This window comes from Kitasatospora sp. NPDC096147, assembly GCF_044763225.1.
Lineage (GTDB): Bacteria > Actinomycetota > Actinomycetes > Streptomycetales > Streptomycetaceae > Kitasatospora.
This window is the reverse complement of sequence record NZ_JBIWFX010000002.1, coordinates 223,994-280,583: the sequence shown is the minus strand read 5'-3', so window position 1 is coordinate 280,583 and position 56,590 is coordinate 223,994. Positions and strand designations below refer to the sequence as shown.

The 56,590-nt window shown below is 72.1% G+C and carries 55 protein-coding genes, 3 tRNA genes and 1 pseudogene (2 of these 59 cut by a window edge); 29 read left to right on the top strand and 30 right to left on the bottom strand.

The features are described from left to right. From ACIRBX_RS06770 to ACIRBX_RS06755, 4 genes are all read right to left on the bottom strand, one after another. Window positions 1–720, bottom strand: partial view of an FUSC family protein gene (locus ACIRBX_RS06770; RefSeq protein WP_402294128.1) — the beginning only. Its footprint begins 1,407 nt before the window's first position; only the first 720 of its 2,127 coding nucleotides appear in the window; the start codon lies at window positions 718–720; the stop codon falls past the left edge of the window. 10 nt (window positions 721–730) lie between these two features. Next, window positions 731–1,951, bottom strand: coding sequence for an HTTM domain-containing protein (locus ACIRBX_RS06765; protein ID WP_402294127.1), 1,221 nt, complete (start codon window positions 1,949–1,951; stop codon window positions 731–733). Beyond that, a complete protein-coding gene (locus ACIRBX_RS06760; RefSeq protein ID WP_402294126.1) occupies window positions 1,948–2,583 on the bottom strand; it encodes a DUF5819 family protein in 636 nt (211 codons plus the stop codon). The genes ACIRBX_RS06765 and ACIRBX_RS06760 overlap by 4 nt, the downstream gene beginning before the upstream one ends. Window positions 2,584–2,653: 70 nt before the next feature. Further along, window positions 2,654–3,826 (bottom strand): rhodanese-like domain-containing protein, encoded by a 1,173-nt coding sequence (locus tag ACIRBX_RS06755; protein WP_402294125.1) that lies wholly within the window; start codon window positions 3,824–3,826, stop codon window positions 2,654–2,656. Between the two features lie 214 nt (window positions 3,827–4,040). Between ACIRBX_RS06755 and ACIRBX_RS06750 the strand changes: the two genes are divergently transcribed. After that, on the top strand, window positions 4,041–6,833 hold the full coding sequence (locus tag ACIRBX_RS06750; RefSeq protein ID WP_402294124.1) for a SpoIIE family protein phosphatase: 2,793 nt from the start codon (window positions 4,041–4,043) through the stop codon (window positions 6,831–6,833). Between the two features lie 94 nt (window positions 6,834–6,927). Here ACIRBX_RS06750 and ACIRBX_RS06745 read toward each other — a convergent pair whose 3' ends face one another. Then, window positions 6,928–7,683 (bottom strand): hypothetical protein, encoded by a 756-nt coding sequence (locus tag ACIRBX_RS06745; protein WP_402294123.1) that lies wholly within the window; start codon window positions 7,681–7,683, stop codon window positions 6,928–6,930. Between the two features lie 238 nt (window positions 7,684–7,921). Then, window positions 7,922–9,718, bottom strand: a complete 1,797-nt coding sequence (locus tag ACIRBX_RS06740; RefSeq protein WP_402295256.1) for a phosphatidylglycerol lysyltransferase domain-containing protein — start codon at window positions 9,716–9,718, stop codon at window positions 7,922–7,924. Window positions 9,719–10,028: 310 nt separating this feature from the next. Here ACIRBX_RS06740 and ACIRBX_RS06735 point away from each other — a divergent pair, with 310 nt between their 5' ends. Both ACIRBX_RS06735 and ACIRBX_RS06730 read left to right on the top strand, forming a co-directional pair. Then, the gene (locus ACIRBX_RS06735) at window positions 10,029–10,700 is read left to right on the top strand and encodes a response regulator (protein WP_402294122.1); all 672 of its coding nucleotides are present in this window, start codon (window positions 10,029–10,031) and stop codon (window positions 10,698–10,700) included. Next, window positions 10,697–11,866: a sensor histidine kinase gene (locus ACIRBX_RS06730; protein WP_402294121.1), complete on the top strand. Its 1,170-nt coding sequence runs from the start codon at window positions 10,697–10,699 to the stop codon at window positions 11,864–11,866. Before ACIRBX_RS06735 ends, ACIRBX_RS06730 begins: the two co-directional genes overlap by 4 nt. A 128-nt stretch (window positions 11,867–11,994) precedes the next feature. Here ACIRBX_RS06730 and ACIRBX_RS06725 read toward each other — a convergent pair. Next, window positions 11,995–12,078, bottom strand: a tRNA-Leu gene (locus ACIRBX_RS06725). A gap of 375 nt (window positions 12,079–12,453) precedes the next feature. On the opposite strand from ACIRBX_RS06725, the gene ACIRBX_RS06720 reads away from it, so the two are divergent. From ACIRBX_RS06720 to pknB, 6 genes and pseudogenes are all read left to right on the top strand, one after another. Next, the gene (locus tag ACIRBX_RS06720; RefSeq protein WP_402294120.1) at window positions 12,454–13,329 is read left to right on the top strand and encodes an FhaA domain-containing protein; all 876 of its coding nucleotides are present in this window, start codon (window positions 12,454–12,456) and stop codon (window positions 13,327–13,329) included. A gap of 10 nt (window positions 13,330–13,339) precedes the next feature. Then, a complete protein-coding gene (locus ACIRBX_RS06715) occupies window positions 13,340–13,858 on the top strand; it encodes an FHA domain-containing protein (protein WP_402294119.1) in 519 nt (172 codons plus the stop codon). 50 nt (window positions 13,859–13,908) lie between these two features. Beyond that, window positions 13,909–15,315 carry a PP2C family protein-serine/threonine phosphatase gene (locus ACIRBX_RS06710; protein WP_402294118.1) on the top strand — a complete coding sequence of 469 codons (1,407 nt, stop codon included), beginning with the start codon at window positions 13,909–13,911 and terminating at the stop codon, window positions 15,313–15,315. 163 nt (window positions 15,316–15,478) lie between these two features. After that, window positions 15,479–16,834 (top strand): annotated as a pseudogene (locus ACIRBX_RS06705) (FtsW/RodA/SpoVE family cell cycle protein); the annotation flags it as partial. Between the two features lie 290 nt (window positions 16,835–17,124). Next, window positions 17,125–18,588 (top strand): peptidoglycan D,D-transpeptidase FtsI family protein, encoded by a 1,464-nt coding sequence (locus tag ACIRBX_RS06700; protein ID WP_402294117.1) that lies wholly within the window; start codon window positions 17,125–17,127, stop codon window positions 18,586–18,588. 284 nt (window positions 18,589–18,872) lie between these two features. After that, window positions 18,873–20,954, top strand: coding sequence for a Stk1 family PASTA domain-containing Ser/Thr kinase (pknB, locus tag ACIRBX_RS06695; RefSeq protein WP_402294116.1), 2,082 nt, complete (start codon window positions 18,873–18,875; stop codon window positions 20,952–20,954). A 59-nt stretch (window positions 20,955–21,013) separates the two neighbouring features. Here the strand turns inward: pknB and ACIRBX_RS06690 are convergent, their stop codons facing one another. The 6 genes from ACIRBX_RS06690 to ACIRBX_RS06665 all read right to left on the bottom strand — a co-directional run bounded on the left by ACIRBX_RS06690 (window position 21,014) and on the right by ACIRBX_RS06665 (window position 25,320). Further along, window positions 21,014–21,655, bottom strand: coding sequence for a hypothetical protein (locus ACIRBX_RS06690; RefSeq protein WP_402294115.1), 642 nt, complete (start codon window positions 21,653–21,655; stop codon window positions 21,014–21,016). Between the two features lie 170 nt (window positions 21,656–21,825). Further along, window positions 21,826–22,584, bottom strand: coding sequence for a class E sortase (locus tag ACIRBX_RS06685; protein ID WP_402294114.1), 759 nt, complete (start codon window positions 22,582–22,584; stop codon window positions 21,826–21,828). 33 nt (window positions 22,585–22,617) lie between these two features. Continuing rightward, window positions 22,618–23,634, bottom strand: a complete 1,017-nt coding sequence (locus tag ACIRBX_RS06680) for a class E sortase (protein ID WP_402294113.1) — start codon at window positions 23,632–23,634, stop codon at window positions 22,618–22,620. A gap of 3 nt (window positions 23,635–23,637) precedes the next feature. Next, the gene (locus ACIRBX_RS06675; protein ID WP_402294112.1) at window positions 23,638–24,300 is read right to left on the bottom strand and encodes an aminodeoxychorismate/anthranilate synthase component II; all 663 of its coding nucleotides are present in this window, start codon (window positions 24,298–24,300) and stop codon (window positions 23,638–23,640) included. A 96-nt stretch (window positions 24,301–24,396) separates the two neighbouring features. Beyond that, window positions 24,397–24,573 carry a hypothetical protein gene (locus ACIRBX_RS06670; protein ID WP_402294111.1) on the bottom strand — a complete coding sequence of 59 codons (177 nt, stop codon included), beginning with the start codon at window positions 24,571–24,573 and terminating at the stop codon, window positions 24,397–24,399. 69 nt (window positions 24,574–24,642) lie between these two features. Next, window positions 24,643–25,320: a DUF881 domain-containing protein gene (locus ACIRBX_RS06665; RefSeq protein WP_402294110.1), complete on the bottom strand. Its 678-nt coding sequence runs from the start codon at window positions 25,318–25,320 to the stop codon at window positions 24,643–24,645. A 243-nt stretch (window positions 25,321–25,563) separates the two neighbouring features. Here ACIRBX_RS06665 and crgA point away from each other — a divergent pair, with 243 nt between their 5' ends. Next, window positions 25,564–25,818, top strand: a complete 255-nt coding sequence (gene crgA, locus ACIRBX_RS06660) for a cell division protein CrgA (RefSeq protein ID WP_402294109.1) — start codon at window positions 25,564–25,566, stop codon at window positions 25,816–25,818. A gap of 323 nt (window positions 25,819–26,141) precedes the next feature. Here crgA and ACIRBX_RS06655 read toward each other — a convergent pair whose 3' ends face one another. After that, the gene (locus tag ACIRBX_RS06655; protein WP_402294108.1) at window positions 26,142–27,059 is read right to left on the bottom strand and encodes a rhomboid family intramembrane serine protease; all 918 of its coding nucleotides are present in this window, start codon (window positions 27,057–27,059) and stop codon (window positions 26,142–26,144) included. A gap of 54 nt (window positions 27,060–27,113) precedes the next feature. Beyond that, window positions 27,114–27,638: a peptidylprolyl isomerase gene (locus tag ACIRBX_RS06650; protein WP_402294107.1), complete on the bottom strand. Its 525-nt coding sequence runs from the start codon at window positions 27,636–27,638 to the stop codon at window positions 27,114–27,116. A 190-nt stretch (window positions 27,639–27,828) separates the two neighbouring features. Between ACIRBX_RS06650 and ACIRBX_RS06645 the strand changes: the two genes are divergently transcribed. Next, a complete protein-coding gene (locus tag ACIRBX_RS06645) occupies window positions 27,829–28,617 on the top strand; it encodes a DUF5324 family protein (RefSeq protein ID WP_402294106.1) in 789 nt (262 codons plus the stop codon). 83 nt (window positions 28,618–28,700) lie between these two features. On the opposite strand, the gene ACIRBX_RS06640 is transcribed toward ACIRBX_RS06645, so the two are convergent. From ACIRBX_RS06640 to ACIRBX_RS06630, 3 genes are all read right to left on the bottom strand, one after another. Then, window positions 28,701–28,773, bottom strand: a tRNA-Ala gene (locus ACIRBX_RS06640). Between the two features lie 83 nt (window positions 28,774–28,856). Then, window positions 28,857–28,985 carry a DLW-39 family protein gene (locus tag ACIRBX_RS06635; protein WP_014137031.1) on the bottom strand — a complete coding sequence of 43 codons (129 nt, stop codon included), beginning with the start codon at window positions 28,983–28,985 and terminating at the stop codon, window positions 28,857–28,859. Window positions 28,986–29,185: 200 nt separating this feature from the next. Then, window positions 29,186–29,497, bottom strand: coding sequence for a DUF6191 domain-containing protein (locus ACIRBX_RS06630; protein ID WP_402294105.1), 312 nt, complete (start codon window positions 29,495–29,497; stop codon window positions 29,186–29,188). A 371-nt stretch (window positions 29,498–29,868) separates the two neighbouring features. Between ACIRBX_RS06630 and ACIRBX_RS06625 the strand changes: the two genes are divergently transcribed. After that, window positions 29,869–30,303 carry a GntR family transcriptional regulator gene (locus ACIRBX_RS06625; protein WP_402294104.1) on the top strand — a complete coding sequence of 145 codons (435 nt, stop codon included), beginning with the start codon at window positions 29,869–29,871 and terminating at the stop codon, window positions 30,301–30,303. Window positions 30,304–30,321: 18 nt separating this feature from the next. Continuing rightward, complete coding sequence (locus tag ACIRBX_RS06620) at window positions 30,322–30,879, top strand: HD domain-containing protein (protein ID WP_402294103.1); 558 nt, start codon at window positions 30,322–30,324, stop codon at window positions 30,877–30,879. Here ACIRBX_RS06620 and ACIRBX_RS06615 read toward each other — a convergent pair. After that, window positions 30,876–31,349, bottom strand: coding sequence for an NUDIX domain-containing protein (locus ACIRBX_RS06615; RefSeq protein ID WP_402294102.1), 474 nt, complete (start codon window positions 31,347–31,349; stop codon window positions 30,876–30,878). The genes ACIRBX_RS06620 and ACIRBX_RS06615 overlap by 4 nt on opposite strands. After that, a complete protein-coding gene (locus ACIRBX_RS06610; RefSeq protein ID WP_402294101.1) occupies window positions 31,346–32,116 on the bottom strand; it encodes a helix-turn-helix domain-containing protein in 771 nt (256 codons plus the stop codon). The genes ACIRBX_RS06615 and ACIRBX_RS06610 overlap by 4 nt, the downstream gene beginning before the upstream one ends. A gap of 575 nt (window positions 32,117–32,691) precedes the next feature. On the opposite strand from ACIRBX_RS06610, the gene ACIRBX_RS06605 reads away from it, so the two are divergent. From ACIRBX_RS06605 to ACIRBX_RS06530, 16 genes are all read left to right on the top strand, one after another. Further along, entirely contained in the window at window positions 32,692–32,970 is a 279-nt protein-coding gene (locus tag ACIRBX_RS06605) for a hypothetical protein (RefSeq protein WP_402294100.1), read from the top strand. Continuing rightward, window positions 32,967–33,167, top strand: coding sequence for a hypothetical protein (locus ACIRBX_RS06600; RefSeq protein WP_402294099.1), 201 nt, complete (start codon window positions 32,967–32,969; stop codon window positions 33,165–33,167). Before ACIRBX_RS06605 ends, ACIRBX_RS06600 begins: the two co-directional genes overlap by 4 nt. Before the next feature lie 8 nt (window positions 33,168–33,175). Continuing rightward, window positions 33,176–34,165 (top strand): DUF2637 domain-containing protein, encoded by a 990-nt coding sequence (locus ACIRBX_RS06595; RefSeq protein WP_402294098.1) that lies wholly within the window; start codon window positions 33,176–33,178, stop codon window positions 34,163–34,165. After that, entirely contained in the window at window positions 34,162–34,536 is a 375-nt protein-coding gene (locus ACIRBX_RS06590; protein ID WP_402294097.1) for an RRQRL motif-containing zinc-binding protein, read from the top strand. The genes ACIRBX_RS06595 and ACIRBX_RS06590 overlap by 4 nt, the downstream gene beginning before the upstream one ends. Window positions 34,537–34,576: 40 nt before the next feature. Next, window positions 34,577–35,020 carry a hypothetical protein gene (locus ACIRBX_RS06585; protein ID WP_402294096.1) on the top strand — a complete coding sequence of 148 codons (444 nt, stop codon included), beginning with the start codon at window positions 34,577–34,579 and terminating at the stop codon, window positions 35,018–35,020. 12 nt (window positions 35,021–35,032) lie between these two features. Beyond that, window positions 35,033–35,236: a hypothetical protein gene (locus tag ACIRBX_RS06580; RefSeq protein ID WP_402294095.1), complete on the top strand. Its 204-nt coding sequence runs from the start codon at window positions 35,033–35,035 to the stop codon at window positions 35,234–35,236. 28 nt (window positions 35,237–35,264) lie between these two features. Next, window positions 35,265–35,663, top strand: a complete 399-nt coding sequence (locus ACIRBX_RS06575; protein WP_402295254.1) for an ATPase — start codon at window positions 35,265–35,267, stop codon at window positions 35,661–35,663. Next, window positions 35,663–35,989, top strand: coding sequence for a hypothetical protein (locus ACIRBX_RS06570; protein ID WP_402294094.1), 327 nt, complete (start codon window positions 35,663–35,665; stop codon window positions 35,987–35,989). Before ACIRBX_RS06575 ends, ACIRBX_RS06570 begins: the two co-directional genes overlap by 1 nt. 93 nt (window positions 35,990–36,082) lie before the next feature. Next, window positions 36,083–36,595 carry a plasmid transfer protein TraA gene (gene traA, locus ACIRBX_RS06565; protein ID WP_402294093.1) on the top strand — a complete coding sequence of 171 codons (513 nt, stop codon included), beginning with the start codon at window positions 36,083–36,085 and terminating at the stop codon, window positions 36,593–36,595. Window positions 36,596–36,615: 20 nt separating this feature from the next. Continuing rightward, entirely contained in the window at window positions 36,616–38,679 is a 2,064-nt protein-coding gene (gene traB, locus ACIRBX_RS06560) for a plasmid transfer protein TraB (protein WP_402294092.1), read from the top strand. A 138-nt stretch (window positions 38,680–38,817) separates the two neighbouring features. Further along, a complete protein-coding gene (locus tag ACIRBX_RS06555) occupies window positions 38,818–39,009 on the top strand; it encodes a hypothetical protein (RefSeq protein ID WP_402294091.1) in 192 nt (63 codons plus the stop codon). A gap of 11 nt (window positions 39,010–39,020) precedes the next feature. Beyond that, the gene (locus ACIRBX_RS06550) at window positions 39,021–39,170 is read left to right on the top strand and encodes a hypothetical protein (RefSeq protein WP_402294090.1); all 150 of its coding nucleotides are present in this window, start codon (window positions 39,021–39,023) and stop codon (window positions 39,168–39,170) included. 105 nt (window positions 39,171–39,275) lie between these two features. Continuing rightward, window positions 39,276–40,124 carry a bifunctional DNA primase/polymerase gene (locus ACIRBX_RS06545; protein ID WP_402294089.1) on the top strand — a complete coding sequence of 283 codons (849 nt, stop codon included), beginning with the start codon at window positions 39,276–39,278 and terminating at the stop codon, window positions 40,122–40,124. Window positions 40,125–40,126: 2 nt separating this feature from the next. Beyond that, on the top strand, window positions 40,127–41,602 hold the full coding sequence (locus ACIRBX_RS06540; RefSeq protein ID WP_402294088.1) for an ATP-binding protein: 1,476 nt from the start codon (window positions 40,127–40,129) through the stop codon (window positions 41,600–41,602). 440 nt (window positions 41,603–42,042) lie between these two features. Continuing rightward, a complete protein-coding gene (locus ACIRBX_RS06535) occupies window positions 42,043–42,234 on the top strand; it encodes a helix-turn-helix domain-containing protein (RefSeq protein WP_402294087.1) in 192 nt (63 codons plus the stop codon). Further along, a complete protein-coding gene (locus ACIRBX_RS06530) occupies window positions 42,231–43,424 on the top strand; it encodes a tyrosine-type recombinase/integrase (protein ID WP_402294086.1) in 1,194 nt (397 codons plus the stop codon). The genes ACIRBX_RS06535 and ACIRBX_RS06530 overlap by 4 nt, the downstream gene beginning before the upstream one ends. Before the next feature lie 64 nt (window positions 43,425–43,488). Here the strand turns inward: ACIRBX_RS06530 and ACIRBX_RS06525 are convergent. From ACIRBX_RS06525 to dnaA, 10 genes are all read right to left on the bottom strand, one after another. Then, window positions 43,489–43,562 (bottom strand) — tRNA-Ile (locus ACIRBX_RS06525). Between the two features lie 16 nt (window positions 43,563–43,578). Further along, window positions 43,579–44,940 (bottom strand): class I SAM-dependent methyltransferase, encoded by a 1,362-nt coding sequence (locus ACIRBX_RS06520; protein WP_402294085.1) that lies wholly within the window; start codon window positions 44,938–44,940, stop codon window positions 43,579–43,581. Window positions 44,941–45,131: 191 nt separating this feature from the next. Next, complete coding sequence (locus ACIRBX_RS06515) at window positions 45,132–45,851, bottom strand: DUF3566 domain-containing protein (RefSeq protein WP_402294084.1); 720 nt, start codon at window positions 45,849–45,851, stop codon at window positions 45,132–45,134. 138 nt (window positions 45,852–45,989) lie between these two features. Then, window positions 45,990–48,575 (bottom strand): DNA gyrase subunit A, encoded by a 2,586-nt coding sequence (gene gyrA, locus ACIRBX_RS06510; RefSeq protein WP_402294083.1) that lies wholly within the window; start codon window positions 48,573–48,575, stop codon window positions 45,990–45,992. Between the two features lie 50 nt (window positions 48,576–48,625). Next, window positions 48,626–50,626, bottom strand: coding sequence for a DNA topoisomerase (ATP-hydrolyzing) subunit B (gene gyrB / locus ACIRBX_RS06505; RefSeq protein WP_402294082.1), 2,001 nt, complete (start codon window positions 50,624–50,626; stop codon window positions 48,626–48,628). Between the two features lie 274 nt (window positions 50,627–50,900). Continuing rightward, a complete protein-coding gene (locus tag ACIRBX_RS06500; RefSeq protein WP_402294081.1) occupies window positions 50,901–51,410 on the bottom strand; it encodes a DUF721 domain-containing protein in 510 nt (169 codons plus the stop codon). Between the two features lie 125 nt (window positions 51,411–51,535). After that, entirely contained in the window at window positions 51,536–52,669 is a 1,134-nt protein-coding gene (gene recF / locus ACIRBX_RS06495) for a DNA replication/repair protein RecF (protein ID WP_402294080.1), read from the bottom strand. Between the two features lie 58 nt (window positions 52,670–52,727). Then, on the bottom strand, window positions 52,728–53,603 hold the full coding sequence (gene gnd / locus ACIRBX_RS06490) for a phosphogluconate dehydrogenase (NAD(+)-dependent, decarboxylating) (protein WP_402294079.1): 876 nt from the start codon (window positions 53,601–53,603) through the stop codon (window positions 52,728–52,730). A 156-nt stretch (window positions 53,604–53,759) separates the two neighbouring features. Then, window positions 53,760–54,890 carry a DNA polymerase III subunit beta gene (dnaN, locus tag ACIRBX_RS06485; RefSeq protein ID WP_402294078.1) on the bottom strand — a complete coding sequence of 377 codons (1,131 nt, stop codon included), beginning with the start codon at window positions 54,888–54,890 and terminating at the stop codon, window positions 53,760–53,762. Window positions 54,891–55,894: 1,004 nt separating this feature from the next. Continuing rightward, window positions 55,895–56,590, bottom strand: the 3' portion of a protein-coding gene (gene dnaA, locus ACIRBX_RS06480; protein WP_402294077.1) for a chromosomal replication initiator protein DnaA. 1,410 nt of this gene lie beyond the right edge of the window; 696 of the gene's 2,106 nt are visible here — the last part of the coding sequence; its start codon lies off the right edge, out of view; the stop codon is at window positions 55,895–55,897.

Here is a 56,590-nt window from a genome sequence, read left to right as displayed (position 1 = left end):
CAGGGTGGGTCGGATGCGCTCGGCGACGCCGCGCAGCCCGCGCAGCTCGGGCGGGCGGTGCCGGGCCTGCCAGGGCGTCAGGGTGGCGGCGTGCCGGGCGGTGATGAACGGCGCCGGGTCCACGTGCGCCACCGGGTCCTGGCGCAGCCGCCGGGCGTAGTGGGCGAGTTCGGCGTAGGCGTCGGCCAGCGCCTCCCGCTGGGCCCGCCAGGAGTCGATCGGCCAGAGCGTCACCACCAGGGCCTGGCTCGCCCCGCCGAGCGCACAGAGCGCCCCGTGGCCCAGCGCGGTCGGGACGCTGACGGGCAGTTGGACCACCACCAGCATCACCGAGACGGTGGTCGCGGCCACCACCCCGGCGCTCGGCCCGATCGACCAGGCCATCCCGGCGCCGAAGGCCCAGAGCGCCAGCAGCACCGGGAAGGCACCGGGGATGCCGACCGCCAGGTAGCCCAGGAAGGTGCTGACGCCCAGTCCGATCCCGGCCGCCACGGCCAGCGAGACCCGGGGTCGGAAGCTGCGCTGGAAGGTGGCGGTGCCGGCGATGAAGGCGCCCATCGCGGCCGAGGTGGCCGGGCCCGGCCCGGCCAGTGCCAGGGTCGGGAAGACCACCAGTGCGGCGGCCACCGCGCCGCGCAGCGCCCGGCGCGGACTGCTGAGGCTCCGGTCCACCTTCAGCCCGGCACGCACGCTGTCGCGCAGGGCCGCAAACCAGGACATACGGCACAGCTTAGACCGGGGTGACCCTCCGGCCGCGGATTCTCCGCTCGCACCACAGCAGCGCGGCGGTCGGCAGGAAGACCGCGTCCGCCGCGATCATCGTGAGCGAGAAGAACGGCAGGCCCAGCAGGACCGCGATGCCCAGGTGCTCCAGCGCCAACAGGGCCAGCAGGACGTTCTTCAGACGGCGGTTCAGCAGGGTGAACGGGAAGGCCACCTGGAGGATCACCGTGCCGTAGGTGAGCAGGAAGACCGCCACCAGCGAGCCGGCCGCCAGGGCCGACAGGGCCGGCCAGGGGGTGAAGTAGTCCAGGTGCAGCGGGTAGTGCAGCGCGGTGCCGTCCTGCCAGCGCGAGCCCTGCACCTTGTACCAGCCGGCCGTGGCGTAGACCAGCACCACCTGCGCGCCGATCACCAGCAGGGCGCAGTGGTGGGTCATGTTCGCCAGGGCGTCCAGCACGGCGCGCGGTTCGCCGTCGGGGGAGCGGCGGCTGACGCCCCACCAGAGCGCCGCGGTCAGCCAGAGCAGGAGCAGCAGCAGCCGGGGCCAGGGCCAGGGGCCGGGACCGGCCAGCAGCGGCAGGCCGAGCAGCGCCCAGAGCCAGGGGGCGCCCCGGCTCCCGCCGGTCCGGGCGGCGCGGCGGGCGTCCAGTGACCAGACCTCGGCGCAGCGGGTGAACACCAGGTAGATCGCGATCAGGTGGATCACGTTGTCGCCGCCGTCGCCGACGAAGACGCTGCGGTTCTGCAGCGAGACCACTGTGACCAGGTACACCGCTCCGCTGGCCCTGGTCCGCCAGCCGAGCGCGAACAGCACCGCCGCCACGATCGCCAGGTGGTAGACCAGCTCGAACCAGAGCCGACCGGAGTACCAGGGCAGCACCGAGAAGGCGCCGTTCTCCGCCATCAGCGCGGACGCCAGCGCGTCCGACCACGGGGAGAGGTCGCCGTACAGCACCCGGCGGTTGGGCCACTCGCGGATCAGGAAGGCGGCCCAGACCAGGCCGAAGCCGATCCGCACCACGGCCGCCTGGTGGCGACCCAGGGTGCGGGAGGAGAAAGCTTCCGCCGCCCGGCGCCAGGGGGGCGGGGCGGCTGCGGCGGACCGCTGCTCGGGGAGCCCGGGGTGGCCCGTGACCGGGCCGGCGGGGGCCGGACCGGCGGAGGGCTGCGCGGCGGAGGGCTGCGCGGCCGGGGCCGGACCGGCGGGGGTCAGCTCGGCGGGGGTCACCACAGCCCCCGCAGGTCGTCCTCGTCCACCGGCCACCAGGGCAGCTCGCGGTAGTGCGGCGCGGTGTCCACCTGCTCACGGCTCCAGGCCGGCGGCGCCAGCACCGTGGTCACCACCCGCAGCTGCACCTCGTACGCCCGCCGCCCCTCCGGGGCCGGGCCGATCCGCTGGAGCGCGGTCCGCTTGAGGTACCGCTCGGCCGGCTCCGCCCGGGGGCCGGGGGCGGTGCCGTCCTCGGGGTGGGTGGAGTCGTAGTAGTCCCAGGCCCGGCGGAGCTGGTTCTGGTCCAGGTGGCTGGGCGCCGGATTGCCCCGGACGGCGGCGATGTCACGGGCCGTCAGGCCGAGCCACTCGCCGGTCTGCTCGCCGGCCTCGGTGCCGTCCGGCGCGACGGTGCGCAGCCGGGCCTCCACCGCGACGTCCTGCTGGAGCGGATTGGGCGCGAACAGCTTCCAGTTCTGCTCGAACTCCGGGTACACCACCGCGTCCAGCTGCGCCCGGTACCGGTCGGAGAAGGCGTTCGACGGGGCCGAGTTCAGGAACAGCGCGGACAGGAAGAGGCCGGTGCCGCCGAGCAGCACCGCACCCGCGAGCACGAGCACGGCGGCTGCCGGGGTGGACCAGGTACGCACGGCGGCAGCTCCCTCCGGCACCGGTGTGCCGGAGGTCATCCTGCCGCAGCGCCCACCTGCGGGGAAGGTGCTACAGGACGAACGCTTCGCGACCGTCGCTGCTCACCATCGGGCGGCCGGCCGCCTCCCAGGCGAACATCCCGCCGTCCACGTTGACCGCCTCGCGGCCCTGCTGGACCAGGTACTGCACCACCTGTGCGGACCGGCCGCCGACCCGGCACATCACGTAGAGCTTCCCGTCCGGCAGCTCGTCGAGGCGGGCCACCACCTGGCCGATCGGGATGTGCAGGGCGCCGTCCACGTGCCCGGCGTCCCACTCGTCCTGCTCGCGGACGTCGAGCAGCGGGGCTTCGGCGGGCACCGAGGCGGCATCGGTGGTGGGGAGCTGGGCGAACATCTCGGTCTCCTGGGTCCGTTGGCGGTCCCCGCCATTCTGCCCCGCCGCGGGCCGCGCACCGGCTCCGGCACCGGCACCGGCACCGGCGTCGGGGTCTCCGTCCGCGGCTGCGGACAGCAGCCGCTCCAGCTCGGCCTGCCGGTCGGCGGCTCGGCCGAGCAGCTGCTCGGCCAGCTCCTCCAGCAGCCGCTCCGGCTCCTGCGGGGCCAGCCGGAGCAGCTCGCCCATCGAGCTGTTCTCCAGCCGGACCTGCTCGACCGCCAGGCCCCGGATCTTGACGGTCAGCCAGTCCAGCCGCTGGAGCAGCCAGCCCTCGCGCTCCGGGGTGCCCGGGGCGGGGGCCGACTCGGGGGCGGTGGACCACTCCTCGGCCAGCTCGGCCAGGCCGGTCGCGTCGCCCTGGGCGTAGGCCGCGTTGACCCGGGTGATGAAGGCGGCCCGGCGCTGCTGCTCGGCCGGGTCGGTGGTCAGGTCGGGGTGGGCGCGGCGGGCCAGCTCGCGGTAGAGCCGCTGGGCCTCCCGGTCGGGGCGGACCTTGCGCGGCTGCTCCGGCTCGGCGGCCGGCGGCTCGGGCGGCAGCTGGTCGAAGAGCGCGTCCAGGTCCGGGAGTTCGGAGACCCGGTGCCGGGCCTCGGCGGCCCGCCGGATGTCCTCGGGGCGCCCGGTGCGGGCCGCCACGGTCTCCGCCACCAGGGCGTCCAGCTCGTCCAGCCGGGCGTACAGCGGCCCGAGCAGCTGATGGTGGATCAGCGCGAAGTTGTCGATCTCGACCCGCAGGGTCTCGACGTCCACCTCCAGCGTCAGCCAGGCCAACTCCGTAGCGGCGACCCGCTCCTCCAACTCCACCCAAGCCTCCAACCCGGTCGGACGACTGGCCAGCCTACCCACCGGGTACAGGAGGGGCTGGTGGTGCGGAGGGGGCGCGCGTGAGGTGACACGCAACTGATACTTACGAATCTCCCCGATTCGCTTTCAGTCCCGCCCCCCACCGTGCTTCGCTGGAAGGTGCAGCGGGAACGACCACACAGGAGCGGCAGCCAGGCGGGAGCAGACCTCATCCATGGTGCACGAGCCCCACTCCACACCGTCGTCCGATCAGCCGTCAGTCGCCGCCCTGGTGAGACTGGCCGCCGTCCTGGTCGATCCCGACGGACGGATCGCGCACTGGAACCGGGCCGCCGAGGAGCTCTTCGGCCACCGCGCCGAGGTCACTCGCGGCCGCACCGCCTCCGGCCTGCTGCCCGCCGTCGAGCCGCGCCCCGAGACCGCCCTCCCCCGGCCGGCCGGCGCCCCGCCGCGCCGCTGCGACGCGCTCGACACCCTGGACGACCTGACCCTGACCGGCACCACCCCGTGGGCCGGCGCGATGCCGGTGCTGGACCGCGAGGAGCGGCTGCGGGACGTGCTCTGGTGGGCCTGGCCGCTGACCGAGCCCACCGGGCGCAGCCTGCTGGTGCTGGCCGCCGACGCCCGGCCGCTGCGCACCGGCGGCGCCCGGATCGCGCTCGGCGCCCGGCAGTTGCCGTTCGCCCCGACCCCCGGGCCGGTCGGCGGGCTGCACCGGGCCACCCCCGACTTCACCCCGGCCGGCCCCGGCGGTGCCGAGGCCCTGGCCGGCCTGCTGCCGCCACACGCCACCGGGCCCCGGCGGGCCCGGCTGCTCGGCGCGCTGGCCGCCGCCGGGCTGCCCGCGCTCTGGATCGACCCGACCACCCGGCTCCCGGTGCTCCCGTACGAGCCGGCCGGCACCCGGGCCGCCGCCGGCCTCGGCCGCCGCTACCCGACCCCGCAGCAACGCACCGCCCAGCAGCGGGCCGACCGCCCGCGGGCCCTGCGCCGCCCGCCCGAGCCGCCCCGGCCCACGGCCGGCGCCCTCCAGGTGCTGACCGGCGGCGCCGTCCCGCAGCCCCGCGACCCGCAGCCCGGGGAGCCGCAGCCCGGCCGGCCCGGCCCCCCGCAGGGCCAGGCCCCCGCCACCGCAGGCCCGCCGCAGGCCGCCCCGGCGGCCCCCGCTCCGAACGGCCCACCGGCCGGCCCACCCTCCACCGGCCCGACCCCGGGAGGCCCCGCCATCGAGTCCGCCGCCGACCGCACCGACCCCCTGCCCGCCGACTCCCGGCAGAACGGGCACCGCCCGCTGCCCGACCGGTCCGTCGTGCCCTCCCCCGCCGTCGAGGTGCTGACCACCAGTCAGGCCGGCGAGCAACTGGCCCTGTTGAGCGAGTTCGGCAGCCGGGTCGGCACCACGCTCGACCTGGACGCCACCGCCCGCGAGCTCTGCGACGTCCTGGTGCCGAGGATCGCCGACTTCGCCTGCGTGGACCTGCGGGACGGTCTGATCTCCGACTCGGTGCTGCCGTCCACCCCGCCCTCCGACACCACCACGCTGCGCCGGGTGGCCCGTGCCTACAACGCCACGGCGGGGGAGTGGGAGCACGTGCTGGAGGAGGGCGCGCTGCTCCAGATGCCCCGCTCCACCCCGCCCGGCCTGGCCCTCCAGGAGAACCACCCGGTGCTGGTCCCGGTGATCAACCCGGACGTGGCGGTGGACTACGCCGCCTCGCTCGGCGGGCCGGAGCTGGTGCCGGTGGTGATGGACCGTTCGATGCTGGTGCTGCCGCTGTCCGCCCGGGGCACCGTGCTCGGCATCCTCAAGCTGCTCCGGCTGCCCGACCGCGCCCCGTTCGGCCACGACGACGCCGACACCCTGCGCGAGCTGGCCGCCCGGGCCGCCCTCTCGCTGGACAACGCCCGGGCCCACCGGGCCGAGTCGAAGACCGCCACCACGCTCCAGCGCTCGATGATCCCGACCAGGCCGCCGAGGATCCCCGGCGTGCAGATCGCCCACCGCTACCTGCCGGGCGACCCGAAGGCCGAGGTCGGCGGCGACTGGTTCGACGCGATCCAGCTGCCCGGCAGCCGGGTCGCCCTGGTGGTCGGCGACGTGATGGGCCACGGCCTGCTGTCGGCCGCCGCGATGGGCCGCTTCCGCACCGCGATGCAGACCCTGGCCGCCCTCGACCTGCCGCCCGGCCAGCTGCTGCGCCACCTGGACAACCTGGCCCACAAGATCGGCGACGACCACCTCGCCACCTGCCTGTACGCGGTCTACGACCCGATCAACCGCACCTGCGAGCTGGCCAGCGCCGGCCACGTCCCGCCGGTGCTGGTGCACCCCGACGGCACCGGCGAGCTGCTGGAGATCCCGGCCGGCGCCCCGATCGGGGTCGGCGGCGTGCCCTTCGTGGCCAAGAAGATCGACGTCTCGGACGGCTCGATGCTGGTGCTCTGCACCGACGGGCTGGTCGAGGTCAGGGGCGGGGACATAGGAGCCGGCCTGGCCGCCCTGTGCGGGAACCTGATCGACCCCAAGCAGACCCCCGAGGAGGCCTGCGACGTGGTGCTGGAGCGGCTCCACTCGGAGGACCGGCAGGACGACATCGCCCTGCTGGTGGCCCGCTTCGACGGGGTCCCGCCGACCGAGGTGGCCACCTGGGAGCTGACGGTGGGTGAGGCCGAGGTCCGCCGGGCCCGCCGACTGGTCCGCGAGCAGCTGGCCGTCTGGCAGTTGGAGGGCCTCACCGACACGGTGGAGCTGCTGGTCAGCGAGCTGGTGACGAACGCGGTCCGGGTGGCCCGGGACCACGTCCAGCTCCAGCTGATCCGGGTGGACAAGCTGCTGGTCGAGGTCAGCGACGACAACCACAACCTGCCCTCGCTGGAGCCCTCCGAGGAGCTGGACGAGCACGGGCGCGGGCTCAACCTGGTGAGCAAGCTGGCCGAGAAGTGGGGCACCGCCCGCAAGGCGGTCGGCAAGGTGGTCTGGTTCGAGATGGCCCTGCCCCGGAGCTGAGCCCCCGCACGGCGGAGCCGACCCTGACACGGCGTCAGGGTCGGCTCGGGGTCCGCTCAGGGGTGGCCGGCCCGCTCGAAGGGCGGCGGCGCGCTCAGGGGGCGACGGAGACCCGGCGGCGGCGGGCCTCGGTGGCCACCGAGGTGGCCGCGGTGACCCCGGCCAGCACCCGGGGCCAGAAGTCCCCGAAGACCTCCATCGCGGCGGCGATCAGCGCGGCGGCGACCAGGGCGGCCACGTGCTCCAGGCCCGCCAGGTTCGGCAGCACGATCGCCTCGCCGATCATCACGGCGGCCACCAGCCCCCCGGTGAACCAGGCCCGGCAGCGGAACGCGATCACGACCGCCAGCGCCACCACGGCCGCCGACGGCCCGGTGTCCCGGACGTGCGCCACCTCGGGCGGGAAGCCGAACAGGTGGTCCGGGCCGATCGCCACGCCGATCCGGGCGAACAGCGTGCCGGCCAGCGTGCAGGCGTAGGCCACCACCAGGGTCAGCCGCCGTCCGAGCACCAGCTCGGCGATCCCGAAGACCAGGAAGACCTGCGCCAGCGCGCCCCAGACCGGCAGGTCCAGCGCGGGGACGTAGAGCGAGAGGGGGGTGCGCAGCAACGAGACGTCCAGCGGCAGCGCGGCCTTGACCACCCCGACGTGGGTGACGAAGCGCTCCCCGCCGGGCAGGTGCTGGACGATGCTGAACAGCAGCACCAGCAGCGTCGCGGTGGTGGCCAGCGGGACGGCGGCGAACTTCTTCCGGACCAGCTCGGCGCGGACCGTGGAGTACAGCGTGCCCCACTCCGCGACGGCCGCCCGTCGTACGTGGCCGATCGGCCCCGTGCGCTGTTCGTTCACTGACGTCCCCGTTCACTGCGCAACGTCGGCACCGGAATGCCGACTCCGTATTGTCGGCCTCGCATTACCGACGGCCACCAGGCTTTCGCGGCCCACTACCTCCACAGTAGGTATCCACTAAACGGGCCGCATCAGCTTGCAAGCCGAATAGGGGGTCATCCTCCAGAGGGACCCCGACCCCGATTCCTCCCCCGGTCGGCCGGGTCCGCCCGGTCTCCCTCCGCCCCCCGGCGGAGGGTTACCGATCCCCGTCGCGTTCCGACGCCGGCAGCGCGGCCGGAGCACCAGCTGGGGCGACTGCCGGTCGGGCGTGCCGACGCCGGAACAGGGCGGGAAGACTGGGCACGGTGATGAAGCCCTCGGCCCGGGCACTGGCGATGCCGATCCGCGGAATCTCACCGCTCTTCTCGAAGAGCAGATAGCGCGGTTCCCAAATCGGGCGGTACTTCGCATTCGCCCGGTACAGGGACTCGATCTGCCACCAGCGGGAGAAGAAGCCGAGCACCGAACGCCAGAGCCGGAGCACCGGCCCGGCACCGAGCTTGGAACCGCGCTCGAAAACGGAACGGAACATCGCGAAGTTCAGCGAGACCCGTTGGAGGCCGACGGCCTTGGCCTGCTGGAGCAGTTCGATCACCATGAACTCCATCAGGCCGTTCTCGGTGTCCCGCTCACGGCGCATCAGGTCCAGCGAGAGCCCGTCCGGCCCCCACGGCACGAAGCTCAGCAGGGCCCGGAGCTCGCCGTCCCCGTCATGGCACTCCAGCATCACGCAGCGGCCGTCGTCCGGATCGCCCAGGCGGCCGAGCGCCATCGAGAAGCCGCGCTCGGTGGCGCCGTCCCGCCAGCGGTCCGCCTTCTCCACCAGCTCGGCCATCTCGGCCTCGGGGATCTCCTCGTGCCGCCGGACCCGGACGGTGTAGCCGGCCCGCTTGACCCGGTTGTACGCCTGCCGGACCACCCGCATCGCCCGGCCGTCCAGCGAGAACTCGTCCACCTCGACGATCGCCTCGTCGCCCAGCTCCAGCGCGTCCAGCCCGTGCCGGGCGTAGATCACCCCGGCCTCCTCGGAGGCACCCATCACCGCCGGGGCCCAGGCGTGCTCGCGGGCCTCGGCCAGCCAGCACTCGATCGCCCCGGGCCAGGCCTCCGGATCGCCGATCGGGTCGCCGGAGGCCAGCGAGACGCCGCCGACCACCCGGTAGGTGACGGCCGCCTTGCCGCTCGGCGAGAAGATCACCGCCTTGTCCCGGCGGAGCGCGAAGTACCCCAGCGAGTCCCGGGCGCCCTGCTTCTCCAACAGCCCGCGCAGCTTCTGCTCGTCCTCCGGGGTCAACAGCTCCTCGCCGCGCGGCGAGCGGAAGGCCACGTAGACCACCAGCAGCAGGAGCAGCGCGGCCATCACGTTGATCCCGGTGTTCACCCAGCCGGGGACCTTGATCACCTCTTGCATGTGGGCCGAGGGTTGCAGCGTGACCATCCGGCCGACCGAGTAGCGGAAGCGGTCGCCGAAGTCCGAGCCGGCCAGGTCGTTGGTCCAGCCGACCAGCAGCGCGCCTATCCCGCCGCCGACCAGCAGGCCGGCCAGGAAGGCGGCCACCGCCGACTTGGGGTTGGAGCGGTCTCCCTTGGAGGTGAACTCCCGCGCACCGACCAGCAGGGCGAGGAAGAACAGCCCGGTCAGCACGGTGGAGAAGTAGTTGAAGGGGTGGTGGTTGAAGTGACGCCCGTCCGGCGAGACCACCATGAACAGCATGTAGCCCGTGAAGAAGAACCCGGACAGCACCGTGTTGAAGATCCAGGCGGCGCGCTTGCGGCGGCGCATGGCGACCGCCAGCAGCAGCGAGAGGACCACCGAGGTGAGACCGGCCGTCATCAGGTACGGGGTGAAGTACTCGTCCTTGTTGTGCGTCTGCACCTGCTTCTTGAACGGCACCGCGAGCACCGCGATCAGGTTCAGCAGGGCCAGCAGCCGCAGGTACCAGACGGTGAACCCGGCCGCCCGGGGCCGCCAGCGCGCGGCCAGCCGCTCCAGGGCGCCGGTCTGCTCGGCGGGGTCGGACGCGGGCTCCGGCTTCACGGTGGAGGACACAGCTCAATTCCAAACGATCAGGTGACGGGGCGCATCCGCGCGAACACTGGCCGGTGGGCCTGGGCCCGCCCCCACGACCATGGTTGCCCACCGGGCATGAGAATTACGTGAACCAGGCAGCGGATTCGCAACCCCGCCGAACGGCGGGGGTGCTCTCCCCCCGACCGACGCCACGCCCGCCCCGGCCTGCCCCTAGGCTCGAAACGCACGCGCTCCCACACCCTCATACCCGCGCGCGCGAGGAGGCACGGCCATGACGGCCATCCGCGTACTGATCGTGGACGACGAGATCCTGGTCCGCTCCGGCCTCGGCCTCATCGTCGGCTCGGCACCCGACCTGGAGGTGGTCGGCGACTGCTCCGGGGGCCAGGCGGAGGAACGGGTCTCGGCCCTGCGGCCGCACGTGGTCCTGCTGGACATCCGGATGCCCGACCTGGACGGCATCTCGGTGCTCCGCCGGCTGCGCGCCCTGCCCTACCCCCCGGCGGTGGCGATGCTGACCACCTTCGACACCGACGAGTACATCGGCACCGCACTGCGGGCCGGGGCGGCCGGCTTCCTGCTCAAGGACACCGCCCCCGAGCAACTGGTGCACGCCGTCCGGGTGATGGCGGCCGGCGGCAGCGTGCTCTCGCCCACCGTCACCCGCACGGTGATCAGCGGCTACGTCGAGGGCGGCGGCCCGGACGCCGAGGCCGCCGCGCTCACCCGCGGTCTGACGGGCCGTGAGCTGGACGTGCTGGCACTGCTCGGCGAGGGCCTGTCCAACGCCGAGATCGCCGACCGGCTGTTCCTCGGCACCGGCACCGTCAAGGACCACATCAGCGCCATCCTCGGGAAGCTCGGCGCGGCCAACCGGGTGCAGGCCGCCGTGGTGGCCAACCGGGCCGGGCTGGTCCGCACCCCGCCCCGGCCCGAGGCGTGACCACCCCCGGCCGGGCCCGGCCGGCCTGGCTCTGCGCGCCCTGGACCACCGCGCCCTGGCTGATGCTGCTGCTCCCGGTGCTGGCCGCCGGGGTGGACGCCGCCCTGGTGGCGGCCGGCTCGACCTGGTGGGAGCTGCTGCTCTCCGCCCTGGCCACCGGCTCGCTGCTGCTGCGCCGCCGGTACCCGCTGCTGACCATGGTGCTGGTGCTGCCCGGCACCTTCCTGAACTACATCTGGATCGCCCCGGTGATCGCGGTCTACTCGGTGGCCGCGTACCGGCCGGGCCTGCGGGCGCCCACCGTCAGCGCCACCGTCTTCGCCCTGGTGGAGTTCTTCCACTGGCCGCTGGAGGACCACCCGCTGGCCCTGGACCGGGACAACGCGCTCTACGCCATCCAGTGCGTGATGCTCGGGGCGGGCCCGGCCGCCCTCGGCCTGCTGGCCCGCACCCGCAAGGAACTCGCCGAGCGGCTGGCCGAGTTGACGGAGGGCCGGCAGCGCGAGCACCGGCTGCTGGCCGAGCGGGTGCTCTCCACCGAGCGGGCCCGGCTGGCCCGGGAGATGCACGACGTGGTCTCGCACCAGGTCAGCCTGATCTCCATCCAGGCCGGCGCGCTCCAGGTCTCGGCCACCGACCCGGCCACCCGGACCACCGCCCGGACCATCCGGGAGCTCTCGGTGCGCACCCTGGAGGAGCTGCGCCAGATGGTGGGCGTGCTGCGGGCCGCCGCGCAGTCCCCCGGCGGCGACCGCCCGGCCGATCCGCTGTCCCCGCAGCCCCGGCTGGCCGACCTGCCCCGGCTGATCGAGGGCAGCGGACTGCCCGTCAGCTCCGAACTGGCGTCGGGGGACCGGCCCTGGCCGGAGGCGGTCGAGCGGGCCGCCTTCCGCACCGTGCAGGAGGCGCTCACCAACATCACCAAGCACGCGCCGGAGGCCGCCGTCGAGGTCCGGCTGCTCACCTGCGGCAGCCGGCTGCTGGTCGAGGTGCGGAACGGGCCACCGGCCCGCGTCCCGGCCGCCGCCGAGACCCTGCCCGGCGGTGGCCACGGGCTGGTCGGCCTGCGCGAGCGGGCCGAACGCCTCGGCGGCACACTGACCGCCGGGCCGACGGCCGAAGGCGGCTTCCTGGTCCGGGCGGAGCTGCCGGTCGCCGGGGAGTGATCCGAGCCTCGCCCCGGGAGCCCCGACCCCGGCGTGAGCCCGCTCACACCGGCCGGCCTCCGGATCGGGCCACCGACAGCGGAGAACGAGAAAGCCCCGCAGATCCGAAGATCTGCGGGGCTTCGCTGTGCGCGAGGGGGGAGTTGAACCCCCACGCCCTTTCGGGCACTGGAACCTGAATCCAGCGCGTCTGCCTATTCCGCCACCCGCGCAAGGGTGTTTGTCTTCCGGTCCTTCCGACCCTCTCGGCCTTGGCCTCGTTGGTCTTCCGTTCGGCTCCCTCTCGGGCGCCCCTTCCGACATGAGAAACATTAGCACGCCTCGACCCGAACCTACGAATCCCTTCCCCGGGCACCCCGCAACCGGAGCGGGCCACTGTTGTGGAGCGCCGCCGGTCGGGGCCGGTCGGGTGCAGGCGAACGGGTGAGCGAGGGGTGAGCGGGGCACCCTGCGGGTAGCCCTGGCTTGCGCCCCGCCGCGCCGGGGGAACCGTGGGGACGGCCCCGGCGTGGATACGATCAGTACGGAAGTACCGCAATCGCGCCCGCGCGCGGCCGGACCGAACGCCCTTGGAAGGGGGTGCCCCAGTGGGAGTACTGAAGAAGTTCGAGCAGCGGCTCGAGGGTCTCGTGAACGGCACCTTCGCCAAGGTGTTCAAGTCCGAGGTGCAGCCGGTGGAGATCGCCGGAGCGCTCCAGCGGGAGTGCGACAACAACGCCACCATCTGGAACCGCGACCGCACCGTCGTCCCCAACGACTTCATCGTCGAGCTCTCCCCGCACGACCACGAGCGGCTCAGCCCGTACGCCGGTCAGCTGGGCAACGAGCTGGCCGGGATGGTGCAGGAGTACGCCGAGGCGCAGCGGTACAGCTTCATGGGCCCGCTCCAGGTGACCCTGGAGAAGGCCGACGACCTGGACACCGGGCTCTACCGGGTGCGCAGCCGCACGCTCGCCTCCGAGCAGCCGCCGGCCGGCCCCGTCGCGCCCGCACCGCCGCAGCCGCACCAGGGCTACGACCGGCAGCCCACCCCGCCGGCCCCCGGCGCACCGTGGCAGCAGCCCGGCGCAGCGCCGTACGGGGCGCCGCCACCGCCCGTCGCACCCCCGTCGATGCCCCCGACGCCCCCTCAGCAGGGCGGCAACGTCCGGCCGTTCCCGGGCGCCGGCCACGGTGGTCCGGCCACCCGGCGCTGGATCGAGATGAACGGGCAGCGGCACCAGATCACCGGGAACGCCTGCGTGCTCGGCCGCTCCACCGAGGCCGACATCCGGGTCGACGACCCCGGGGTCTCCCGCAAGCACGCCGAGATCCGCCCCGGGACCCCGGCCATGGTGCTCGACCTGGGATCGACCAACGGCATCGTGGTGGACGGGCAGCACACCCAGCGCGCTACGCTCCGCGACGGCTCCAGGATCGTCCTGGGCAGCACCACCATCGTCTACCGACAGGTCGAAGGGTGATCGCCCGGTCATGTCAGAACTGACCCTGACGGTCATGCGGCTCGGATTCCTCGCCGTGCTCTGGCTGTTCGTCATCGTCGCCGTCCAGGTGATCCGCAGTGACCTGTTCGGCACCAAGGTGAACCAACGCGCCGCCGCCCGGCGCACGGCCGCCCCGGCTCCCGCCGCCACGGGTGGCGGTGGTCACGCCGGCCCGCCGCCGCAGGCCGCCCCCGCTCCGGGCCGGCGCCGTGGCGCGCCGACCCAACTCGTCGTCGTGCAGGGCTCGTTGGCGGGCACCACGGTCGCCCTCCAGGGGCAGACCATCACGCTCGGCCGGGCCCACGACTCCACGATCGTGCTGGACGACGACTACGCCTCGTCCCGGCATGCCAGGATCTACCCCGATCAGACTGGGCAGTGGACGGTGGAGGATCTAGGCTCCACCAACGGCACCTATCTGGAGCGGCAGCGGCTCACCGTGCCCACTCCGCTCCAGCCGGGCGTGCCGATCCGTATCGGCAGGACCGTCATCGAACTGCGGAAGTAGCAGCGCATGAGGGACAGCACACCGTCCACCCGAAGGAGGGCCCGGACCGCATGACTCTCGTGCTGCGCTTCGCCGCCGGATCGCACAAGGGGCTGATCCGGGAGGGGAACGAGGACTCCGGCTACGCCGGGCCGCGGCTGATGGCGGTGGCCGACGGCATGGGCGGCGCCGCCGCCGGTGAGGTCGCCTCCTCCGAGGTGCTGGGCTCCATCGTCCGGCTGGACGAGGATGTGCCCGGCGCCGACCTGCTCACCCTGCTGAACGAGGCGGTCCAGGGCGCCAACGAGCGCCTGCGGCAGATGGTCGAGGACGACCCGCACCTCGAAGGCATGGGCTGCACCCTCACCGCGATGCTCTGGACCGGGCAGCGGATGGGCCTGGTGCACATCGGCGACTCCCGGGCCTACCTGCTCCGGGACGGCTCGCTGGCCCAGATCACCCAGGACCACACCTGGGTGCAGCGGCTGGTGGACGAGGGCCGGATCACCCCCGAGGAGGCCGAGACCCACCCGCAGCGCTCGCTGCTGATGCGGGCGCTGGACGGCCGCGGCCAGGTCGAGCCCGACCTGTCGATCCGTGAGGTCCGGGCCGGCGACCGCTACCTGATCTGTTCCGACGGTCTGTCAGGACCGGTCAGCCACCAGACCCTGGAGGAGACGCTCGGGAGCTTCTACTCCCCCGAGCAGACCGTCCAGGAGCTGATCCAGCTGGCACTGCGCGGCGGCGGGCCGGACAACATCACCTGCGTGGTCGCCGACGTCATCGACGTCGGCGCCACCGACCCGCACAGCGCCGGCTACGCCGACGTCCCCGTGGTGGTCGGCGCGGTGGCGGACACCCCGCCCGCCGCCGACCACGCGCTGCCGAACACCGCGGCCGGCCGGGCCGCCGGACTGGGACGCCCGCAGGGCGCCTTCGGTCCGGCCGACGGCTACGGCGGGCAGCCGGGCTTCGGCCCGGCCGAGGGGTACGGGGCGGCTGACGGCGCGTCGGGTCCGCAGGAGTACGAGGAGACCGAGGCCCAGGCCCCGCCCTCGCGGCGCCGGAAGAAGAAGTTCGGCTGGTTCAAGCTGAGCCTGTCCCTGCTGGTGCTGCTCGGCCTGCTCGGGGCCGGCGGCTACGCGGGCTGGCGCTGGACCCAGGGCCAGTACTACGTGGGTGCCTCCGGCAACTCCGTCGCGGTCTACCGCGGCATCAACCAGACCCTGGCCGGGCTCGACCTGTCGAAGGTCTACCAGGCGCACGGCGAGGTGGAGCTGAAGTTCCTCCCCGCCTACCAGCAGACCCAGGTCACCAAGACCATCCAGGCCGACAGCCTGGCGGACGCCGAGGACCAGGTGAGGAAGCTGGGTGCCCAGGCGGAGGTCTGCAAGAAGATCGCCACCGCCCCGGCCGGCACCGCCCCGGCCCTGACCGAGCAGGAGCAGAAGCTGGCCTCCTCCTGCCCGACCCCGTAGTGGCACCCGCCACCGCGACCCTGATGACCGCAGCGACACCGGTCCCTCCAGCGGGTCCCACAGCCGTCGGGGAGCGGCCGTCAACGTGAGCAGTTTCGACCTGAGCAGCAGTCAGACCACCGGTGGCGGTGATCAGCGCTCCCGACGCCGGGAGAACACCACCATCACCCCCCAGGGCACGCCCAACCGCCGCAACACCGAGCTGGTCATGCTGGCCTTCGCGGTGGTGCTGCCGATGCTGGCGTACGCCAACGTCGGCCTGGCCATGGACGGCAAGCTGCCCGCCGGCATGCTCACCTACGGGCTGGGCATGGGCGGGCTGGCGCTGGTCGCCCACCTGGTGATGCGGAAGTTCGCGCCGTACGCGGACCCGCTGCTGCTGCCGCTGGCCACCCTGCTCAACGGCCTCGGCGTGGTGATGATCTGGCGGCTGGACAAGGCCGGCAAGGTGCTGTTCAACAACGGCTCCGCCGCGCCCAACCAGCTGATGTGGTCCGGGCTCGGGGTGCTGCTGTTCATCGGCGTGATCCTGCTGCTCAAGGACCACCGGATCCTCCAGCGGTACACGTACATCTCGATGGTGGTGGCCCTGGTGCTGCTCGCCGCGCCGGCCTTCTTCCCCAGCCGGGCGGAGGACTTCGGCGCCAAGATCTGGATCCGGTTCGGCAGCTTCTCGATCCAGCCGGGCGAGTTCGCCAAGATCATCCTGACCGTGTTCTTCGCCGGCTACCTGATGGTCAAGCGGGACGCGCTGGCGCTGGCCAGCCGCCGCTTCATGGGCCTCTACCTGCCGCGCGGGCGCGACCTCGGGCCGATCATCGTGGTCTGGCTGCTCTCCATCCTGATCCTGATCTTCGAGACCGACCTGGGCTCCTCCTTCCTGTTCTTCGGCCTGTTCGTGGTGATGCTCTACGTCGCCACCGAGCGGACCAGCTGGATCGTCTTCGGCCTGCTGATGTCGATCACCGGCGCCGCCCTGGTGGCCACCTCCGAACCGCACGTGAAGACTCGGATCGACGCCTGGCTCGACCCGATGGCCGCCTTCGGCCCCAACGCGCCGAAGGGCGCGACCGAGCAGATCGGCCAGACCCTGATGTCCTTCGCCTCCGGCGGGGTCACCGGGAGCGGGCTCGGCCAGGGCCGGTCCTGGCTGATCCAGTTCGCCGCGAAGAGCGACTTCATCCTCGGCTCCTTCGGCGAGGAGCTCGGGCTGACCGGGCTGATGGCGATCTTCCTGCTCTACGGCCTGGTGGTGCAGCGCGGCCTGCGGACCGCGATCGCCGCCCGGGACCCGTTCGGCAAGCTGCTCGCGGTCGGCCTCTCCTCGGCCTTCGCGCTCCAGGTCTTCGTGGTGGCCGGCGGCGTCACCGGTCTGATCCCGCTGACCGGCATGACGATGCCGTTCCTGGCCCAGGGCGGGTCCTCGGTGGTGGCCAACTGGGCACTCATCGCCATCCTGCTCAAGATCAGCGACTCCGCCCGCCGCCCGGCCGCCGAGCCGCAGCCGGCCCCGGCGAGCGGTCAGCCGCTCGGCCGGCCCGCCGACCTGCCCGGGACCGGCGGCGGCACCCCGGCGGCCGGCGTGCCCGTCGCCGCCGCACCGCCCACCCCGGCGGCCGGCACCCCCGCCCAGGGACTGCCGACCGGTGACCGGCCCGCCTTCGGCCGGCCCCACTCCGGTCCGCCCGGCGCCGACCTGCCGACCGCCGCGGTGCCGTACCCCGCCGCACCACACTCCGCCCCGCCCCACGGCAGCCCGCCGGGGCCCGGCCCCGAGGGCCTGACCGAACCCTTCCGGGGAGCCCACTCGTGAACAAGCCGATCCGCCGGGTCTCGATCTTCTGCCTGGTGCTGGTGCTGGCCCTGATGGTCCGGGTCAACTGGGTCCAGGGCGTGCAGGCCCAGGAGCTGACCAGCCACCCGAAGAACCTCCGGACCAAGCTCGACCGCTACGCGCACCCCCGGGGCAACATCGTGATGGCCGGCGGCCAGCCGATCACCAAGTCGGACTTCGTCGACGGCCTGCGCTACAAGTACAAGCGCTCCTGGGTGGACGGCCCGATGTGGGCGCCGGTCACCGGCTACTCCTCCCAGGCGTTCGAGAACAGCCAGTTGGAGAGCCTGGAGGACGACTTCCTCACCGGCACCGACTCCCGGCTGTTCTTCCGGAACACCCTGGACATGCTGACCGGCAAGGAGAAGCAGGGCGGCGACGTGGTCACCACCCTGAACGGCAAGGCGCAGAAGGCCGGCTTCGAGGGCCTCGGCGACAAGAAGGGCGCCGTGGTCGCCCTCGACCCGCGCACCGGCGCGATCCTCGCCATGGTCTCCACCCCGTCCTACGACCCGGGCAGCTTCGCCGGCACCGGCGACGCCGACTCCAAGGCGTGGACCGACCTCCAGGCCGACGCCAACAAGCCGATGCTGAACCGGGCGCTGCGCGAGACCTATCCGCCCGGCTCCACCTTCAAGCTGGTCACCGCCGCCGCCGCGCTGGAGGCCGGCAAGTACCAGAACGTCACCGACGTCACCGACACCCCCGCCAAGTACCTGCTGCCCGGCACCAACACCGAGCTGAAGAACGCCAGCGCCAACGAGCCCTGCGCCAACGCCACCCTGCAGGACGCCATGGACCTGTCCTGCAACACGGTCTTCGGCAAGATCGGCGCCGAGGTGGGCGGCGACAAGCTGCGCGCCCAGGCGGAGAAGTTCGGCTTCAACAACGACAAGCTGGACGTCCCGATCCGGGCCGGCCAGTCGGTCTTCCCGTCCGGCTCCAAGCCGGACGGCACCGCGATGGACGCGATCGGCCAGCACGACACCCGGGCCACCCCGCTGCAGATGGCCATGGTGGCCGCCGCGATCGCCAACGACGGCCGGCTGATGCAGCCGTACATGGTGGACGAGGAGCGGGCGCCCAACCTGACCACCATCTCCAAGCACACCGAGAAGCAGCTGAGCCAGGCCGTCTCGCCGGGCACCGCGCAGAAGCTCCAGCAGCTGATGGAGAGCGTGGTCGCCGACGGCACCGGCACCAAGGCCCAGATCAAGGGCCTGAAGGTCGGCGGCAAGACCGGCACCGCCCAGCACGGCGTGGACAACAAGGGCCTGCCGTTCGCCTGGTTCATGTCCTACGCCAAGGCCGGCGACGGCCGCTCGGTCGCGGTGGCCGTGGTGGTCGAGGACGGCTCCAGCGAGCGGGACGAGATCTCCGGCGGCGGGCTCGCCGCGCCGATCGCCAAGGCCGTGATGCAGGCCGCGCTGGAGCGCTGACCCGGGGCCGCCGGGACGGTCGGAACACGACCTCTCCCCGCACTGCCCTGCCAGAATGGGGCCGGACCGGAGGATACCGGTCTGGTCTCATCCGGCAGCCCGTTCCGGTTGCCCGGGACCGGCCGGGTAGCGTATCCGCAAGCAGCGGTCTACCCGCCGCCCGTCCACGGCCCCGGCCGTGGGGCCGGTCACGAAACCGGTGCGGCGGCGGGCGCGTCCAACACAGCGTGCGGGGACAACCTACGTGACATCCTCACCGGTCGGTGGGGGAGAGGGTCGGAACTATGGAAGAGCCTCGTCGCCTCGGCGGCAGGTACGAGCTCGGCGGCGTCCTCGGGCGCGGCGGCATGGCCGAGGTCTACCTCGCCCATGACACCCGGCTCGGCCGCTCCGTCGCCGTGAAGACGCTCCGGGCCGACATGGCCCGCGACCCGTCGTTCCAGGCCCGGTTCCGGCGCGAGGCGCAGTCCGCCGCCTCGCTGAACCACCCCGCGATCGTCGCCGTGTACGACACCGGCGAGGACTACATCGACGGGATCTCCATCCCCTACATCGTGATGGAGTACGTCGAGGGCTCGACCCTGCGCGAACTGCTGCACTCCGGACGGCGGCTGCTGCCCGAGCGCGCGCTGGAGATGACCATCGGCATCCTCCAGGCGCTGGAGTACTCGCACCGCGCCAACATCGTCCACCGCGACATCAAGCCCGCCAACGTCATGCTGACCCGGCAGGGCAACGTCAAGGTGATGGACTTCGGCATCGCCCGCGCCATGGGCGACGCCGGCATGACGATGACCCAGACCTCGGCCGTGATCGGCACCGCCCAGTACCTCTCCCCGGAGCAGGCCAAGGGCGAGACCGTGGACGCCCGGTCCGACATCTACTCCACCGGCTGCCTGCTCTACGAGCTGCTGACGCTCCGTCCGCCGTTCGTCGGCGACTCCCCGGTCGCGGTCGCGTACCAGCACGTCCGGGAGGAGGCCATGCCGCCGTCCTCCTACGACCCCGAGGTCCGCCCCGAGGTCGACGCGATCGTGCTCAAGGCGCTCACCAAGGACCGCGAGTACCGGTACCAGAGCTCCGCCGAGATGCGCGACGACATCGAGCGCTTCCTGGACGGCCTCCCGGTCGTCGCCGCCCAGCAGGCCGCCGCCTACGGCATGGCCGGCCAAGGCTACGGCTACGAGCAGCAGGGCTACCCCGGTCAGCACGACCCGTACGGCCAGACCAACCTGCTGCCGCAGCAGGGCGCCGCAGGCGCGACCGCCGCGATGCCGCAGCCCGGCTACCAGCAGCCCGGCTACGACGGGGCGGGCGGCAACGGCGGCGGCTACGACGACTACAACGGTGGCGGCGGAGGCGGCCGGCGCTCCGAGCAGCCGCGCAAGAGCAACACCTCCTGGGTGATCCTGGCCATCGCGGCCGTCCTGGTGCTGGTCGGCGCCTACTTCGTGGTGGACGCCATGACCCCGAAGGGCGACAGCGACGCCCGGAACAAGGTCACCGTGCCCAACCTGGTCGGCCTGACCCTGGACGAGGCCAAGGGCAAGATGAACACCGCCGGCTCCACCGGCCAGGTGGTCGCCGGGCAGGAAGTGGCCTGCCCCGACGCCGCGGTGAAGAAGGGTCAGGTCTGCCTGCAGGGCCAGGCCGCCAACTCCCAGGTCGCCAAGGACGCCCAGATCACCGTCCAGCTCTCCAGCGGACCGGCCACCGCGGACCTCGCCGACCTCACCGGGAAGACCCAGGACGCGGCCAAGGAGGCCATCACCAAGGCCGGCTTCACCGTCGGCAAGATCACCTTCGAGAACAACGACACCGTCGCCCAGGACAAGGTGATCAAGCAGGACCCGGGCCCCGGCAAGGTCGCCCCCGGCACGGCGGTCAACCTGACGGTCTCCCAGGGCCAGAGCAAGGTCGCGGTGCCCAACGTGACGGGCCAGCAGCAGGACGCCGCCTCCCAGGCGATCACCGACGCCGGCCTCAAGCCGGTCGTCAAGACCACCGTGGTCACCGACCAGGGCCAGGTCGGCGTGGTGACGGCCCAGACCCCGAAGGACACCACCGTCAAGCCCGGCAGCACCGTCACCCTGACCGTCGGCAAGCTGGCCGACAAGGTGGCCGTGCCGATCCTCCAGGGCAAGACCTACAAGCAGGCGTTCGCCGCGCTCCAGGAGAAGGGCCTCAACATCAAGGTCGTCTTCGGTCCGCAGGACGAGAACGCGGTGGTCCTCTACAGCGAACCGCCGTCCGGTACCCAGGTCGACCCGGGCAGCACCGTCGGCCTCACCACCCGGGCCGGCGACAAGCCCTCCAGCTCCGGCTCGCCCTCCACCGGCACCGGTACGGGCGGCCTCATCCCCTGACCCGCGCCACCCCCGAGGGGCCCGCCGCACACCTGCGGCGGGCCCCTCGGGCGTTCCGGCTACCGCCGGTGCCGGCGGCGCCGCTCCCCGGGCCCCCGGGCCGCGAGCACCGTGCAGAGCATGTCCACCCGGCCGCCGAGCGTCCGCACGGCGCTCTGGCAGTCGGCCATCCGGACGCTCAGCCCGGCTATCACCTCACGGTCCAGCTGCGACTGACGCAGCATCACCAGCTGGAGCTCCCGGACCTCCGCCAGCTCCGCGCGCAGCCCGGCCAGCTCGTACCGCCACTCGGCGGCGCCGGCCACCGCCCGCTCGGCCAGCTCCAGCAGCTCGCGGCGGACCGCCCTCGCCACCGTGCTGCCGCGCAGCAGCATGCCGACCACCAGCACGGCCCGGCGGGGGAAGATCCCCAGGCCGCGCCCGGCTCCGGTCGATTCCTTCAAGCTGAAGGAAACGAAACCCCGCAGGTCAGAGCCTCGGAGCACTCGGTAGCCGTGCTCCGCGAGCTCGGCCCGGTGCCGCTGGACCAGGCTGTCCACAGCCTTTTCCCCAACCCCGTAGTAGTCCGCCACCATCCGCGCCGTCACGTGCAGCCCGTCCGGGAGCAGCACCAGCGCCTTCACCCGGTCCAGCGCCTCGACCCGGTCGGCCATCCCGCCGCGCATCGTGCGCGACTCCTGCAGCACCGCTTCACGGTCCATCGGTCTCACCTCGTCCGTCACGGCCCCGGCCCGGTCGGCCGGGTGCCGCCGTGTGGAACGAGATGATCCGACTGCCCGTCACCGCCCCGGCGCAGCGCACGGGGGTGCTCCGGCAGCGCTCTTCACGGGCTCCGCTCCAGGTCAGCCCCGGTCAGCGGGTCGCCGAGGGGTCAGCGGAGCTCGGCGGGCGGGGTGCGGTGGCCGTCCACCGGCTCGATGCGGACCAGGGAGCCCCAGACGGCCATCCGGTAGCGGGAGGTGTAGACCGGGGTGCAGGTGGTGAGGGTGATGTACCGGCCGGGGGCGGTGTAGGGGGAGCCCTTGGGGACGGGGGCGACGATGCCGGTGTCGTACTTGGAGGTCTGCGGGAGGGTGCCGTCCACCCGGTAGACGTACCAGGCGTCGCGGGTCTCGACCACGATCGGGTCGCCGGGGGCGAGGGCGTCGAGGTCGTGGAAGCGGGCACCGTGGCCGTCCCGGTGCGCGGCGAGGGTGAAGTTGCCCTCCGGGTCCCAGGGCATCGCGGAGCGGTAGGGCTGGTCGTAGACGCCGGCCACGCCCTCGTTGAGGACGTCCGGTTCGACGCCCATCCGGATCAGGGTCTGCCGGGCCGCCCCGAGGGCGGGCACGTGCAGGAAGCCGATGCCGTCACCGGCCGCGTAGACCGGCGGGGCCGGCACGGCTCCGGGGGCGAGCCCGGAGCCGGTCGGCAGCGCGGGTGCGGACCAGGTCTCCCGGAGCCGGTCCCCCGCCGCACCGGCCTGACGGTCCGCCACCACCCCGGTCCACCAGAGCGAGTAGCCGACGAAGAGCGCGAGGACCAGCCCGGCGGTGATCAGCAGCTCGCCGACCACTCCGAGCACGGCGGCCGTCCTGCTCCGGCGCCGGGCACCCCGCCGGTCCTCGGCCCCGTCCGGCTGGATCTCCACGCGCACCGCTCCTCCTGACGACCGGTCGGTCGGTCAGCCCTTCAGCGCGGCGGGCTGCCCCTCACTCCTCGGCTTCTCCTCGGCCATCTTGCCAAAGACGATCAGCCGACCCCGGGCACTGAACTCCGGCGTGCATGTCGTGAGGGTGATGTAGCGCCCCTTGTCCTTGAACGGCGAGCCGTTCGGAATCGGACGGATCACCGAGACGTTGGTCGGCGGCGTCTCCGGGATGCCCCCGGCCACCCGGTAGGTGAAGTACGTCGTCGCGGTCTCCACCACGATGGCGTCGCCGGGCACCAGCTCGCCGATCTTCCGGAACGGCTGGCCGTGCGTGGTGCGGTGCGCGGCGACCGCGAAGTTGCCCTCCGCGTCGGCGGGCATCGCGGTGCCGGTGTAGTGGCCCACCAGGCCCTTGTCGAGCACCTTCTGCTTGTCGGTGCCCTCGGCGATCGGGTACGTCAGGCCGAGCTTGGGGATGTGGATGATCGCGAAGCCCTTGCCGGGCTCGAAGGCGGTCGGCTGCGGGGCCGGGGTGGCACCGGGCGCCGGGGCGGCACCGTTCGGCTGCGCGGCCTGGGCCCACTCCTGGGTGAGCGCGTCGCGCTCGCCGTCGGCGGCCTGGTTGGCCTGCACGTTGGTCCACCAGAGCTGGTACGAGACGAAGAGCAGCATCACCAGGCCGAGCGTGATGAAGAGCTCGCCGGCCGTCCGGGCGGCCACCACCCGCTTGCGCTCCTTGGGCCGGACCACCGGCCCGGCGCCCCGGCCGACCGCCCGGCGCCGACCGCCGCCCGAACCGACGGTGGTGCGGCGCCGGTCGGCCCGGCGGCCGGGCGGCGGGACCAGCGGGCCGGGGGCCGGGGCGGGCGGCACCACCCGCAGCTGCATGGTGGAGTCGTCCGGCACCGTCGGCGGCCCGTACGGCCCGCCGAGGGGCCCGTCCGGGGCCGCCGGCGGCTGCTGCCAGTGCTGCTGGGCCCCGGCGGGCTCGTAGACGCCCCAGTCCCCCGCGCCGTCCTGCGCGCGCCCCTCCGGGCGTACCGCCGTCACGGGTCAGCCCCGGCCGATCACCGGGGCGAGCCCGGCCGAGCGGCCGACCGCCTCGGGGAAGCCGCACTCGGCCAGCCAGTTGGCGAGCATCCGGTGCCCGCCCTCGGTGAGCACCGACTCGGGGTGGAACTGCACGCCCTCGACCGCGAGTTCGCGGTGGCGCAGGCCCATGATCACGCCGCTGTCGGTCTCGGCGGTGACCACCAGCTCCGCGGGCACCGTGCCGGGCTCGACCGCGAGCGAGTGGTAGCGGGTGGTGGTGACCGGCGAGGGCAGGCCGGCGAAGACGCCGCCGTCCCGGTGGGTGACCGGGGAGGTCTTGCCGTGCAGCAGCTCGGGTGCCCGGCCGACCACCGCGCCGTACGCCACCGCGATCGACTGCAGGCCCAGGCAGACCCCGAAGACCGGCAGGCCGGTGGCGGCGCAGTGCCGGACCATCTCGATGCAGACCCCGGCCTCCTCCGGCGCCCCGGGGCCGGGGGAGAGCAGCACCCCGTCGTAGCCCGAGTCGCCGTCCCGGCGGACGGCGTGATCCACCGTCAGTTCGTCGTTGCGGACCACCTCGCAGGTGGCGCCGAGCTGGTACAGGTACTGGACCAGGTTGAAGACGAAGCTGTCGTAGTTGTCCACCACGAGAATCCGGGGCGGGCTGCCTGCGGCGGTCATCCGTGCACTACTCCTGTGCTGAGGGGTGCTGAGCGGGGCGGGGGCGCCGGCCGGAGCCGGCGGGCACGCGGGGGCCTGACGGGGGCTGACGGCGGCTCAGCCGACGCCCGCGCCGCCCTCGTCCACTGTGACGTCACCGAAGGGGAGGAGCGGTTCCGCCCAGGGGAAGACGTACTCGAAGAGGACGTAGACCGTACCGAGCACCAGCAGCAGCGAGAGCGCAGCCCTGACGAGGGCGTTGCCCGGCAGGTGCCGCCAGATCCAGCCGTACATGGTGCTCCTCGGGTCTCGGGTCCGGTCCAGACTAGACGGCCGTCGCGGACGGGCAGGCGGTCAGTGCCATTACTGACCGGAAGCGGTGTGCAGGTCGACCGTTCCGGTGTACCCCGGGACCGTCAGCTCGCCGCTCTCCTGGACCTTCCAGCCGAGGCCGTAGGCGGCCACGTAGCCGAGGTAGTTGGCGATGGTCGGGTCGGCGTCCACGGCGGCCCGCAGCCGGTCCGTCCTCCCGACCGCCTTGACCACGTAGGGCGGGGAGTAGACCCGGCCCTGGAGCAGCAGGGTGTTGCCGACGCAGCGCACCGCGCTGGTGGAGATCAGCCGCTGGTCCATCACCTGGACGCCCTCGGCGCCGCCGCGCCAGAGCGCGTTCACCACGGCCTGGATGTCCTGCTGGTGGATCACCAGGTCGTTGACGCCGGGCTCGGGGATGCCGGGCAGCTTGGCGGTGGCACCGGGCGGGGCGTCGTTCAGGGTGACGGTGAGCCCGGGACCGCGCAGCTCCTGGAGGCCGGCCTGCTGCTGGAGCAGGGCGAGCCGGCCGCTCTCGGCCTGGCTGGGGTTGCGCTGGGCGGTCAGCCGGTCGACCCGGGACTGGAGGTCGGCCAGTTCGTTCTGCGCGGCCTGGTTCTGACCGGAGCGCTGGCCTATCACGTCGCCGAGCCGGAGCAGGGAGTCGTCGGTGCGCAGATCGGTGCCCCGGGCGGTGTCCGCGCTGATGTAGAAGAGCAGTCCGGCCATCGCGAACACGGTGCAGGTCAGGGCACGTCCGACAATTCGGGTGCGCGGAGGTCGTCCGGGCGCTCCTGCGGAGGGAATCGTGGAATTCGGCACCGTACCCTTATCTCCTTACGACCCGGCGAGCCACTACGCTAACGGACGCCGGAGGCGCGTGCGGTGCACCCCACGCGTGGTCCGGCCCCCACCGTCGCCCACCCCCGCTGCACCCTGCGCGGTCACAGCGCATCGACAGGAGAGCCTCTCGTGCCGAAGTCTCGACTCCGCAAGAAGTCCGACTACACCCCGCCGCCCTCGGGTGCGGCACCGCTGAAGATCAGTTCCGGTCGCGGCTGGGTGGCGCCGCTGATGCTCGTGCTGTTCCTGGTGGGTCTGGTCTGGATCGTCACCTACTACGTCACCAGCGGCACCTGGCCGGTGAGCGACTGGGGTAACTGGAACATCCTGGCCGGCTTCGGCTTCATCGCGGCGGGCTTCGGCGTCTCCACCCAGTGGAAGTGACGGCTCTCCGCCGGGCACTGCCGCCGGGGAGCACCCGCTCCCCCTGACGTACCGTCACGCACCGCACCGGGAGCACCCGGTGCGGTGCTGCGTGCCGTCCCGGGCCGGGTGGCCCGGCCATACCATCGGGTTGTCCACACGGTTATCCACACTGGGGAAAAGTCACCCGTTCCTGTGGATAACTTTTCCGTTCGAGCCTCGCTGGATTCTCCGAATTCCGGTCGAATTCGCAGCAGGACGCGCGTAGAGCCGGCTTTCCCCAGGCCCTGGGCACACCGGCTGTGCACAGCCCTGCGCGCTCTGTGGACAACCGCGCGCGCCGGTCAGCCGGTCAGCTGCGCCGTGTGCACGGCCACCAGCAGCAGCGAGACCGCGAACACCCCGGCCACGGTCAGCGCCTGCACCAGGTTCCGGTGGGCCCGGGGCGCGTACATCAACCCCGCCGCCAGCACCGCGCCCGCCACCAGACCGCCCAGGTGCGCCTTCCAGTCGATGACGAACCCGCCCACGCCTGGCCGGGCCATCGCGAAGGTGATCACGAGGTTGACCACCACCAGGGTGACCACCGGCCGCATCTCCTGGCGGTTCAGCCTGTGCAGCACCACCATCGCGCCGAGCAGCCCGAAGATCGCCCCCGAGGCGCCCACCGACCGCACCACCGCACCGCCCAGCAGGTAACTGCAGGTGCCGGCGGCCACGCCGGAGACCAGGTACAGCGCCAGGAAGCGCAGCCGCCCGAGCACGTCCTCCAACTGCGGCCCCAGCATCCAGAGCGCGGTCATGTTGAACCCGATGTGGACCACCCCGACGGGCATCTCGGAGGCGTGCACGAACATCGCGGTGACCAGCCGGTACCACTCCTGCGGGCCGGCCGCCAGGCCGTCGGGAACGTAGGGGTAGCTCGCGCTCCACAGCTCCAGGGCCTCCGCCGGACCGGGCCGGACGAACAGGGTGACCAGGAAGACCAGCAGGTTGAGGCCGATCAGCACCTTGGTGACCTGCGCCCGGTCGGCGGCCAGCGCGCCGCCGTACCGGGTGCGCGCCGTCCGGACGCCCTGGTGGCCCTCCCGCACGCACTCCGTGCACTGGAAGCCGACCGAGGCGCTCACCCTGCACTCCGGACAGACCGGCCGCCCGCAGCGGGTGCAGCCGATGCCGGTCTCCCGTTCGGGGTGCCAGTGGCAGCCGGGCAGCCGGTGCTCCTCCTGCGGGGCCGCGCCGGCCGGTACGTCGGGACCCATCGCGCTCTCCTCGTTCGCCGCCGCCGGTACCACCAGGCTACTGCTGACGCGCCGTCAGCCCCGGGCCACGGTGACCGCCTCGATCACCACGTCCTCGACCGGCCGGTCGTCCGGCCCGGTCGCGGTGGCCGCGATGTCCAGCACCACCTGCCGGGAGGCCGGGTCGGTGACCCGGCCGAAGATCGTGTGCTTGCGGGTCAGCCGGAGCACCGGCTCGACGGTGATGAAGAACTGGCAGCCGTTGGTGCCCGGGCCCGCGTTCGCCATGGCCAGCAGGAACGGCTCGTTGAAGGCCAGCTCGGGGTGGAACTCGTCGGCGAAGGTGTAGCCGGGGCCGCCGGTGCCGTCCCCCAGCGGGTCACCGCCCTGGATCATGAAGCCCTTGATCACCCGGTGGAAGACCGTGCCGTCGTACAGCGGCGCCGAGGACGGCTCCCCGGTGCGCGGGTCGGTCCACTCCCGGGTGCCCCCGGCCAGCTCGACGAAGTTCCGCACGGTCTTCGGAGCGTGGAACTCCAGCAGCTTCACCGCGATGTCGCCGCGGTTGGTCCGCAGGGTCGCTGTCAGGTCCCCGGCCACGGTGCCGCTCCCTCGTCCGTCCGTCTGTGACCCCGGAATCATCCCACGGACCGTCAGCCGCCCGAGGCCGGCGGATCGTTTCGCCGCCCCGCGTCCGGCCCAACCCGACGCGCCACGGCGTGGAACGACAGGCATGATCTCGAAACAGGTGGAAATGTGCATAACGGACGCCACCGAGGAGGAGACACCCGTGACCCGCTTGGACACCGCACGTGACACGGCCGACAAGGCCAGGGAGACCCTCGCGCCCTATGCCGCCACCGCCAGGGAGACCGCACTGAACTACGCGGAGGAGGCCAGGCACCGGGCGGAGGAGGCCCGGCACCGGCTCGGCCCGCACCTGGAGGCGCTCGGCCCCAAGGTCGGCGAGGCCGGCCGGGCGGCCCGGGTGCAGTACGCCAAGCACCTGGCCCCGCAGCTGGAGCACGCGTTCGCCACGCTCCCCCCGCAGACCCAGCAGTCCACCCTGAAGGCCGTGCACCGGGCCCAGGAGGCTGCCCTGAGCGCCAAGCTGTCCGCCACCAAGGCGGTCGGCCAGGCACGCGGCACGGTGCTCCCCAAGGTCGCCGAGGCGCGCGCCGCGATCGGCCCGGCGGCCCAGGAGGCCCAGCTCCGCGGCGCCGCCGCGCTGACGGCCCTTCAGGGCCACGTCAGCTCGGCGGAGATCAGCGAACTGGCGGCCCGGAACATCAAGAAGGAGCAGCACCGGGGCCGCGGCCTCGGCCTCGCTGTCACCGGGCTGCTGGCGATCGGCGCCGGCGTGGTGGCCTGGCAGTGGTGGCGCGGCCGCAGCGAGCCGGAGTGGCTGGTCGAGCCGCCGGCCCCCGGCGCCCGCGAGCAGGACCGCCTGAACGGCGCCTCCACCGTCACCGAGGCCGGCCAGGCCGACGCCGCCCCGGCCGCCCCGGAGGAGACCCCGAAGCCGGCCCCGGCCCCCGACGACCGGCCGAAGCCGCACGACCCGCGCAAGCCGCACTGACCGTCCCGGCCCCGCAGGGAGCCCGGAAACGCGGAAGGCCGCCGACCTGATACCGGGTCAGCGGCCTTCCGTCCGTCACACGGTGGAGCTTAGGAGACTCGAACTCCTGACATCTGCCTTGCAAAGGCAGCGCTCTACCAACTGAGCTAAAGCCCCGTGCAGCGAAGTGCTGCGCACCAGAGTACCCGCTCCGGGGGCCGTCCGGGCCTCTCGTCCGGCCGGCCCCCGAGCGGTGCGCGTCAGCGGCCGGCCGGGACCGGGTCGGTGGCCTCGGTCCACAGGTCCTGCTCGGCGCGGTCCGCCTGAACCTGACGGTAGACAAAGAAGCCGCCGAGGGCGACCAGGGCGACCAGGAGGAGCTTCTTCACCGGGGGACCTCGTCCTTCTTGCTGGGGAACGGGCCCTGACCACGGACCCTCGGATGTTACGAGCACGAACCGGCGGTCTCGCAGTACGGACCGCCTCCGGCCGATGATACACATCGGTAACGGCCTCCCGGGCGGCCCCGGCAAGTCGTCAACCTCCCGGCCCACGCCAGGGATTGACGCCGTGCCTCCTGTCGTACCGGCTACCCCCGCGGCATCCGCAGCACCACCCGGCCGCCGGCCAGGTCCACGGTCGAGCGCGGCGGTGCGCCATCGCCCTCCTCCTCGCGCAGCATCAGGGCCGTCCGGCGCTGCTCCAGCTCGTGCTGCTTGCCGGCCGCGAACTGCGCGTGCAGCTGCTCGAACCCGGTCGAGGAGACCTGCCCCTCGCGCCCCGTCCCCCGCCACGGCACCCAGGACGCCCGCCCGGCCCGCAGCGCCAGCTGGTCCACGAAGGCCAGCACCACCAGCCCGACCACCAGGCCCGGCAGGCTCATCATCCAGAACAGTTCCACGCGGTCCGCCCTCCCCGTGCACCGACTCCTCTCGTACAGCGTACGGGAAGAGGGGGCGGAAGGTGAGGGAACGTCAGAAGGCCCGGAGTGGAAATCCACTCCGGGCCTTCTGCGCCGGTGGGCCTAACAGGACTTGAACCTGTGGCCTCTTCCTTATCAGTTTGTCGATCTCGATTCTGGGCGCTGGTCGGCCCTTGCGGGCACTGGGCCCGGAGTCCGTGGAAGTTCACTGGAGTCCAGCAGAGTCTCCCACCGTTGGCGTGGGCTACTGGCGTACGCCAACGGCTGCTGGTCGCAGAGCGGGTGCATCGTCCATTCTGGTTCGGTACTTGCACATCCGGAAGTACGTGCCCTTGTGGAAGGAGTGGCCAGTGCCCGAGCGGAGCCCGCGCGGCACCTACCTCCGCATCGCCGATGCACTGCGAGTCAAGATCACTGGTGACTCCGAGGTGACTGCCCTGCCCTCCGAGGCGGACCTCATGGCGGAGCACGGTGTGGCGAGGACCACTATCAAGCGCGCTCTCGACCAGCTCGCAGCCGAAGGCTTGATCGTCTCCCGTCCCGGAGTCGGGTGGACCGTGGTCGGTGCAGTCAAGACGCCCCCGCTGCTAGACCAGCTCACCGCCCTGTTCGAAGACCTCAAGGCCGGTGACCCGTTCCCCTCCGAGAAGAAGCTCAGCGAACAAACTGGGGCATCTCGCCACACCGTTCGCCGAGCGCTCGCACAGCTGGAGGGTGCGGGCGTGCTCGAAGCACGCCACGGGAAGGGCCGATTCGTGCGGACCCTTCCACCCCAACATGTCTGACCAGCCAGTCTGACCAGAATGGATCTCACTGTGTGGGCCTACGACCTTGCTGAATCCCTGCTTGCTGACGACCTCCCGCGCCGCTGGTCCCACTCCAAGGGAGTGGCTGGCCGCGCTCGTGAGCTCTCGCTGATCCTCGGCCCGGACGCAGAGCTGCTGGAGTCGGCCGCAGTGCTTCACGATGTCGGCTACTCGCCACAGCTCGCTGACACAGGCTTCCACCCCCTGGACGGAGCACGGTTCCTCCGCCGCGAACAGGTGGACGAGCGCATCGTCAGGCTGGTGGCACATCACTCCTGCGCGCTGCTGGAGGCCGAGGAACGCGGCCTGCTCCAGGAACTCGCCTCCGAGTTTCCCCTTGAGGAGCCGGGCCTTGTGGATGCGCTGATCTACTGCGACATGACCACCACTCCGGACGGGACCCCGACCACGACGCCGGCGCGAATCGCTGAGATCGTGGGCCGCTACGGGCCGGACAGCATCGTCGGACGGTTCATTCGGCGAGCCGAGCCAGAGATCGAAGCGGCTGCCCTGCGGGTAGAGGGCCGCCTGTCTCAGACCAGGACGAGCGCCTAACCGATGAACGTGCTGGTCCGCTCCGGATCGAGTCCATGCTCGATCCGGAGACGCATCGACGGATGGATATCCAGTCCGGGGAGGTCCACCGGGGCTACCCAGCGAACCTCTTTCGACTCCTCGCTGGTCCGCAGCGCCCCGCCGACAGGCCGGGCCCGGAAGCAGATCGAGAACTGTTGGCGGACCTCGCCATCGTCGTAGGCCATGACGTGCGCCGGGTCGGTGTACAACCCGGTCACCGCCACCACCTCCACGTTGACGCCTGTCTCCTCCAGCACCTCCCGGACCACGGCCTGGGCCACCGACTCCCCGATGTCGTGGCCACCACCCGGCAGTGCCCAGAGGCCGTTGTCAGTCTTGTGGATCAACAGAAGCCGTCCAGAGTCGTCGGTGACGACCGCTGTCACGGACGGAACGACCGAGTTCGCTGGGGGCGCTGCCGGGTCGTGGAAGTAGTCAATGCGGCTCATGCTGCTTCCCTCTCAAGAACGGGCGACTTGATCGTCCGGGCGCTCTCCCAGATGCGCTCAATGCTCGCCGCGTAGGTGCTGAACAACTCGCCACCCGGCACCTGGGACAGGTGAAGCACAGGAGCGAGGTAGGCCCCAACGCCGTAGACATGGCCATTGACCAGCATGTCGTCGTCAGCGCGGTACAGGGAGTTGTAGAGCGTGGTCGCGTGCAAGCGGAACTCGACCCCGGGCAGACCGAACAGCGGCGCGTAGTTCGCCAGCGCGTTCCGGATCTTGCCCGCCATCGCGGCGCCGATCCCCTCGTCCTCCCCGCGCTGGGCAACACACGCCGACTCTGGATCACCAAGCATCAACCTGACCGGCACACCGGCCTGCGCCTTCTCTCGAACCAGCCGGAAGAACACGGGGTCCTCGGAAAGCCAGAAACCCGAGTAGACGACCAGGTCGAACTGGGTCGTTGCCTTCGCGTACAGCGAAGTCCAGAGATCTTTGGGCACTACAGCGCGGTGCGGGTACACGGTGACAAGCTCAGCCCGTCCCGCCTCAGTGGCCGCAACGCTGGTTCGTTCGTCGGGCCACAGCTCTGACAGGTCGACCTTCAGAAGGTTCGCCAGCGCGTACTGGAACCGCCGATACGGCCGGCGCTCACCCTTTGCCTCAACCCAGCGCTCCACCGTGCGCGCGCTGACGCCGAGTCGCACAGCGACCTGTTCGACCGTCAAACCACTGGCCAGGATGGCGCCTCGGAGTCGTTCGTTGGCCATCTCGCCCTCCCCTGGACGAACTTGTGGCGCTTGGACGATGCGGGACGACTTGACCGTAGCGAAGCTGGCGCGGAGCCGTCCAGTGCCGCCGTATCTCGACACGGCCTGACAAGCGAACCTAGATCTACGCGGCCGGGGCTCACCGGTCAAAACGCCGAAGGACTTGACGCCGCGTCGGCTCCACGTCATCGTAAGAGACATGTTCAACATGTCTCGCATGGTGAGGCGGGCGAACCGAAGGCCCTTCCTAGGGCTGCTCTGAGCTGTGCAAATACGCCTGGAGGGGTGGGGTGACAGCCCCCCGAAGGAAGCGCTGTTCCTTGAGAACTGAATAGGTCCCGCCGAGAGCCCCACGACAGGAGGTGATGGGGGCGAGGCGGAGGCAGACCAGAGCGGACGGCCCGTAGCGGGCCCCTGCGGGGGTGAGGGTGCAACTCCCTCCCCGTCCACGCGCAGCCAGCAGCACTCAACGCTGCTGGCTGCTGAATTAGGCCCGAGCAGACGAGACCGCCGCGCACCCGGCCAAGGACAGCGCAGCGGTCTCTTGGGTGACCCCATCTAGGAGAGGTAGACCCATGAGGAACATCATCGCAGGTCAACACGCCATCGACGGCGAGGAGTTCGCGGAGCTGGCGATCGGTGTGGACGAGACCCTGTTCACCGGCCGGCTGGGCGAGAGCAGCGCGGAGCGGGCGGTGCGGCTGGATGTGGCGCTGGCGGTGCTGGAGGACCTGCGCCGTGAGGACTTCGAGCTGGCCGCCTACGCGGAGCGGCTGCTGAGCACGGCGCCGGTCCCGGTCCCGGTGGTGCGCCGTCGGCGGCGGTCGGTGGCGGAGTTCGGGGCGGCGGCGTGAGCGGCGCGACGGTGCAGGTGGACGAGGGGCTGCGGCGGGTGCTTGCGGCGGCCGAGGAGAACGCCGCCGCGACCGGGCGGTGGTTGGAGAAGCTGGCGGTGCTGCGGGAGCGGGACCGGGCGGCGCTCATCGCGCTCACGGCCGCTCACGGCGCGCTCACGGCCTGCTCGCCGGAGTCGGGCGGGTGGTCGTCGTGAGGGTTCCGGTGACGGCGGATCAGATCCGCTCGGCCGAGCGGGCGCTGAGCGCCGGGACGTGGACGATCACGTTCGGTGCGGTGCTGTTCAGCGTGCTCACGGTGACGCCGCTGATGCGTGAGCACACCCCCGAGGGGTGGGGGTGGACGGCGCCGATCCTGCCGCTGGTGGTGGATGCGGCGGTGGTGATCGTGGTCCGGCTGGACGCGGTGCTGGCCCGCCTGGACGGGGATGGCGGGCGGTGGCCGGCTGTGCTGCGGTGGCTGACCGGCGCGATGACGCTGCTGCTCAACGTGGGTAAGTCCGCGCTGGACGGGGACTTGGTGGGGGTGGCGGTGCACGCGGTGGCGCCGCTGCTGCTGATCGTCACCGCCGAAACGTCCCTGGCGTACCGGCGGGCGATTGGCGCCGCACTGGCGGCGCGAGCAGAGGGTGAGCGCGCTGAGCGGGCCGAGCGCGAACGCGGCCAGGAGGAGCGTCGGCAGCGGGAGCGGGCCGAGCGGCTGGAGCGGTTCGAGGCGGCCGAGCGTGAGCGCCGGGAGGCACGTGAGCACGAGGCCCGGATGCTGCGTGAGCAGCGTGAGCATGATCTTGAGCTGCGTGAGCGTGAGCGTGAGGAGGCTGCCCGCCGGGTGGCTGCCGAGCGTGAGGCGGTGCGGCGGCGGGAGGCGGAGGAGCGGGCCGAGCGTGAGCGTCGTGAGCGCGCCGTGAGCGAGCGTGAGCACCGTGAGCGCGAGGTGAGCGAGCGTGAGCACGTGACCTTGGAGCGCGTCCGCGAGGAGCTGCTGAACGCCGATCCGGTCACCTCGCAGGTGTCGGAGGAGCGGGCGAGGGAGATCGTCCGGGTGGCCGTCGCGGCGCAGATTCCGCAGCGGCGGGCGGTGGAGCTGACCGGCTGGTCGGCCGGGTGGATCGCCGCCCGGTACAAGGAGACCCGTACCGCTGACGGTGCTTCGCCCGTCCTGCTGGCGCTCGCCGCCGGCGCCGACGTCCGGTGACCCGCCGACGCCCGTCCCCGGACGCTCCGTCCGGGGACGGGGTGCTGCCGGTCCACCGGTGGAAGTGCGCGCCGGACGGCCTGTGCACCCGCCGCCAGCTCCGCGCCCGGGGCCTTAGCCCCGGCGGCCAGCCTGTTGCGGCCGTCATCCGGTGGCGGAGCCGCTTCGGCGGTACGGCCGAGGCCCACCTCTACCGGCCCGAACTCGCCCAGCCTGTACGGGAGATGACCCCTAGCCGCTGGGCGGCGCTGACCGCAGCGAACCGGGCCCGCCGCACCTGCCCAACCTGCCGACGCGATGCCGGGTACGTCCTGCCGCGCCACCTCGGCACCTGCGTGCCGTGCGCGAACCCCGCCGACATCGGCCCATGAACCCCCAACCTCACTGCACGGCAACCGACTTGGAGACTCCATGTCCCCCCGCGCTGCCCGCTTCGCCGCCGCTTACGCCCTGCTCCGCTCGGCCGCCGACGTGGCCGACCACTGGGTACAGACCCACCACCAGGCCACCACCAAGGGCCAGCACAACCACCTCGGCACGCCCTCGGCGGCCGGCCGCCGGGCCTGCGCCGCGCACGTCGCCACCTACACCGCCACGCAGGCCGCCGCGCTGCTGGCCGGCTCGCGGGTGCTCGGCATCCGGCTCCGCCCGCTGCCGGTGGTGGCCGCGCTCGCCCTCTCGGCCGGCACGCACTACGTCGCCGACCGACGCGAGCCCCTGCGCCGCCTCGCCGACGCGGTCGGGAAGGGCGATCACTACCGCCTCACCACCTGCGGCATGAACGGCAGCTACCAGCTTGACCAGGCCTTCCACCACGGCGTTGAGGCCGTGGCCGCCCTCATCGCCTCCGCCTGAAGGAGATTCGCCGTGAGCCTGTACTACCTCGTGACGCTCCAGTGGGCCACCACCCGGCAGGTGTCCACCGCCACCCGCGACGGTGTGATGACCCTGCACCCGGGCGTCACCCGCCAGCAGGCGACGGAGACCATCCTCGCCCACGCCCGCCGACAGGCCGGTGCCCCGGACCACGCCGCCGTGGTCTTCCTCACCATCGAGTCGAACACCCTCTGACCAGCCCGAAAGGAGCACCACTGTGAGCCTGACCGTGATCGAGATCGTCAGCTTCGGCTACCTGCACGGCGCCCCGCCCGAGGGCGCCCACCTCACCCTGGACCTGCGCCGGCACTTCCGCGACCCGCACGTGAACCCGGCGCTGCGGGAGATGAACGCCTTCGATGAGGAGGTGCGGGAGGCGGTGCTGTCCACCCCCGGCATCGCCGCCCTGGTCGCGGCCACCGTCCGGGCGGTGCTCGCCTTCCACGCCGGGCCGGTGGACGCGCCGGTGCGGATCGCGGTCGGCTGTGCGGGCGGCCGACACCGCGCCCCCACGTTCGCCGGAGCCGTGGCCGAGCACCTGTTCGCGATCGGGTACAACACCCGGATGTCCCACCGCGACCTGGCCAAGCCCGTCGTGCAGCGTGAGGCGGTGGCGTGCTGATGTCCCGTCACCTCGCCTCCGCGCCGCCGCCCGGGGAGGACCCGGAGCCGGAGCTGGAGCGCCTCGCCGCGCTGGTCGCGGCCCAGCTCCAGCACCAGCAACCGCAGTCCGCGTACCCGCCCGCGCCGCTGCCGGCGGTGCCGCAGCCCTCGGCGGTGGCCGCCCGGTACGGCGGGTACGCCGCCGCCGGCGCCGGTGCGGCGGCGGTGCTGATCCCGCTGCTGCTGGCCACCACGGCGGCGCTGCTCGCCGTCGGCATGGCCGCCCTCGCGCTGGCGGTGTCGGCGCTGGTCATCCGGTGGATCATCCGCGACATGCGGAGCTGACGGTTGCCTGTCCCCGCCCACCCCCCGACGTCCGGGGGCTGGGCGGGGGCGGGGAGCCGGGACAGTCCCGGCCCCGCTTGGGGAGGCACCGCGATGACCACCAGCACCCCGCCGGCCAGCGGCGCGAGCAACACCAGCAACCAGCGCAACAGCTTCGGCGGCGGAGCCACCTTCGCCCCCGGCATCAACATCAACGTCAGCAAGAGCGGCGGCGGCACGAAGTACGGCGCCGCCGCCAACCCCGGCACCGGGGCGGCCCGGGGCGGCCCGCTCGCCCTGCCGGAGCCCGCGTTCTACTCCACCGCCGACATCCGCGAGTACTGCGAGGCCCTGCGCGCCTTCACCGCGTACGCCGCGATCGAGGTCGAGGTCGGCGCGGAGATCCTCAAGGCCGCGCTGGAGCAGGCCCCCAACGCCCCCGGCGCGGCGCCGTTCGATGCCAAGCTCCGTGCCCGCCGCGTGGCCAAGAAGGTGTCCAAGGCCGCCGACGCGCTGGCTGATGCGGCGAAGCTCGCCGCCGCCACCTACGCGGCGTTCCAGCGGGAGTACGCCGACGTCCTCACCCCCCGTCAGGCCCCGAAGGCCCGGCGCCCGTTCCAGTTCTGACCTCAGAGGGAGGCACCGGCATGGCCGGCAGGAAGACCACCAGCACCGACATCGAGGCCCGTCACAGCGAGAGCCTGGAAGGCTCCAGCAGCGCCAAGGGCGTCGCCGGATGGGTCGCGCACCGGGCCAAGCCCTACACCCCGCCGTGGCTGCTGGCGGGCGCCACGGGCGTGGCGGGGTCGCTCGCCTACCTGCCCGCGCACGACTCCGCCGGCTACGGCGTGGGCCTCACCCTCGGCTCCGTCGCCCTGACCGGCGCCACGTGGTGGGCGGCGAAGTCCACCGGTGCCCAGCGCCGCATCCACTCCGCCGTCACCGTGGCGGCCGGCACGTCGTGGTTCACCGGTGTCGCGCTGGCCGGCTGGTCGAGCTTCACCTTCGGCGCGTTCTGGCTGGGCGGGTCGGTGCTGGCCCTGTCCTGGAACTTTCGGCAGGTGATGCGCCGCAACCCCGACCACGCCCCGGCCGCCGCCGACTCGGACGGCTCGCTGCTGGACAAGGTGAAGCTCGCCGGAGCCCAGATCCGGGGCGTCGTCGTGGAGCCCAACCGCGTCACCGCCCAACTCACCCTCCCCGCAGGTGAGTTGACCAACGACGACGTCACGCGCTCGCTGGGCAACATCGCCAGCGCGCTGGACGTCGCCCCGACCGCCGTGCGCTACCTGCCCGACCCGGGCTCCGCCCGGCGCGGGGAGCTGGTGATCGTGCCGCAGGACATGCTGTCCGAGGTGGTCGAGTGGACGATGCCCACCGCCGTGGGCGCGTCCATCGCCGATCCGCTGGTGATCGGCCGCTACGACGACGGCACCCCGCTCCGGCTCTGGTTGCCGGGCGATCCGGCGGCCGGCCGCAACGGCACGCACCTGCTGGTGTGCGGGATGACCGGCTCCGGTAAGGGCGACGGCGCGCTGAACGTGCTCGCGGAGATCGTCAGCCGCCGGGACGTGATCGTGTGGCTGTCCGACCCGAAGTCGTTTCAGGACTTCCGGCCGCTGCTGCCCGCGATCGACTGGGCCGTCGAAGGTGGCGCCCCGACCGAGACGATGGTCACCGCCGTGCAGGCCGCCATCCCGGCCCGCACGAAGTGGCTGGGTGAGCACGGCTACCGGCAGTGGGTGCCGGACGCCGCGCTGCAGCAGACCGAGCCGGGTCACTCCTGCCGCACCGACGGCCGGCCGTGCGGCTGCCCTGGCCTGCCCTACCTCGTCTCCTGGTTCGAGGAGGCAGCCGCCACGATCCGGTTCATGGGCGACGACGGGTTCACCGAGGTCGCCCAGCTCGCCCGCGCCGCCGGGATCGCGCTGGTGATCAGCCTTCAGCGGCCCAGCCACGACCAGCTGAGCACCAGCACCCGCGCCTCGCTGCCCTCGGCGCTGGTGTTCGGCCTGGACGCCCGCGACGAGAGCATGGCCCTGCCGGCCACGGTGCTGGACGCCGGCGCCCACCCCGGCGCCTGGGCCAACCGCCGCCCCGGCTACTGCTACCTGGTCACCCCTGGCGTCGAGGAGGCCCGGCACAGCTCGCCCGGCCGGACATTCCGGTTCACCGGTGCCGCCGCCCGGGTGATGGAGCAGCTCGCCGCCTGGTCCCAGCGCAACGGTGCTCGCGTGGACCCGGTCACCGCCGGGGCCGCCGTCGCTGCGGTCGGCAACGCCTACACCAACCGCAACTCCGGCAGCCCGTCCGCCGGTTCGGGCGAGGAGAGCGTCTACGTGACCGGCGACCAGCACGACGAGGACGACGACGAGGCGACCGGCCGGGTGGACCCGGAGGATGCCGGGATCGATCCGCAGGCCGAACTTCCCCCGGTCCCGGCCGCGTTGGCCGGGATGACGTTCGGTCAGCCCGCGCCGGAGTTCGCCCCGGAGGAGGCGCGGGCCGCGATGGACGCCATCGTGGACGGTTTCGAGCGCGACGGCGTGATGGTGATCGGCCCCAAGGACGTCATGGACCAGGCCGCCCGCTTCGGCCGCTCCCGCCCGTGGGTCAGCGGGGAGTTCCGCCGCATGATCGAGGACGGCCGTCTGGCCCCGTCCGCGCAGAAGGGCCGCTACCGGATCGTCCCCGCCATGGCCGGCGTCTGACACCGCTGACACCTGACACCCCCTGACACCCATTCCCCTAGGCAAACGGGGGTGTCAGGGGGTGTCTGACACCCCCTGACACCCCCTCTGACACCCCGGCTGACACCTCGCCCTGACACCCGGAAGGACGGCCCACCCGTGGCCCTCACCGTCTCCACCCTCGCCCTGTTCCTGATCTTGACCGCGATCCTCCTGCGGACCAAGCGCCTCACTGTGATGACCGCGTTGCCGGTGTTCCTGCTCGGCTTCTCCACCGCCAGCACCGGCGCCGCCGGGCCCATCCGCGACGCGGTTGCCGGCATCGCCCAGATGGTCACCAACCTCACCTGACGGGAACCCGCATGGACTACTGCGACGAGTGCGCCGACTACTGCCCCGGACACGAGACGTGCGAGGAGTGCGGCAGCGACCTGTGCACCGAGTGCCAGGGCTGCGACTGCCCCGGCTGGGAGTGCCCCGGCTACGCCACCCACCAGCTCGGCGACTTCTGACCGACCGGCGCGACACCGACCGCGAGGAATGAGAACGGCGGCCCCCTTCCGGCAAGAACCGGGGCCGCCGCCAATCCAGAACCGAAGAGAACTGGAGACACCAGCATGACCCATCAGACCCCGATCCGGGGAGAGCACCTCACCACCGCGCTCACCCTCGCGGCCGGCGGTACCCCGGTGCTGCCGCTGCGGGCCGGGAAGCTCCCGGCCGGAAACTGCCCCGCCTGCCTGTACAGCGCGTGCGGCGGCCGGCCGAACATGAAGACCCCCGGCCCCTGCACCTGCCCGCACCCCTGCCACGGGTGGGCCGCCGCCACCGCCGACCCCGACGTCCTCAACTCCCGCGAGTGGGCTGCCGCGTGGCGGGGCGCCGCTGGGGTGGCCTACCACCCGGGCGGCGCCGGCCTGACCGTGTTGGACCTGGACAACGCCGACGCCATCACCTGGGCCCGCGAGACGCTGCCGGCCACCCGGACCGTGCCCACCACCCGAGGCGAGCACTGGATCTACCAGGGCACCATGCCGTCCGCCAACGCGGTGCGGGCCGGTGTGGACATCAAGTCGGCCATGTCCTACGCCCGTTGGATCGGCCCCGGCACCGGCACCCCGACCGAGCTGCCGGACGTCGTCCGGGCCCTGGTGGTGCGCGAGCCCGAACTGGCCCGGCCGGTGACCGTGACGGTGCCGGCCGGGGGCGGGGCGTGCCCGCACCGCAGCCCCAGGTTCCTGGAGCGCGGCATCGCCATGGCCGAGCAGCGCATCAGCTCGGCCGCCGCCGGGGTGCACGCCACCGTGTTCGCCGCGTTCCTGGCGGTCCTCTCCACCCATGGCCGGTGCGGCTGCCTCACCACCGTGCACACGGCCCGGCTGTTCGCCGCCGCGCAGGCTAAGGGCGAGTCCCCGCGGCACTGCTCGGACGCGTGGGCCAACGCCCTCAACAGGCTGGGGATGTAGCCGTGGCCGAGGAGGAGAAGACCCCGGCGCGGGAGGTCATCGCCGAGTACGCGCAGTCCCACTTCCGGTACTTCCGCACCGCCGACGGCACCGTCTACGCCCAGAAGATCGGCCACCCCGTTGCCCGGCCGATCCGCTCGCAGGGCACCACCGGCAGCCACCGCCAGGAGTTGATGGTGGGCCTGTACCGCGACGGCTTGGGTGTCTTCAACGGGTCGTCGCTCAAGGAGGCGTTGGACTTGATCGAAGCGCTCGCCCTGTCGGAGGACGTGCAGGCTGTCCACATCCGGGTGGCCCCCGGGTTCGACGGCGCCACGTGGCTGGACCTGGGCCGCACCGACGGCCTGTCGGTGCGCATCCACCCCACCGGGTGGGACCTGACGGTGCCGGACCCGCGTGAGGTGTGCTGGCGGCGCACCCAGCTCACCGGCGAGCTGCCGGTGCCGGTGAAGGACACGGACGGCAAGGGGATCGACCTGCTGATGCGGCTGTGCAACTTCGCCAACGCCACCACCGAGAGCCTGGCGATCGCGTGGCTGATCGGCTGCCTGGGGCCGTCTGTCCCCGTCCCGGCGCCGTTTCTGACCGGACCGCAGGGCGCGGGCAAGTCCACCGGCGGGCGGATGCTGGTGCGGATCGTGGAGGGCATGAGCGGGGACCTGCGCCGGGCCCCGAAGGACGAAGAGAACTTGATCGCCGCCGTCGCGGCCGGGTGGGTCACCGCCCTGGACAACCTCTCCCACATGACCCCGGATCTCTCCGATGCGATGTGCTGCATCGTCACCGGCGCCGAGTCGGTGAAGCGGGCCCTGTTCACAGACGGGGACGTGGTGCGGGCCAGCTATCGCCGGCCGCTGCTGCTGACCGGGATCGACGTCGGCGTGATCCGCCCTGACCTGGCGGAGCGCCTGCTGCCGCTGCGGCTGGAGCGGCCGAAGGTGCGCAGGACCGAAGCGGAGCTGTGGGCCGAGTACGCCGAGGTGCTGCCCGTCGTGCTCGGCTCCCTGCTGGACCTCACGGTGAAGGTGCGGGCGGCCGTGGCGGAGACCCCGACCGACCTGCGGATGGCGGACTTCGCGCACCTGTGCGCGCAGCTCGACAAGGCCACCGGCTGGGGCTCCTTGCCGGCCTACCGGGCCAGCCTGGACGACCTCAACGACGACGTGATCGAAGGCGACCTGCTCGCGCAGACCGTCCTTCGGCACGCCGACACGATCGCCCCGGGTGACGCGCAGCGGATGACGTCCACGCAGTGGCTGCACCTGCTCGGCAAGCTGTACACGGGGGAGGAGTTCAAGCCGCTGCCGAAGGGGTGGCCGACCACCGGCAAGGTGTTGTCCGACCGGCTCAAGCGCTTGCAGCCCACCCTGGCCGCCCGGGGGTTGCTGATCGACTCCGGCCGCACCCGCGACGGCCGGTATCTGGAGATGGCCCGCCCCGTCCCGGTCTCGCCGTCGGAGCAACCGCCGCTGCTCTGACCTGGGGTCACCGCAACAGCAAGAGGAGCACCGGGCTCGCCCGCCCCGCGTGCTCCTCTTGCTGTTCGGCGGAGCCGGCCGGGGGTCGTGCCGCGCAGCGGCTCCGCTCTTCGCCCTGACGGTTCGCCGAACTACCGCAGCCCTTCCCTCTTTCCTAAGTAGGAACCGCTGCGTCACGCACGTCACGGCCACCAGTAAACGGCCCCTGACCTGCGCAGAAAGGCGTGACGCAGACGGAAAGCCCTGCGTCATCCCGCGTCACCCGCGTCACGGTGGCTGCGTCACCGTGCCGCACCCGCGTGACGCACCCCCAATGCCCCCCGGGCGGCGCGTCACGCCAGAACCGCAGGTCAGACCCACTTTGTGACGGTCGTGCCGCTGTGACGCAGAAATCTCCGCCTAGGACACCACGCGCCCCGCACCACGGAAGGAAACCGAGCATGACCACCGCCACGCCCGTAGCCCTCACCGTGCAGGAGGTCATGGCCGCGCTTCGGCTCGGCCGGAGCACGGTGTTCGACCTGCTCCGCTCGGGTGCCCTGCCGAGCTTCACCATCGGCCGCGCCCGCCGGATCGACCCGGACGACCTGGCAACTTACATCCGCACCCAGCCCAGGAGCACCCCTCAGTGACTAAGCGAAACCCCAACGGCGCCGGCAGCATCTCGCGGCGGAAGGACGGCACGTACGAGGCCCGGGTGTACGTCACCACGACCGACGGCGAACGAAAGCGCATCTCCCGGTACGGGAAGACCCACGCCGAGGCAGCCGAGAAGCTGGCCAAGGCCAAGGAGCTGGAGGACAAGGGCGTACCGACGCCCGCGAAGACGTGGAAGACGGGCCAGTGGTTGGACTACTGGTTGGAGCACATCGTCAAGCCGAACCGGGGCTTTGGCACCTACGACAAGCACGAGACGATGGTGCGGCTCTACCTCAAGCCGGGGCTAGGCAAGCCCGCCTTGACCCGGCTCGGAGTGCAGGGTGTGCGCGCTTTCTTCAGCAAGCTGGAGCGGGACAAGGTCGGGGGCGCGACCCGGCAGGAGGTGATGAAGACCCTGCGGGCCGCACTGGCACAGGCGATGAAGGATGAGCTGCTGCTGCGGAACGTCGCCAAGCTGGTGGACATGCCGAAGGCGGACAGCAAGGAGGTCATCCCCTGGACTGCGCAGGAGGCACTGGCGTTCCTGCGCTCGGCCCGCCCGCACCGCCTGTATGCCGCGTTCGTCTTCGCCCTGACGCTCGGTTTCCGCCGGGGTGAGCTTCTGGGCCTGCGGTGGATCGACGTTGACCTGTCTACGGGGACGATCCACCCCCGGAAGCAGGTGCGCCGGCGAACGGGCGTGGGGCTGGTGCACGTGGATCTCAAGACGAAGGCGTCGGAGGGTGCTGTGCCGTTGCCCCGGTTCTGCCTGGATGCCTTGGGGGAGCGGAAGGTGCTCCAGCAGAGGGAGAAGGTCAAGGCCGGTATCGACTGGACGGAGCTGGATCTGATCTTCTCCACCGAGACCGGCGGCATGGTGGACCCTGACGGGTTCTCAGACACGTTCGAGCGGCGGGTGCTGCGGTCGGGCGTCCGGCGGGTTCCGCTGAAGGACACCCGGCACACCACTGGCAGTCTGCTCGCCCATCTTGGGGTGCATCCGAGTGACGCTCAGAAGATCCTCCGGCACGCCCGCATTCAGACCACCCTGGAGGTCTACACCCATGTGACGACTGCCACACAGCGGGCCGCTGCCGCAAAGCTGGGCAACGCGCTCCGGGAGGGGATCAGCTCGGCGCCTGTTCTTCCGTCACATCGCGGCACCCAGAGGCCGTTGGCGTAAACCGTTGGCGTAACGGCAAACAGAACGGCACCGATTGGAATCCAATCGGTGCCGTTCTTGCAGGTGGGCCTAACAGGACTTGAACCTGTGGCCTCTTCCTTATCAGGGAAGCGCTCTAACCGTCTGAGCTATAGGCCCTTGCCGCACTCAAAGATTAGCGGACCGTCGGCCGATCTCCCAAATCCGGGTCGACGGGGTGCAGCTCAGGGGCCCCGGCGAGCCACTGCGCGCGGGTGGCGGGCAGGTGGCTGGCGCCCTCCGCCGTGGTGCGGACGGCGAGCACCTGGTTGATGCCGATCCGGTTCTGTTCGAAGGCCAGGGCCGAGGCGGCCATGTACAGCCGCCAGACCCGGGCCCGGCCCCGGCCGGCCAGCCGGACCGCCTGCGGCCAGTGCGCCTCCAGGTTGCTCACCCACTCGCGCAGGGTCAGGGCGTAGTGCTCGCGCAGCGACTCGACGTCCCGGACCTCGAAGCCGGCGTCCTCCAGTGCGGAGACGGTGGCACCGACCGGCGAGAGCTCGCCGTCCGGGAAGACGTAGCGCTGGATGAACGGGCTGGGCCGGTACGCCTCGCCGGGCCGGTCGGGGCGGCGGGCGATCTGGTGGTTCAACAGACGGCCGCCGGGGGCCAGGAGTTCGAGCAGGCCCTCGGCGTAGACCCGGTACTGGACGGCGCCGACGTGCTCGGCCATGCCGACGCTGGAGACGGCGTCGAAGGGCCCGTCCGGGATCTCCCGGTAGTCCTGCAGCCGCACCTCCACCCGGCCGCCCAGACCGGCCTCCAGCACCCGCTGGCGGGCCAGCGCGACCTGCTCGGCGGAGATGGAGACGCCGACCGCCCGGACGCCGTAGTGCTGGGCCGCGTGCAGCAGCAGCGAGCCCCAGCCGCAGCCGACGTCCAGCAGCCGCATCCCGGGCCGCAGGCCGAGCTTCCGGCAGATCAGGTCGAGCTTGGCGGCCTGGGCCGCCTCCAGGCTCTTGGCCTCCGGCTCCCAGTAGGCGCAGGAGTAGACCATGCTCGGGCCGAGCACCAGGCGGTAGAAGTCGTTGCCCACGTCGTAGTGGTGGCTGATGGCGGCCCGGTCGCGGCTCCGGCTGTGCAGCCGGCCGCCGCCCAGGCGGGCCTCCTCGGCCGGGGGAGCGGGCTGCGGGGCGAGCACCCCGGCCCGCAGCAGTCGGCCCAGCAGCCGGCGGCCGGCCGGGCCCAGGGCGTCCCCGGGGCCGAGCGAGAGGGCGGCGATCTCGGGGCGCTCGGCGAAGCGGGCGGCCAGCGAGAGGACCTCGTAGAGGTCCGCGTCGGAGCCGGTCTCCAGGTCGCCGGAGACGTAGGCCCGGGCGAGGCCCAGCTCGCCGGGCTGCCAGAGCAGGTGGCGCAGCGCCCGGCGGTTGCGCAGGACCAGCAGCGGGGCGTCGGCCGGGCCGGCCTCGCTGCCGTCCCAGAGCCTGACCCGGAGCGGGATCCGGGAGCCGAGGAGTTCCTCGACCGAGCCGAGCAGTTGTGTGGCGAGCTGAGCCATGGCACGCACCTCCGACCGACGGGCAGGACCCTGGTGAGTCTGCCCCGCCCCGGCGCCAAGCCAACACAGCCCGGCCCGGACTCCGTCAGGTGACGCGCCGTGTACGAGGCGACCGTCACCCGAACGGGCCGGACCGGGCTGCTGCGGGTGCGAACTGACGGATGGTCAGCGCACGGAGGAGGTGCGGACGGTCAGTCCTCCTCGGCCAGGGTCAGCTCGACCCCGCCGGTGAGGCCGGCCGCCGTGTTGTAGATGAAGGCCGAGAGGGTGGCCAGCGCGGTCATCAGGACCACGTCCACCACCGCGATCAGCGAGGTGAACATCATGACCTTGCCGAAGCCGATGTAGTCCATCAGGTTGATGCCGCCGGAGGTGTCCGACCCGGTGACGTCCTTCAGGGTGCCGCTGAGCGAGTCGAAGACGCCCAGGCCGTCGAGGGTCATCCAGAGCACCGCGGTGGCCACGATGATGATCACGCCGACCGCCAGCGACAGCAGGAAGGCGACCTTCATCACCGACCACGGGTCGGCCTTGGTGATCCGCAGCCGGGCCTTGCGGGTCCGGCCGGCCGCCGCCGGGGCCTGGCCGGGGCGGCGCGCCGCCCCGCCGACCTTGGTGCCCCGGGCCGGGGTCTGGCCCTTGGCGTAGGTGGTCGGCTGCGAGAAGCCGCCGGCCCCCGGCGCGGGCTGGGCGGGCGGCGGGGGCACCGCCCCGGCCTGCGCGACCGAGTTGTACGAAGCGCCGCCGCCGACCGGCGGCATCAGCGAGGTCGAGGCCGAGGAGTGCCCGTCGGGCGCCCCCGGGACACCCGTCGGACGGGGTGGCAGCGCGCCGCCGGCCCCGCCGTAGGACGCACCGCCACCCGGCAGTCCGCCCCCGGCACCGCCCGCAGCACCCGTGGCTCCACTCACCCTGGTCCTCCCGCAACTCACCCGTCAGGACGGGTGTCCGCCCTGCTCGTCGTCCTTCTCCAGCGCCCGGCGGGATTGCCCGGAACTGGTCGGCGGCCGGTGCCCTCCTGACAGGGGAGGTCACCGGCCACCGGGGCGTCAGTCCTGTTCGGCCGGACCGTCCGCCGTGGTCTCCGCCTGGGCCGTTCCGTCGGGCTCGGTGCCCTCCTCGACGGCCTCCTCGTCGTCCGCCTCCGCGTTGCGGGCCATGCCCACCACCGCGTCGCGCTTTCCGAGGTTGATCAGTTGGACGCCCATCGTGTCACGTCCGGTTTCACGGACTTCGGAAACCCTGGTCCGGATGACGCCGCCCGAGAGGGTGATCGCCATGATCTCGTCGCTCTCCTCGACCACCAGGGCGCCGACCAGCGAGCCCCGGCCCTCGACGATCTTGGCCGCCTTGGTGCCGAAACCGCCGCGTCCCTGCACCCGGTACTCGTCCACCCCGGTGCGCTTGGCGTAGCCGCCGTCGGTCGCGGTGAAGACGAAGGTGCCGGGCCGGACCACGTTCATCGAGAGCAGCTCGTCGTCCTCGCGGAAGGCCATGCCCTTCACCCCCGAGGTGGCCCGGCTCATCGGCCGGAGCGCCTCGTCGGTGGCGGTGAAGCGGATCGACTGGGCCTTCTTGGAGACCAGCAGCAGGTCGTCCTCGGCGGAGACCAGCTCGGCGCCGATCAGCTCGTCGTCCTTGCCGTTCTCGTCCTGCCGCAGGTTGATCGCGATCAGGCCGCCGGAGCGGGGCGAGTCGTAGTCCTTGAGCGGGGTCTTCTTCACCAGGCCGCCCCGGGTGGCCAGCACCAGGTAGGGCTTGTCCTCGTAGGTGCGGACCGCCATCACCTGGGTGATGTGCTCCTCCGGCTGGAAGGCCAGCAGGTTGGCCACGTGCTGGCCGCGGGCGTCCCGGCCGGCGTCCGGCAGCTCGTAGCCCTTGGCCCGGTAGACCCGGCCCTTGTTGGTGAAGAACAGGATCCAGTTGTGCGTGGTGGTCACGAAGAAGTGGTCGACGATGTCGTCCTGCTTCAGCTGCGCGCCGCGCACGCCCTTGCCGCCGCGCTTCTGCGAGCGGTAGAGGTCGGAGCGGGTGCGCTTGACGTAGCCGCCACGGGTGATGGTGACGACGATGTCCTCCTCCGCGATCAGGTCCTCGACGGACATGTCGCCGTCGAAGGGGATCAGGGTGGAGCGGCGCTCGTCGCCGTACTTCTCGACGATCGCGGTCAGCTCCTCGGAGATGATCTCCCGCTGGCGGACCGGCGAGGCCAGGATCGCGTTGTACTCGTTGATCTTGGCCTGCAGCTCGTCGTGCTCGCTGAGGATGCGGGCGCTCTCCAGGGCCGCCAGGCGGCGCAGCTGCATCTCCAGGATCGCGTTGGCCTGGAGCTCGTCGATGGTGAGCAGGTCCATCAGGCCGGTGCGGGCCGCGTCGGCGCTCTCCGAGGCCCGGATCAGCGCGATGACGGCGTCGATCTGGTCGAGTGCCTTGAGCAGCGCGCGCAGGATGTGGGCGCGCTCCTCGGCCTTGCGCAGCCGGAAGGTGGTCCGGCGGACGATGACCTCGACCTGGTGGTTGACCCAGTGCCGGATGAAGGCGTCCAGCGAGAGGGTGCGCGGCACCCCGTCGACCAGGGCCAGCATGTTGGCGCCGAAGTTGGTCTGCAGGTCGGTGTGCTTGTAGAGGTTGTTCAGCACCACCTTGGCGACCGCGTCGCGCTTGAGCACGACCACCAGGCGCTGGCCGGTCCGCGAGGAGGACTCGTCCCGGACGTCGGCGATGCCGGCCACCCGGCCGTCCTTCACCAGGTCGGCGATCTTCAGCGCCAGGTTGTCCGGGTTCACCTGGTACGGCAGCTCGGTGATCACCAGGCACTGCCGGCCCTGGATCTCCTCGACCTCCACCACCGCGCGCATGGTGATCGAGCCGCGCCCGGTGCGGTACGCGTCCTCGATGCCCCGGCGGCCGACGATCAGCGCGCCGGTCGGGAAGTCCGGGCCCTTGATCCGCTCGATCAGGGCGTCCAGCAGCTCCTCGTTGGAGGCCTCGGGGTTCTCCAGCGCCCAGAGCGCGCCGGAGGCCACCTCGCGGAGGTTGTGCGGCGGGATGTTGGTGGCCATGCCGACCGCGATGCCGGTGGCGCCGTTGATCAGCAGGTTGGGGATGCGGGCCGGCAGGACGGTGGGCTCCTGCGAGCGGCCGTCGTAGTTGGCGGCGAAGTCGACGGTCTCCTCGTCGATGTCGCGCATCATCTCCATGGCCAGCGGCATCATCTTGCACTCGGTGTAGCGCATGGCCGCCGCCGGGTCGTTGCCCGGCGAGCCGAAGTTGCCGTTGCCGTCCACCAGCGGCATCCGCAGCGACCAGGGCTGGGCCAGCCGGACCACGGTGTCGTAGATCGAGGTGTCGCCGTGCGGGTGGTAGTTGCCCATCACGTCGCCGACCACGCGGGCGCACTTGTAGTAGCCCTTCTCGGGCCGGTAGCCGCCGTCGTACATCGCGTACAGCACCCGGCGGTGCACCGGCTTGAGGCCGTCGCGCACCTCGGGCAGCGCGCGGCTCACGATCACGCTCATCGCGTAGTCGAGGTAGGAGCGCTGCATCTCGGTCTCGAGCTCGATCGGCTCGATCCGCAGCACGACGCCGTTGCTCTGCTGGGGCTCGTCGCCCTCGGGACGGTTGTCGTCGACCACTGGTCGTCAGGTTCCTTTCGCGTGTGACTGGTTCGTGGGACGGCGGGGCGTCACACGTCCAGGAAGCGGACGTCCTTGGCGTTGCGCTGGATGAAGGACCGGCGGGCCTCGACGTCCTCGCCCATCAGGACCGAGAACAGGTCGTCGGCCCGGGCCGCGTCCTCCAGGGTGATCTTCTGGAGCAGGCGGTGGGACTGGTCCATGGTGGTCACCCGGAGCTCCTCGGCGTTCATCTCGCCGAGACCCTTGAAGCGCTGGATCGCGTCGTCCTTGGGCAGCCGGCGGCCGGCCGCGACGCCGGCCGCGATCACCGCGTCCCGCTCGCGGTCCGAGTAGACGTACTCGAAGTCGTCCTTGCCCCACTTGATCTTGTAGAGCGGGGGCATGGCCAGGTAGACGTAGCCGGACTCGACCAGCGGCCGCATGAAGCGGAACAGCAGGGTGAGCAGCAGGGTCCGGATGTGCTGCCCGTCGACGTCGGCGTCCGCCATCAGGACGATCTTGTGATAGCGGAGCTTGGACTCGTCGTAGTCCTCCTGGATGCCGCAGCCGAACGCCGAGATCAGCGCCTGCACCTCGGTGTTCTGGAGGACCTTGTCGATCCGGGCCTTCTCGACGTTCAGGATCTTGCCGCGGATCGGCAGGATGGCCTGGATCCGCGGGTCACGGCCCTGCTTGGCGGAGCCGCCGGCCGAGTCGCCCTCGACGATGAAGATCTCGCACTCGGCCGGGTCCTTGGACTGGCAGTCGCTCAGCTTGCCCGGCAGCGAGGCCGACTCCAGCAGGCCCTTGCGCCGGGTCAGGTCGCGGGCCTTGCGGGCGGCGACCCGGGCGGTGGCGGCCTGGATGGACTTGCGGATGATGTCCGAGGCCTCGACCGGGTTCCGGTCCAGCCAGTCGTTCAGGTGCTCGTGCACCATCTTCTGGACGAAGGTCTTGGCCTCGGTGTTGCCCAGCTTGTCCTTGGTCTGGCCCTCGAACTGCGGCTCGCCGAGCTTGACCGAGATGATCGCGGTCAGACCCTCGCGGATGTCCTCGCCGGAGAGGTTGTCGTCCTTCTCGCGGAGCAGCTTCTTGTCCCGCGCGTAGCGGTTCACCAGACCGGTGAGCGCCGCGCGGAAGCCCTCCTCGTGGGTGCCGCCGCCGTGGGTGTGGATGGTGTTGGCGAAGGAGTAGACGCTCTCGGTGTAGGAGCTGTTCCACTGCATGGCGATCTCGACCGAGATCTTCTTCTCCTTGTCCTCCCCCTCGAAGTCGATCACCGAGGGGTGGATCACCTCGCCCTTGCGGGAGTTGAGGTGGGTGACGAAGTCGGCGATGCCGCCGTCGTACTTGTAGGTGATCGAGAGCGGCTTGCCCTCGTCGTCCAGGTGCTCCGGGCGCTCGTCGGTCAGCGCGATGGAGAGGCCCTTGTTCAGGAAGGCCATCTCCTGGAAGCGCCGGGAGAGCGTCTCGAAGGAGTAGACGGTGGTCTCGAAGATGTCGCCGTCGGCCCAGAAGGTGACCGTGGTGCCGGTCTTCCCGGTCGCCTCGTGCTTGGCCAGCGGGGCGGTCGGGGCGCCGGCCTTGTAGTCCTGGGTCCAGCGGTGGCCGTCGGTGTGGATCTCCACCGAGAGCCGGGTGGAGAGGGCGTTCACCACCGAGATGCCGACGCCGTGCAGACCGCCGGAGACGGCGTAGCCGCCGCCGCCGAACTTGCCGCCCGCGTGCAGCACGGTGAGCACGACCTCGACGGCCGGCTTGTCCTGCCCCGGCATGATGCCGACCGGGATGCCTCGGCCGTTGTCGGTGACCCGCACCCCGCCGTCGGCCAGGATGGTCACGTCGATGGTGTCGGCGTGACCGGCCAGCGCCTCGTCGACGGAGTTGTCCACGATCTCCTGCACCAGGTGGTGCAGGCCGCGCTCGCCGGTGGAGCCGATGTACATGCCCGGGCGCTTGCGGACGGCGTCGAGGCCCTCGAGCACCTGGATCGCGTTCGCGTCGTAGGAGCTGCCGGCCGGCTGGTCGGCGGGGTCAGGGGTCTGGCTGGAGTTGCCGGAATCGGCCACGAAGCGCCCTCTCTGGCACAGCGCGCGGCCGCAGACCCACCCCCTGTTCGGGAGGGCTTGCGACCACGGCGTTTCGACTCGGTTGCTGCGAGCAACGGTGTTTGCCCTTCAGTCTACCGGTACGACTGACATAGATGGCCGTTTGGCAGCCTCAGAAGGCAGATGTGCCGCTCTGAACCCCTGGCGGACATGTCCCGATACTCGGCAGGGGGGCTCAGCAGCCTCAGAAGGGCCGTCAGCGGTTCCGGAAGATCGGCTTCCCTTCGCCCGCCGCTCACCCCCAGGTGTCGCCCGGCCCCTTGCTCCCCGGAGCGCGCAGCCGGCCGTACCCGCGCTGCGGGGCGGCCGGCCCCAGCACCTTGATCACGCGGACCGTGCCGTGCCCCAGCTCGTGGTTCAGGCGGGCGACCAACTGCCTTGCCAACAGCCGGAGTTGAGTCGCCCAGGCGGTGGAGTCGCACTGCACCGTGAGCACCGCCTCGGCCTCCTCGAAGCTCTTCGGCACGCAGTGCGCGGCGATGTCCGGCCCGACGATCTGCGACCAGCGGCCCATCACCCCGCCCACCGCGGCCGGCGCCTCCCAGCCCCGCTCGGTGATCAGCCGGTTCAGCGCCGCCCCCAGCGGCACCGGGTCGCGGCCGTCCGCCCGGGCCCCGCTGCGCAGGCCGTGCTTCTTCGCCTCGCGCTTCTCCCGCACCTGTTCGCCGCGCAGCCTGGCCTGCTCCTTGGCCGCGCGCAGCGCGACCCGGGCCAGGTCCACCCCGGAGAGCTCCGGCTCGCTCATCGCGGCGCCCCTTTCTTGTCCCCAGCCTGTGGACGACGGGGAGCTGTCCAGAATACGGCGGCCCGGGGACGGCTCGGACGCGGACCGGCCTTCCGGTCGCGCACGGGGAGGGGAAGGGGGTGGGGCTACGGATCGAGCCGGGTCGCGGCGCCGTCGGCCACCGCGTACCGGGCGCCGCTGAGCGCCTTCGGCACGTCCTCCGGGACGGCGGCGGTGACCAGCACCTGCTCGGCCCCGGCCACCAGCTCGGCCAGCCGCTCCCGGCGGCGGGCGTCCAGCTCGGCGAAGACGTCGTCCAGGATCAGCACCGGCTCGCCGCCGTCCGCCTTCAGCAGCTCGTACGAGGCCAGCCGGAGCGCCAGCGCGTACGACCAGGACTCGCCGTGGCTGGCGTAGCCCTTGGCCGGCAGCGCGCCCAGCCGCAGGCCCAGCTCGTCCCGGTGCGGGCCGACCAGGGTCAGCCCGCGGGCGGTCTCCTGCGGGCGGGCCTCCTGGAGGGCGGCCAGCAGCTGCTGCTCGGCCTCCTCCCGGCTGGTCGGCAGGGCGCCCTCGAAGGAGCTGCGGTACTCCAGCGCGGTCTCGCCGCCGCCGGGCGCCACCCGCTGGTAGGCGTCGGCCACCAGCGGCTGCAGGGCTGCCACCAACTGCAGCCGGAAGGCGGTGAGTTCGGCCCCGGCCCGGGCCAGGTGGCCGTCCCAGACCTCCAGGGTGGAGAGGTCCCCGCCCTTGCCGCCGCCGCCCCGGCGGGCCTGGGCGGCGGTCTTCAGCAGGGCGTTGCGCTGCTTGAGCACCCGCTCGTAGTCCGAGCGCACGCCGGCCAGCCGGGGGGCGCGGGCGGTCAGCAGCTCGTCCAGGAAGCGCCGGCGCTCACCCGGGTCGCCCTTCACCAGGGCCAGGTCCTCGGGGGCGAACAGCACGGTCCGCAGCAGGCCGAGGACGTCCCGCGGGCGGACGTTGTCGGAGCGGTTGATCCGGGCCCGGTTGGCCTTGCCGGCGGTGATCTCCAGCTCGATCAGGGTGGGGCGCTCGTCGCGCACCACGCTGGTGCGGACCACCGCCCGCTCGGCGCCCAGCCGGATCAGCGGGGCGTCGGTGGCCACCCGGTGGCTGCCCAGGGTGGCCACGTAGCCGATCGCCTCGACCAGATTGGTCTTGCCCTGGCCGTTCGGCCCCACGAAGGCCGTCACGCCCGGGTCGAGGGCGACCTCGGCCCGGGCGTACGAACGGAAGTCGGCGAGCGACAGGTGCGCTACGTGCATGCTGTGGACCACGCCGCCTTCTGTGGATGACTCCGTTGGTTCACAACGGAGTTGGGGACTACTTCGACTCGACCGCGTGGCCGCCGAACTGGTTGCGCAGCGCGGCGATCATCTTCATCTGCGGGGAGTCGTCCTGACGCGAGGCGAACCGCGCGAACAGCGAGGCGGTGATCGCGGGCAGCGGCACGGCGTGGTCGATCGCGGCCTCCACCGTCCAGCGGCCCTCGCCCGAGTCGGCGGCCCAGCCCTTGAGCTTGGCCAGGTGCTCGTCGTCGTCCAGCGCCCGGACGGCCAGGTCGAGCAGCCAGGAGCGGATGACCGTGCCCTCCTGCCAGGAGCGGAAGACCTCGCGCACGTCGGTGACCTCGGGGGCCGCCTCCAGCAGCTCCCAGCCCTCGGCGAAGGCCTGCATCATCGCGTACTCGATGCCGTTGTGGACCATCTTGGCGAAGTGGCCGGCGCCGACCTTGCCCGCGTGCACCGAGCCGAAGTCGCCCTCGGGCTTGAGCGCGTCGAAGACCGGCTGCACCTTGGCGACGTCGGCGGCCTCGCCGCCGTACATCAGCGCGTAGCCGTTCTCCAGGCCCCAGACGCCGCCGGAGACGCCGCAGTCGACGAAGCCGATGCCCTTGGCGGCCAGCGCCTCGGCGTGCTTGACGTCGTCGGTCCAGCGCGAGTTGCCGCCGTCCACCACCACGTCGCCGGGGGAGAGCAGCTCGGCAAGGCGGTCCACGGTGTCCTGGGTCGGGCCGCCGGCCGGGACCATCACCCAGACCACCCGGGGGGCCTGCAGCTTGGTGACCAGCTCCTCGAGGCTGTCCACGTCGGCGAGTTCAGGGTTCTGGTCGAAGCCGATGACGGTGTGCCCTGCGCGGCGGATGCGCTCGCGCATGTTGCCGCCCATCTTGCCGAGACCGATGAGGCCGAGCTCCATGCCAAGTCCTTACCTGTGGTGACGTGCCTGATCGGCGGCGCCGTTGCCGCACAGGCTTGAGCCTACGCCGCCGGGAATGCCGCCTCCCCCGGCCAGAGCTGACCGGGGGAGGAGTCGTCCACAGCTGTGGACGGGAGCCGTGGGTCCGTCAGGCCGTCAGCCGGAGAGCCGCACGGGCATGATCAGGTACTGGTACGCCTCGTCGGCCTCCGCGTCCACCGCCGGCTTGCCGCTCAGCAGGGCGGGCTTGGTGGAGGTGGTGAAGCTCAGCTGCGCGTACGCGGCGTCGATCGCCTTCAGGCCCTCCTCCAGGTAGCCGGGGTTGAAAGCGATCGAGATGTCGTCACCTTCGAGGTCGGCGTCGATCCGCTCGGTGGCCTGGGCGTCGTCGCCCGAGCCGGCCTCCAGGGTGAGCACGCCCTGCTCGAAGCTCAGCCGGACCGGCGTGTTCCGCTCGGCGACCAGCGAGACGCGCTTGAGCGCCTCCAGGAAGGGCTGGGTCTGGATCGCGGCGACCGCGTTGAACTCGGTCGGGAACAGGCTGCGGAACTTCGGGAACTCACCCTCCAGCAGGCGGGTGGTGGTCCGCCGGCCGGCGCCCTCGAAGCCGATCAGGCCCTCGCCGGCGCCGCCGGAGGCCAGCGCGATGGAGACGGTGTCCCCGCTGCCCAGCGACTTGGCGATGTCCTGCAGGGTGCGGGCGGGCACCAGGGCGACGGCCGAGATGTCGTCCTGCTCCGGCTTCCACATCAGCTCGCGGACCGCGAAGCGGTAGCGGTCGGTGGCGGCCAGGGTGATCTTGTCGCCCTCGATCTCCACCCGGACGCCGGTGAGCACCGGCAGGGTGTCGTCCCGGCCGGCCGCGACGGCGGCCTGGCTGACGGCGGAGGCGAAGACGTCACCGGAGACGGTGCCGGTCGCGGTGGGCATCTGCGGCAGCGCCGGGTACTCGTCCACCGGCAGGGTCGGCAGGGTGAAGCGCGAGGAGCCGCAGACCACGGTGACCCGCTGGCCGTCGGTGGAGATCTCCACCGGCCGGTTGGGCAGGTTCCGCGAGATGTCGTTCAGCAGGCGGCCGGAGACCAGGACGGTGCCGGCCTCCTCGACCTCCGCCGCGAGCTCGACCCGGGCCGAGACCTCGTAGTCGAAGCCGGACAGCGCCAGGCTGCCCTCCTGGGCCGTCAGCAGCAGGCCGGCCAGCACCGGCACCGGCGGCCTCGCCGGGAGGCTACGGGCCGCCCAGGCCACCGCCTCCGCGAGGACGTCACGCTCCACCCGGAACTTCACCGGTCACCGCCTCCTGGGGTCCTGCTGTCGTCTGCGTCTGGTCTGACTGGGTCGTGTCGGCGTCCGGCCCGCTGGCCGGCACCGGACCGCTGGGCGAGCCCCGATCGGCTCCGGTTGCCGGAGAACAGTCTGACGTACTCCGCCGACACTCGGGGCACAAGGGCGGGGACGGGCCGAACACACGTCGGAGACCGGCTGTCCACAGATTCCGGGCCCACCCACCATTTTCCGGATCGATCGCTCTATAGGTGTAGTGGTAGTAGTAGGGCCTGTGGATACCGTGGATAACCTCGTTTCCGCAGGTCAGACCCGGTTTTTTGTCCACAGGCGCTGTGGATCCGGAGTGTGGACAACCAGGGCCCGCTGTGGACGACCGAGAGTTACCCACAGGGCACTCTGAGTATCCACAGGTTATCCCCAGGCTCGTCCCCAGATCATGACCGGGTTATCCACCGGGCCCGATCAACATCACGTGACGCCTTTCACACGGGGCGGTGAACTGTGCGCCAAGGTTGTCGAACTGTGGACCCAGCTGTGGAGAACCTGGGGATAACCCGCCTTTCCCTGGGGACAACCGGTGGACAACTTCCCGGTCACCCTGACGGCCCATCAGATGTCCACAGCCTGTGGATAACGGTTGTGCACAAGTCCACAGGGTGCTGACCTGCGCGGAAGAGCGTAGCGGCGGAGTGCCTGTGGAGGAATTCTGGATAACTCGGCGGCTGTGCACCTGTGGACGGGGAGAAGGCACCCGATCCTGTGGAAAACGGCGGTGCGGGCCCGAGCCGTTCGAATTGCTGCTCATGTGTTCGGCACCGCACGGGAGCTGTCGCAGCGTCACCCGGTGGATTCCTGCCCCGGCTCCGGGTCTTCCACACCTGGGAAGGGGCCGCACGTGTGACGGCGGGTGCCCCGGACGCCCCCACGGGCCCCCACGGGCACGCAGAACGGGGAGCCGGCCCGGTGGGCCGACTCCCCGTCAGATGCCGCCGTGCGGGCGGCGCTCAGCTCTTGATGCGGTTGGTGAGCTCGGTGACCTGGTTGTAGATGGACCGGCGCTCGGCCATCAGCGAGCGGATCTTCCGGTCGGCGTGCATCACCGTGGTGTGGTCCCGGCCGCCGAACTGCGCGCCGATCTTCGGCAGCGAGAGGTCGGTGAGCTCCCGGCAGAGGTACATGGCGATCTGGCGGGCCGTCACCAGCACGCGGCTGCGCGAGGATCCGCAGAGGTCCTCCACGCCCAGCCCGAAGTAGGCGGCGGTCTGCTGCATGATGACCTGCGCGGTGATCTCCGGCCCGGCGTCCTCGTCGCCGCCCGGGATCAGGTCCTTCAGGACGATCCCGGCCAGCTCCAGGTCGACCGGCGCCCGGTTCAGGTTGGCGAACGCGGTGACCCGGATCAGCGCGCCCTCCAACTCCCGGATGTTCCGGGTGATTCGGGACGCGATGAACTCCAACACGTCTGCGGGGGCGTTGAGTTGCTCCTGGATCGCCTTCTTGCGCAGGATCGCGATCCGGGTCTCCAGCTCCGGCGGGGTGACGTCGGTGATCAGGCCCCACTCGAAGCGGTTGCGCAGCCGGTCCTCCAGCGTGGTCAGCAGCTTGGGCGGCCGGTCCGAGGAGAGCACGATCTGCTTGTTCGCGTTGTGCAGGGTGTTGAAGGTGTGGAAGAACTCCTCCTGGGTGGACTCCTTCGACGC

Excerpts from the sequence above, each read along its gene's own strand:
- traA (WP_402294093.1), top strand. The coding sequence starts at position 36,083 with ATGACCACCAGCACCCCGCCGGCCAGCGGCGCGAGCAACACCAGCAAC.
- ACIRBX_RS06655 (WP_402294108.1), bottom strand. The coding sequence starts at position 27,059 with ATGGGTCCCGACGTACCGGCCGGCGCGGCCCCGCAGGAGGAGCACCGG.
- ACIRBX_RS06520 (WP_402294085.1), bottom strand. The coding sequence starts at position 44,940 with ATGGCTCAGCTCGCCACACAACTGCTCGGCTCGGTCGAGGAACTCCTC.
- ACIRBX_RS06615 (WP_402294102.1), bottom strand. The coding sequence starts at position 31,349 with ATGAGCCGCATTGACTACTTCCACGACCCGGCAGCGCCCCCAGCGAAC.
- ACIRBX_RS06670 (WP_402294111.1), bottom strand. The coding sequence starts at position 24,573 with ATGTACGGCTGGATCTGGCGGCACCTGCCGGGCAACGCCCTCGTCAGG.
- ACIRBX_RS06620 (WP_402294103.1), top strand. The coding sequence starts at position 30,322 with ATGGATCTCACTGTGTGGGCCTACGACCTTGCTGAATCCCTGCTTGCT.
- ACIRBX_RS06610 (WP_402294101.1), bottom strand. The coding sequence starts at position 32,116 with ATGGCCAACGAACGACTCCGAGGCGCCATCCTGGCCAGTGGTTTGACG.
- ACIRBX_RS06735 (WP_402294122.1), top strand. The coding sequence starts at position 10,029 with ATGACGGCCATCCGCGTACTGATCGTGGACGACGAGATCCTGGTCCGC.
- ACIRBX_RS06750 (WP_402294124.1), top strand. The coding sequence starts at position 4,041 with ATGGTGCACGAGCCCCACTCCACACCGTCGTCCGATCAGCCGTCAGTC.
- ACIRBX_RS06535 (WP_402294087.1), top strand. The coding sequence starts at position 42,043 with ATGACCACCGCCACGCCCGTAGCCCTCACCGTGCAGGAGGTCATGGCC.
- pknB (WP_402294116.1), top strand. The coding sequence starts at position 18,873 with ATGGAAGAGCCTCGTCGCCTCGGCGGCAGGTACGAGCTCGGCGGCGTC.
- ACIRBX_RS06570 (WP_402294094.1), top strand. The coding sequence starts at position 35,663 with ATGTCCCGTCACCTCGCCTCCGCGCCGCCGCCCGGGGAGGACCCGGAG.
- ACIRBX_RS06500 (WP_402294081.1), bottom strand. The coding sequence starts at position 51,410 with ATGAGCGAGCCGGAGCTCTCCGGGGTGGACCTGGCCCGGGTCGCGCTG.
- traB (WP_402294092.1), top strand. The coding sequence starts at position 36,616 with ATGGCCGGCAGGAAGACCACCAGCACCGACATCGAGGCCCGTCACAGC.
- ACIRBX_RS06690 (WP_402294115.1), bottom strand. The coding sequence starts at position 21,655 with ATGGACCGTGAAGCGGTGCTGCAGGAGTCGCGCACGATGCGCGGCGGG.
- ACIRBX_RS06715 (WP_402294119.1), top strand. The coding sequence starts at position 13,340 with ATGTCAGAACTGACCCTGACGGTCATGCGGCTCGGATTCCTCGCCGTG.
- gnd (WP_402294079.1), bottom strand. The coding sequence starts at position 53,603 with ATGGAGCTCGGCCTCATCGGTCTCGGCAAGATGGGCGGCAACATGCGC.
- ACIRBX_RS06585 (WP_402294096.1), top strand. The coding sequence starts at position 34,577 with ATGTCCCCCCGCGCTGCCCGCTTCGCCGCCGCTTACGCCCTGCTCCGC.
- recF (WP_402294080.1), bottom strand. The coding sequence starts at position 52,669 with ATGCACGTAGCGCACCTGTCGCTCGCCGACTTCCGTTCGTACGCCCGG.
- ACIRBX_RS06675 (WP_402294112.1), bottom strand. The coding sequence starts at position 24,300 with ATGACCGCCGCAGGCAGCCCGCCCCGGATTCTCGTGGTGGACAACTAC.
- ACIRBX_RS06545 (WP_402294089.1), top strand. The coding sequence starts at position 39,276 with ATGACCCATCAGACCCCGATCCGGGGAGAGCACCTCACCACCGCGCTC.
- ACIRBX_RS06710 (WP_402294118.1), top strand. The coding sequence starts at position 13,909 with ATGACTCTCGTGCTGCGCTTCGCCGCCGGATCGCACAAGGGGCTGATC.
- ACIRBX_RS06605 (WP_402294100.1), top strand. The coding sequence starts at position 32,692 with ATGAGGAACATCATCGCAGGTCAACACGCCATCGACGGCGAGGAGTTC.
- ACIRBX_RS06665 (WP_402294110.1), bottom strand. The coding sequence starts at position 25,320 with ATGGCCGGACTGCTCTTCTACATCAGCGCGGACACCGCCCGGGGCACC.
- ACIRBX_RS06550 (WP_402294090.1), top strand. The coding sequence starts at position 39,021 with ATGGACTACTGCGACGAGTGCGCCGACTACTGCCCCGGACACGAGACG.